At 68.2% G+C, this 57,671-nt stretch carries 49 protein-coding genes; 37 read left to right on the forward strand and 12 right to left on the reverse strand.

Annotation, left to right across the window (positions count from 1 at the left end; translation table 11 throughout):
- Positions 1-64: 64 nt before the first annotated feature.
- Positions 65-889 carry a ParA family protein gene (locus LF262_RS00005; RefSeq protein WP_235778253.1) on the reverse strand — a complete coding sequence of 275 codons (825 nt, stop codon included), beginning with the start codon at positions 887-889 and terminating at the stop codon, positions 65-67.
- A 241-nt stretch (positions 890-1,130) separates the two neighbouring features.
- Here LF262_RS00005 and LF262_RS00010 point away from each other — a divergent pair, with 241 nt between their 5' ends.
- Positions 1,131-4,532, forward strand: coding sequence for a pyruvate carboxylase (locus LF262_RS00010; RefSeq protein WP_235778254.1), 3,402 nt, complete (start codon positions 1,131-1,133; stop codon positions 4,530-4,532).
- 151 nt (positions 4,533-4,683) lie between these two features.
- Positions 4,684-6,117 carry a MinD/ParA family ATP-binding protein gene (locus LF262_RS00015; RefSeq protein WP_235778255.1) on the forward strand — a complete coding sequence of 478 codons (1,434 nt, stop codon included), beginning with the start codon at positions 4,684-4,686 and terminating at the stop codon, positions 6,115-6,117.
- Positions 6,118-6,158: 41 nt separating this feature from the next.
- Here LF262_RS00015 and LF262_RS00020 read toward each other — a convergent pair whose 3' ends face one another.
- Entirely contained in the window at positions 6,159-7,979 is a 1,821-nt protein-coding gene (locus tag LF262_RS00020) for an AMP-dependent synthetase/ligase (RefSeq protein ID WP_235778256.1), read from the reverse strand.
- A 165-nt stretch (positions 7,980-8,144) separates the two neighbouring features.
- Between LF262_RS00020 and LF262_RS00025 the strand changes: the two genes are divergently transcribed.
- Positions 8,145-9,218, forward strand: coding sequence for an ROK family glucokinase (locus LF262_RS00025; RefSeq protein WP_372462725.1), 1,074 nt, complete (start codon positions 8,145-8,147; stop codon positions 9,216-9,218).
- Here LF262_RS00025 and LF262_RS00030 read toward each other — a convergent pair.
- From LF262_RS00030 to LF262_RS00040, 3 genes are read right to left on the reverse strand one after another with little or no spacing between them, the layout of a single operon-like run.
- A complete protein-coding gene (locus LF262_RS00030) occupies positions 9,215-9,799 on the reverse strand; it encodes a hypothetical protein (protein WP_235778258.1) in 585 nt (194 codons plus the stop codon). The genes LF262_RS00025 and LF262_RS00030 overlap by 4 nt on opposite strands.
- On the reverse strand, positions 9,796-10,560 hold the full coding sequence (locus LF262_RS00035; protein WP_235778259.1) for an alpha/beta hydrolase: 765 nt from the start codon (positions 10,558-10,560) through the stop codon (positions 9,796-9,798). Before LF262_RS00035 ends, LF262_RS00030 begins: the two co-directional genes overlap by 4 nt.
- A gap of 35 nt (positions 10,561-10,595) precedes the next feature.
- Positions 10,596-11,405: an alpha/beta hydrolase gene (locus LF262_RS00040; protein ID WP_235778260.1), complete on the reverse strand. Its 810-nt coding sequence runs from the start codon at positions 11,403-11,405 to the stop codon at positions 10,596-10,598.
- A 100-nt stretch (positions 11,406-11,505) separates the two neighbouring features.
- On the opposite strand from LF262_RS00040, the gene LF262_RS00045 reads away from it, so the two are divergent.
- Complete coding sequence (locus LF262_RS00045) at positions 11,506-12,228, forward strand: lysophospholipid acyltransferase family protein (RefSeq protein ID WP_235778261.1); 723 nt, start codon at positions 11,506-11,508, stop codon at positions 12,226-12,228.
- Between the two features lie 34 nt (positions 12,229-12,262).
- Positions 12,263-13,657 (forward strand): class II 3-deoxy-7-phosphoheptulonate synthase, encoded by a 1,395-nt coding sequence (locus LF262_RS00050; protein ID WP_235778262.1) that lies wholly within the window; start codon positions 12,263-12,265, stop codon positions 13,655-13,657.
- 41 nt (positions 13,658-13,698) lie between these two features.
- On the opposite strand, the gene pknB is transcribed toward LF262_RS00050, so the two are convergent.
- Together pknB and LF262_RS00060 are read right to left on the reverse strand one after the other, a co-directional pair.
- On the reverse strand, positions 13,699-15,690 hold the full coding sequence (gene pknB / locus LF262_RS00055) for a Stk1 family PASTA domain-containing Ser/Thr kinase (protein WP_235778263.1): 1,992 nt from the start codon (positions 15,688-15,690) through the stop codon (positions 13,699-13,701).
- A 70-nt stretch (positions 15,691-15,760) separates the two neighbouring features.
- A complete protein-coding gene (locus LF262_RS00060; protein WP_235778264.1) occupies positions 15,761-16,951 on the reverse strand; it encodes a lytic transglycosylase domain-containing protein in 1,191 nt (396 codons plus the stop codon).
- Positions 16,952-17,162: 211 nt separating this feature from the next.
- Here LF262_RS00060 and LF262_RS00065 point away from each other — a divergent pair, with 211 nt between their 5' ends.
- Entirely contained in the window at positions 17,163-17,516 is a 354-nt protein-coding gene (locus tag LF262_RS00065; protein WP_235778265.1) for an Rv2175c family DNA-binding protein, read from the forward strand.
- A gap of 23 nt (positions 17,517-17,539) precedes the next feature.
- On the opposite strand, the gene LF262_RS00070 is transcribed toward LF262_RS00065, so the two are convergent.
- Both LF262_RS00070 and LF262_RS00075 read right to left on the reverse strand, forming a co-directional pair.
- The gene (locus tag LF262_RS00070) at positions 17,540-18,646 is read right to left on the reverse strand and encodes a polyprenyl synthetase family protein (RefSeq protein WP_235778266.1); all 1,107 of its coding nucleotides are present in this window, start codon (positions 18,644-18,646) and stop codon (positions 17,540-17,542) included.
- A gap of 24 nt (positions 18,647-18,670) precedes the next feature.
- A complete protein-coding gene (locus tag LF262_RS00075) occupies positions 18,671-19,039 on the reverse strand; it encodes a hypothetical protein (protein ID WP_235778267.1) in 369 nt (122 codons plus the stop codon).
- 288 nt (positions 19,040-19,327) lie between these two features.
- Between LF262_RS00075 and dinB the strand changes: the two genes are divergently transcribed.
- The 27 genes from dinB (at position 19,328) to nrdR (ending at position 49,806) form a co-directional block, all read left to right on the forward strand.
- Positions 19,328-20,584: a DNA polymerase IV gene (gene dinB, locus LF262_RS00080; protein WP_308190470.1), complete on the forward strand. Its 1,257-nt coding sequence runs from the start codon at positions 19,328-19,330 to the stop codon at positions 20,582-20,584.
- Positions 20,585-20,792: 208 nt separating this feature from the next.
- Positions 20,793-21,152: a DUF3040 domain-containing protein gene (locus LF262_RS00085; protein WP_235778268.1), complete on the forward strand. Its 360-nt coding sequence runs from the start codon at positions 20,793-20,795 to the stop codon at positions 21,150-21,152.
- A gap of 486 nt (positions 21,153-21,638) precedes the next feature.
- Positions 21,639-22,070 carry a division/cell wall cluster transcriptional repressor MraZ gene (mraZ, locus tag LF262_RS00090; protein WP_235778269.1) on the forward strand — a complete coding sequence of 144 codons (432 nt, stop codon included), beginning with the start codon at positions 21,639-21,641 and terminating at the stop codon, positions 22,068-22,070.
- Between the two features lie 133 nt (positions 22,071-22,203).
- A complete protein-coding gene (rsmH, locus tag LF262_RS00095; protein WP_235778270.1) occupies positions 22,204-23,202 on the forward strand; it encodes a 16S rRNA (cytosine(1402)-N(4))-methyltransferase RsmH in 999 nt (332 codons plus the stop codon).
- The gene (gene ftsL, locus LF262_RS00100; protein WP_235778271.1) at positions 23,199-23,867 is read left to right on the forward strand and encodes a cell division protein FtsL; all 669 of its coding nucleotides are present in this window, start codon (positions 23,199-23,201) and stop codon (positions 23,865-23,867) included. The genes rsmH and ftsL overlap by 4 nt, the downstream gene beginning before the upstream one ends.
- A 131-nt stretch (positions 23,868-23,998) precedes the next feature.
- Positions 23,999-25,795: a peptidoglycan D,D-transpeptidase FtsI family protein gene (locus LF262_RS00105; RefSeq protein WP_235779231.1), complete on the forward strand. Its 1,797-nt coding sequence runs from the start codon at positions 23,999-24,001 to the stop codon at positions 25,793-25,795.
- Positions 25,796-25,898: 103 nt separating this feature from the next.
- Complete coding sequence (locus LF262_RS00110) at positions 25,899-27,587, forward strand: UDP-N-acetylmuramoyl-L-alanyl-D-glutamate--2,6-diaminopimelate ligase (RefSeq protein ID WP_235779232.1); 1,689 nt, start codon at positions 25,899-25,901, stop codon at positions 27,585-27,587.
- Complete coding sequence (locus tag LF262_RS00115; RefSeq protein ID WP_235778272.1) at positions 27,584-29,101, forward strand: UDP-N-acetylmuramoyl-tripeptide--D-alanyl-D-alanine ligase; 1,518 nt, start codon at positions 27,584-27,586, stop codon at positions 29,099-29,101. The genes LF262_RS00110 and LF262_RS00115 overlap by 4 nt, the downstream gene beginning before the upstream one ends.
- Before the next feature lies 1 nt (position 29,102).
- On the forward strand, positions 29,103-30,212 hold the full coding sequence (mraY, locus tag LF262_RS00120) for a phospho-N-acetylmuramoyl-pentapeptide-transferase (protein ID WP_235778273.1): 1,110 nt from the start codon (positions 29,103-29,105) through the stop codon (positions 30,210-30,212).
- Positions 30,212-31,750: a UDP-N-acetylmuramoyl-L-alanine--D-glutamate ligase gene (gene murD, locus LF262_RS00125; RefSeq protein WP_372462726.1), complete on the forward strand. Its 1,539-nt coding sequence runs from the start codon at positions 30,212-30,214 to the stop codon at positions 31,748-31,750. The genes mraY and murD overlap by 1 nt, the downstream gene beginning before the upstream one ends.
- 2 nt (positions 31,751-31,752) lie before the next feature.
- Positions 31,753-33,102, forward strand: coding sequence for a putative lipid II flippase FtsW (ftsW, locus tag LF262_RS00130; protein WP_235778275.1), 1,350 nt, complete (start codon positions 31,753-31,755; stop codon positions 33,100-33,102).
- A gap of 2 nt (positions 33,103-33,104) precedes the next feature.
- Positions 33,105-34,259 carry an undecaprenyldiphospho-muramoylpentapeptide beta-N-acetylglucosaminyltransferase gene (murG, locus tag LF262_RS00135; protein WP_235778276.1) on the forward strand — a complete coding sequence of 385 codons (1,155 nt, stop codon included), beginning with the start codon at positions 33,105-33,107 and terminating at the stop codon, positions 34,257-34,259.
- Complete coding sequence (gene murC, locus LF262_RS00140; RefSeq protein WP_235778277.1) at positions 34,256-35,704, forward strand: UDP-N-acetylmuramate--L-alanine ligase; 1,449 nt, start codon at positions 34,256-34,258, stop codon at positions 35,702-35,704. Before murG ends, murC begins: the two co-directional genes overlap by 4 nt.
- 151 nt (positions 35,705-35,855) lie before the next feature.
- Positions 35,856-36,866 carry a cell division protein FtsQ/DivIB gene (locus LF262_RS00145; RefSeq protein WP_235778278.1) on the forward strand — a complete coding sequence of 337 codons (1,011 nt, stop codon included), beginning with the start codon at positions 35,856-35,858 and terminating at the stop codon, positions 36,864-36,866.
- A gap of 236 nt (positions 36,867-37,102) precedes the next feature.
- A complete protein-coding gene (gene ftsZ / locus LF262_RS00150; protein WP_235778279.1) occupies positions 37,103-38,329 on the forward strand; it encodes a cell division protein FtsZ in 1,227 nt (408 codons plus the stop codon).
- Positions 38,326-39,051: a purine nucleoside phosphorylase YfiH/LACC1 family protein gene (locus tag LF262_RS00155; protein WP_235778280.1), complete on the forward strand. Its 726-nt coding sequence runs from the start codon at positions 38,326-38,328 to the stop codon at positions 39,049-39,051. The genes ftsZ and LF262_RS00155 overlap by 4 nt, the downstream gene beginning before the upstream one ends.
- Positions 39,044-39,754 carry a YggS family pyridoxal phosphate-dependent enzyme gene (locus LF262_RS00160; RefSeq protein ID WP_235778281.1) on the forward strand — a complete coding sequence of 237 codons (711 nt, stop codon included), beginning with the start codon at positions 39,044-39,046 and terminating at the stop codon, positions 39,752-39,754. The genes LF262_RS00155 and LF262_RS00160 overlap by 8 nt, the downstream gene beginning before the upstream one ends.
- 80 nt (positions 39,755-39,834) lie before the next feature.
- Positions 39,835-40,350, forward strand: a complete 516-nt coding sequence (locus LF262_RS00165; protein WP_235778282.1) for a cell division protein SepF — start codon at positions 39,835-39,837, stop codon at positions 40,348-40,350.
- A gap of 12 nt (positions 40,351-40,362) precedes the next feature.
- Complete coding sequence (locus LF262_RS00170) at positions 40,363-40,650, forward strand: YggT family protein (RefSeq protein ID WP_235778283.1); 288 nt, start codon at positions 40,363-40,365, stop codon at positions 40,648-40,650.
- A gap of 136 nt (positions 40,651-40,786) precedes the next feature.
- The gene (locus LF262_RS00175; protein WP_235778284.1) at positions 40,787-41,440 is read left to right on the forward strand and encodes a DivIVA domain-containing protein; all 654 of its coding nucleotides are present in this window, start codon (positions 40,787-40,789) and stop codon (positions 41,438-41,440) included.
- A 71-nt stretch (positions 41,441-41,511) separates the two neighbouring features.
- Positions 41,512-42,096 carry a signal peptidase II gene (gene lspA, locus LF262_RS00180; protein ID WP_235778285.1) on the forward strand — a complete coding sequence of 195 codons (585 nt, stop codon included), beginning with the start codon at positions 41,512-41,514 and terminating at the stop codon, positions 42,094-42,096.
- Complete coding sequence (locus tag LF262_RS00185; RefSeq protein WP_235778286.1) at positions 42,089-43,015, forward strand: RluA family pseudouridine synthase; 927 nt, start codon at positions 42,089-42,091, stop codon at positions 43,013-43,015. The genes lspA and LF262_RS00185 overlap by 8 nt, the downstream gene beginning before the upstream one ends.
- A gap of 87 nt (positions 43,016-43,102) precedes the next feature.
- Positions 43,103-43,687, forward strand: a complete 585-nt coding sequence (locus LF262_RS00190; RefSeq protein WP_235778287.1) for a hypothetical protein — start codon at positions 43,103-43,105, stop codon at positions 43,685-43,687.
- 68 nt (positions 43,688-43,755) lie between these two features.
- The gene (gene dnaE, locus LF262_RS00195) at positions 43,756-47,289 is read left to right on the forward strand and encodes a DNA polymerase III subunit alpha (protein WP_308190471.1); all 3,534 of its coding nucleotides are present in this window, start codon (positions 43,756-43,758) and stop codon (positions 47,287-47,289) included.
- On the forward strand, positions 47,282-47,797 hold the full coding sequence (locus LF262_RS00200) for a hypothetical protein (RefSeq protein ID WP_235778288.1): 516 nt from the start codon (positions 47,282-47,284) through the stop codon (positions 47,795-47,797). The genes dnaE and LF262_RS00200 overlap by 8 nt, the downstream gene beginning before the upstream one ends.
- 45 nt (positions 47,798-47,842) lie before the next feature.
- Positions 47,843-49,222: a histidinol dehydrogenase gene (gene hisD, locus LF262_RS00205; RefSeq protein ID WP_235778289.1), complete on the forward strand. Its 1,380-nt coding sequence runs from the start codon at positions 47,843-47,845 to the stop codon at positions 49,220-49,222.
- A gap of 92 nt (positions 49,223-49,314) precedes the next feature.
- Positions 49,315-49,806 (forward strand): transcriptional regulator NrdR, encoded by a 492-nt coding sequence (gene nrdR / locus LF262_RS00210; RefSeq protein ID WP_235778290.1) that lies wholly within the window; start codon positions 49,315-49,317, stop codon positions 49,804-49,806.
- A gap of 31 nt (positions 49,807-49,837) precedes the next feature.
- Here the strand turns inward: nrdR and ppgK are convergent, their stop codons facing one another.
- Together ppgK and map are read right to left on the reverse strand one after the other, a co-directional pair.
- Entirely contained in the window at positions 49,838-50,641 is an 804-nt protein-coding gene (ppgK, locus tag LF262_RS00215; protein ID WP_235778291.1) for a polyphosphate--glucose phosphotransferase, read from the reverse strand.
- Between the two features lie 54 nt (positions 50,642-50,695).
- Entirely contained in the window at positions 50,696-51,574 is an 879-nt protein-coding gene (gene map, locus LF262_RS00220) for a type I methionyl aminopeptidase (protein ID WP_235778292.1), read from the reverse strand.
- 67 nt (positions 51,575-51,641) lie between these two features.
- Between map and LF262_RS00225 the strand changes: the two genes are divergently transcribed.
- Positions 51,642-51,830, forward strand: coding sequence for an SPOR domain-containing protein (locus LF262_RS00225; RefSeq protein ID WP_235778293.1), 189 nt, complete (start codon positions 51,642-51,644; stop codon positions 51,828-51,830).
- A gap of 21 nt (positions 51,831-51,851) precedes the next feature.
- Here LF262_RS00225 and panB read toward each other — a convergent pair whose 3' ends face one another.
- On the reverse strand, positions 51,852-52,721 hold the full coding sequence (gene panB / locus LF262_RS00230; RefSeq protein WP_235778294.1) for a 3-methyl-2-oxobutanoate hydroxymethyltransferase: 870 nt from the start codon (positions 52,719-52,721) through the stop codon (positions 51,852-51,854).
- A 74-nt stretch (positions 52,722-52,795) separates the two neighbouring features.
- On the opposite strand from panB, the gene glnA reads away from it, so the two are divergent.
- The 3 genes from glnA to LF262_RS00245 are packed head-to-tail and all read left to right on the forward strand — an operon-like array spanning position 52,796 to position 57,574.
- A complete protein-coding gene (gene glnA, locus LF262_RS00235) occupies positions 52,796-54,136 on the forward strand; it encodes a type I glutamate--ammonia ligase (protein ID WP_235778295.1) in 1,341 nt (446 codons plus the stop codon).
- An 8-nt stretch (positions 54,137-54,144) separates the two neighbouring features.
- Positions 54,145-57,192 (forward strand): bifunctional [glutamine synthetase] adenylyltransferase/[glutamine synthetase]-adenylyl-L-tyrosine phosphorylase, encoded by a 3,048-nt coding sequence (locus tag LF262_RS00240; RefSeq protein ID WP_235778296.1) that lies wholly within the window; start codon positions 54,145-54,147, stop codon positions 57,190-57,192.
- A gap of 55 nt (positions 57,193-57,247) precedes the next feature.
- Complete coding sequence (locus LF262_RS00245) at positions 57,248-57,574, forward strand: cupin domain-containing protein (RefSeq protein ID WP_235778297.1); 327 nt, start codon at positions 57,248-57,250, stop codon at positions 57,572-57,574.
- Positions 57,575-57,671: the final 97 nt, after the last annotated feature.

Here is a 57,671-nt window from a genome sequence, read left to right on the forward strand (position 1 = left end):
AGGCGGCCACTCGGCGTCGTGCACGGCTCGGTGACGGTACGGCCGTCTGGTGCCTGAGGGAGTGCTAGCGCGAGACCCGTGGGCGGAACTCGCGGCTCTGCTGGAGGATCGCGCCGAGCAGTTCGTCGTAGAGGGCGGACGTGCCCCGCGCGGCCTCGCCCGGCCAATGGTGCACGGCGTGCGCAGCGCCCTGGATCTGCTGCCAGTTGGCGACCTCCGGGATATACGGCTCGAACAGCAGCGGGCCGAACATCTGCTTCATCTCTTCGAGGCGGTAGCCGTGCTCGGTCGACGACGGCCGCACGCGGTTCGCGACGATGCCCGCGGGTGAGAGCTTCTGCGCATACTCCTGCTTGAAGAGCTGGATGGCCCTCAGCGTTCGCTCGGTGCCTGCAACGGAGAAGAGGCCGGGCTCGGCGACGAGGAGGACCCGGTGGCTTGCGGCCCAGGCCATCCGGGTGAGGCCATTGAGAGAGGGCGGGCAGTCGATGAGAACGAGGCCGTACCCCTCGATTCCATCGAGAACCATCGAGAGGCGCCGCAGATCGCGGCGGCCCAGGTCCGGGCGGTCGTAGACGCTGCTGAGCGAGCCGCCGTACGCGACGTCGAGGACTCGGTTCTGCTGGCCCGTGAGGGCTGCGGCGCGCCGTACCCATGGGCTCGAGACCACATTGTCCTCGAGGAAGACACGCTTGGGGGACTTGAGCATCCGCCCCACCTCAAGCTTGCCGCCCGGGTCCACGCCGAGCGCCGTCGAGGCATCAGCGTGCGGATCGAGGTCGACCACCAGAGTGGGGATCCCGGATGCGAGGGCTGCTGACGCGAGCCCTGTGGTCACCGAGGTTTTCCCGACTCCACCCTTGAGGCTGCTGATGCTGAGTACTTGCACGTGAGATTCCACTATCTATCCGCTGGCCGACCCTCACCATCCTAATGGCCCTTGCCGGCCGCCCCGGGCCACGCCACAGCTCGGAGCCTCTCGGTGCATCCGCTGCATGAGCGCCAGCTGCGATCCGCGAAACGAGACGTTACGATCGTGATTCAAGGCACAGAACGTTGTCCTGATACTTTGCTGCCATAGACACTAGGCACCACCTAGACCAATCCTGCGTTGCGATAACAGGAGTCCCATGTTCTCCAAAATTCTGGTAGGGAACCGCGGCGAAATAGCGATCCGCGCGTTTCGTGCGGGCTACGAGCTCGGTGCCAAGACGGTCGCGGTGTTCCCGCACGAAGACCGCAACTCGATCCACCGGCAGAAGGCGGACGAGGCCTACCTCATCGGCGAGGAGGGCCACCCCGTCCGCGCGTACCTCGACGTGGATGAGATTATCCGTGTGGCCAAAGGGGCCGGAGCGGATGCAATTTACCCCGGGTACGGATTCCTCTCCGAGAACCCCGAGATGGCCCGTGCAGCTGAGCGCGCGGGAATCACCTTCGTGGGGCCGCCTGCGGACGTCCTCGAGCTTGCCGGCCACAAGGTCCACGCGCTCGAGGCTGCCCGGAAGGCCGGCATCCCGGTCCTGAACTCGTCGGCGCCGAGCTCGGACGTTGAGGAGCTCCTGGCAGCGGCGGACACGATCGGCTTCCCGATCTTCGTCAAGGCCGTGGCCGGTGGCGGCGGGCGCGGCATGCGGCGCGTCGACACGCGCGATGCGCTCCCCGACTCGCTCAACGCCGCGATGCGCGAGGCAGATGCAGCCTTCGGCGATCCGACGGTGTTCCTCGAGCAGGCGGTGCTGCGACCGCGCCACATCGAGGTCCAGGTCCTCGCCGACGCCGAGGGCAACGTGGTCCACTTGTTCGAACGTGACTGCTCGCTCCAGCGCCGCCACCAGAAGGTCATCGAGATCGCGCCGGCACCCCAGCTGGACGAGAATATCCGCCAGGCTTTGTACTCGGACGCGATCAAGTTCGCCAAGGCCCTCGGCTACGTGAACGCCGGCACCGTCGAGTTCCTCGTCGACACGGTGGGCGAGCGGAAGGGCCAGCACGTGTTCATTGAGATGAACCCGCGCATCCAGGTCGAGCACACCGTGACCGAGGAGGTCACCGACGTCGACCTCGTCCAGGCCCAGCTGCGCATCGCCGCGGGAGAGACGCTCGAGGACCTCGGCCTCACGCAGGACAAGATCCACCTCAAGGGCGCCGCGCTCCAGTGCCGCATCACCACTGAGGACCCGGGCAACGGCTTCCGGCCGGACGTCGGCAAGATCACCGGGTACCGGTCGGCGGGCGGCGCGGGTGTCCGTCTCGACGGCGGCACGATCTACCAGGGCGCCGAGATCAGCCCACACTTCGACTCGATGCTCGTCAAGCTCACGTGCCGCGGCCGCGACTACGCCACGGCGGTCAAGCGTGCGCGGCGCGCCTTGGCGGAATTCCGTATCCGCGGCGTCTCCACGAACATCCCGTTCCTCCAGGCGGTGCTCGACGACGAGGACTTCGTGGCCGGCAACGTGGCCACCTCGTTCATCGACGAACGGCCCGAGCTGCTCAAGGCTCGCTCGTCCGCGGACCGCGGCACCAGGCTGCTGACCTGGCTGGCCGAGGTGACGGTCAACAAGCCGAACGGTGAGCTCACGGTCCACGCGGACCCGCGCGACAAGCTGCCCAAGGTGGATCTCTCGGACGCCCCTGCGGGATCGCGGCAGCGCCTGCTCGACCTGGGCCCCGAGGGCTTCGCGAAGGCGCTGCGGGAGCAGAACGCCGTCGCCGTCACCGACACGACATTCCGCGACGCCCACCAGTCGCTCCTGGCTACCCGAGTCCGGACGCGTGACCTCGTCGCCGCCGGGCCGGCCGTCTCGGTCCTCACCCCCGAGCTCCTCTCGGTCGAGGCGTGGGGCGGTGCGACGTACGACGTCGCGCTGCGCTTCCTCGGCGAGGACCCGTGGCAGCGCCTCGCCGCCCTCCGCAAGGCGATCCCGAACATCTGCCTCCAGATGCTCCTGCGCGGACGCAACACGGTGGGCTACACGCCGTACCCAGAGGAGGTGACGGTTGCCTTCGTCAAGGAGGCGGCCGCTACCGGAATCGACATCTTCCGGATCTTTGATGCGCTCAACGACGTGAACCAGATGGCCCCCGCCATCAAGGCCGTTCGGGAGACGGGGACCGCGGTGGCCGAGGTGGTCCTGTGCTACACGGGCGACCTGCTCGATCCGGCCGAGGACCTCTACACGCTCGAGTACTACCTGGATCTGGCCCAGAAGGTCGTCGATGCCGGGGCCCATATCATCGCCATCAAGGACATGGCAGGCCTCCTCCGTCCGGCGGCGGCGGCGAAGCTCGTCTCGGCACTGCGCGAACGCTTCGACCTCCCGGTCCACCTGCACACCCACGATACCGCCGGGGGCCAGCTCGCCACCCTGCTCGCCGCCGTGGACGCCGGGGTCGACGCCGTCGACGTCGCCTCGGCGCCGCTCGCCGGCACCACGAGCCAGCCGTCTGCCTCGGCACTCGTCGCCGCCCTCGCGCACACCCCGCGGGACACGGGCATCTCGCTGGAGAAGGTGAGTGCACTCGAGCCGTACTGGGAGGCCGTGCGCCGCGTCTACGCCCCGTTCGAGTCCGGACTCCCCGGACCCACCGGGCGGGTGTACCACCACGAGATCCCGGGCGGACAGCTGTCGAACCTGCGCCAGCAGGCGATCGCCCTCGGGCTTGCCGAGCGCTTCGAGGCGATCGAGGACGTGTACGCGGCTGCGGACAGGATTCTCGGCCGGCTCGTCAAGGTCACGCCCTCCTCCAAGGTCGTCGGCGACCTCGCCCTGCACCTCGTGGGCCTCGGTGCCGATCCCGAGGAGTTCCGTGAGAACCCGCAGAAGTTCGATATCCCCGAGTCGGTCATCGGCTTCCTCGGCGGTGAGCTCGGCGATCCGCCTGGGGGCTGGCCCGAGCCCTTCCGCACCAAGGCCCTGCAGGGGCGCACGGTCAAAGTGCGCGAGGAGACTCTCTCCTCCGAGGACTCCGCGGCGCTGCAGGGCGATTCGGCGACCCGACGGGCAACGCTGAACCGGCTCCTGTTCCCCGGCCCGACCAAGGACTACCAGGCCAACCGGGATGCCTACGGCAACCTTTCAGTGCTCGACACGCGAGACTACCTCTACGGGCTCCAGCGAGGCCACGAGCACATCATCGAACTCGAGAAGGGTGTGCGGCTCATCGCCCAGCTTGAGGCGATCTCGGAGCCCGACGAGAAGGGCATGCGGACAGTCATCGCAACGCTCAACGGCCAGTCCCGCCCGGTGTCGGTGCGTGACCGCTCCGTTCAGAGCAACGTCAAGCTGGCGGAGAAGGCGGATGCGACCAACCCTGGTCACGTCGCCGCTCCGTTCGCGGGTGCGGTCACGGTCACGGCCAAGGAGGGCGATCTCGTCCAGGCGGGCGACTCCATCGCGACCATCGAGGCCATGAAGATGGAGGCCGCGATCACCTCGCCGGTCGCCGGCAAGGTCTCGCGCGTCGTCGTGAGCGGTGTTGAGCAGGTTGAGGGTGGTGATCTGCTCCTGGTGGTCGGCGCGGAGTAGCGTCTGCACCATGACTGCGGCTCGGCCGCGGGCCCGCCTCGGGGCCCGCGGCCGAGCCGACGGCTAGACTGGCCCCGATCGACCACCCGGCCGCTGTGTCGCCGGCAGTGGCACACGTCTTTGGACGTACCGACGAGGCGAACGGGAGCCCATGACCGAGGAGACAACGCCCAAGCCCGGGCCGCGACCGCATGCTCGCAAGGCCGCGCCGGACCCGCGCGAGGAGAGCGCCTCGGCCGCGTCCGGGACGTCTGCACCGGAACAGGCTGTGCCTGCACAGTCCGGGGAGGCAGAGTCCGCACGGCCGTCGGAGGCGGATCACGCAGTGCCGGCGTCATCGCCCGTCGACGTGGTCACCGTGGCAGACGCCCAGGACCGCATAAGCGCTGATTCCCTCTCGGCATTGAACTCGCTGTCGGTTCCACTCGACCCAAGCGCCGTGCCACAAGCGCCGTCGCAGCCACCGGCTGGCTGGCTCGCGTCCCACCCGCTCCCGACCTCGGGACCCGGGGTCGCAGGGAAGGCAACGCCCACCGTGGCTGGCACGCCGCCTGTCCCCGACGCCAGTGGGCCTGCGGCTCCCGGAGCCGACGCGCCCGAGCAGGCCGGGGGCGCCGCCGCCCCCGTCGTGAGCGAGCGGCGAACCCGTGTGGAGGGTCCGGAGCCAGCCACATCGCTGACATCAGACCGGCTTGTCGCGAAGTCCCCTGCCGCTCCGGTGACGGGGTGGCGCCGGTGGCTGTACTTCGCGACCTTGGGGTACGTGGACCTGGGAGACTCCCACGCGGTGCGGCTCCAGCGGGCACTCGAGCATCGGATCGCCACACGGCTGGGGGAGCGCACACGCTACGTCCCCGTGCTCTCCCGGAAGGGCGGCGTGGGCAAGACCACGGTCACCACGCTGCTCGGCATGGCCCTCGCGGACCTGCGGGAGGACCGCGTGATTGCGATGGACGCCAACCCGGACCGCGGCACCCTGTCGGACCGCAACCCGGGCCGTGCCACGTACACGGCCCGCCAACTCGTCAAGGACAGGTTCGAGGTCACGTCCTTCGCCCAGCTGTCCAATTACACGGCTCGCGAGGGCTCGCGGCTCGACGTGCTCGCCTCGGATGCTGACCCTATGGTTGCCCAGGCGTTCAACGATGCGGACTACCGCGCAGTCACCGACGTGCTGGGCCGGTACTACTCGATCGTGCTCACGGACTCGGGCACCGGCATGGTGCACTCGGTCATGCAGGGCACGCTCGAGAAGGCCGACGCCGTTGTCCTCGTCTCTGGCGGGAGCGTCGACGAGGCGCGGCTCGCCTCCGAGACGCTTTCCTGGCTTGAGGCGCACGGGCGAGACGATCTAGTGCGCAAGGCCATCGTCGTCATCAACATGGCAGCCGGCGATGGGACGCGGGTGGATGTGGACGAGATCGAGGATCATTTCCGCACGCGTGTCCGGCACGTCGTGCGGATCCCGCACGACCGGCACCTCGCCGAGGGGTCACAGATCGACTTCGCCAAGCTCCGCCCCGCAACACGTGAGGCGGCCATCCAGCTCGCGTCCCTCGTCGTCGACGAGCTCACGGAGGACTGAGCCGGCGAAGGCCGGATGGCCCCCGCCGGCTGTGAGGCGACTCAGACGACGCTCGGCTTCGGTGCGGAGTAGATCTCGTCGACATACTCGCCGAAATCGGTCATGACCTGATCCCTCTTGACCTTCAGAGAGGGGGTCAGGTGCCCCGAGTCTTCCGTGAAGTCCGTCGGGACGATCCGGAAGGACTTGATGGCCTCCGCTCTGGACACGCTCGAGTTGGCGTGGTCGATGACGGTCTGCACGTGGGCGAGGACGGCTGGGTGCGTCGTGGCGTCCTGCACGGACAACCCCGCAGGGAGGCCACTGCGCTCGAGCCAGCCGGGCAGCGCCTCCTCGTCGAGAGTCACGAGGGCGGCGATGAACGGACGCTTCTCGCCCACGACCACGACCTGCGACACGAGCGTGTCCGCACGGATCTCGTCCTCGAGCGGCGCGGGGGCCACGTTCTTGCCCCCGGCCGTGATGATGATGTCCTTCTTGCGGCCGGTGATGCGCAAATAGCCGTCGGCGTCGAGTTCGCCGACATCCCCGGTGTGGAACCAGCCGTCGGTGAATGCCTGGGTCTGGAGCTCAGGCAGGTTGTAGTACCCGCGCATGACGCACACGCCCTTGGCGAGGATCTCCCCGTCGTCCGCGATCCGCACGCCATTGCCGGGCAGCGGGGGGCCCACGGTTCCGATCTTGACGAGCGACGGGGTGCCGACCGTAAGCGGTGCCGTGGTCTCAGTGAGCCCGTATCCCTCGAGCACGAGGAGCCCAACGCCGTGGAAGAAATGGCCGAGCCGCTCGCCGAGCGGTCCGCCTCCGGATACCGCGTACTTGACGTGACCGCCCATCGCGGCGCGCAGCTTCCTGTAGACGAGCACGTCGTACAGTGCATGCTGGAGCCGGAGCCCGAGAGACGGCTTGCCACCGTCCTCGTGCGCCTTGGACCAGGTGATTGCAATGTCCCCGGCCCGATGGAAGATCTTGCCCTTGCCGCTGTCCTCGGCCTTCGTGAGCGCAGAGTTGTAGACCCTCTCGAAGATGCGTGGGACAACGAGGAGGAAGGTCGGCTCGAAGCTCTGCAGATCCGCGAGGAGGTTCTTGACGTCCGGGGTGTGCGCAACCTGGGCGCCCGCAGCCACCGCCAGAACGGAGATGAACCGCCCGAACACGTGCGCGAGTGGGAGGAACATGATCGTCTTCGATTTGGGTTTGACCACCACGCCGAGAGCCATGGCAGCGTTCTCGGACAGCGCGACGAAGTTCCCGTGGGTGAGTTCACAGCCCTTGGGCCGGCCCATTGTGCCCGAGGTGTAGATGATCGTGGCTACCGATTCGAGCGTCGCTGCCGACCGGCGCGTCTCGAGCACCTCGTCGGAGACGCTGGCACCGGCCGCGCGGAGGGCGTCGAGGCCCGCAGTGCTCATCTGCCAGACATGCTTCATCGCTGCCAGGCCCTCGGAGTCGACCGCCTGGCGGATCGCGTTCTCATGATGCGCGTTCTCGCCGAAGGCGGCCACGGCACCCGAGTTGTCGAGGTTCCACGCAATCTGGCTGGGCGACGAGGTCTCATAGACGGGCACGGAGACAGCTCCCGCGAACCAGATTGCGAAATCCACGAGGGTCCACTCGTAGCATGTGCGCGCCATGATGCCGACGCGGTCGCCGAGGCCCACGCCCTCGGCGATGAGTCCCTTCGCGATCCGTTCGACATCGGCGCGGAACTCCTTCGCGCTCACGTCCTGCCATGTGCCGGATGCGTCCCGCTTTGCGAAGAGGGCAGGGTTCGCTGGCTTCTCCGCCTGCTCGAGGACGAAGTCCGTGGTGTTGCGGGCAACGGGGGTCGGAATGAGGGGCGGGACGATCTTTTCGCGCACGATATCTCCTTCGGTATCTCCCGGGGGCGCGGGAGATGGCTTAACCATATCCAAGCGCACCGGCGGGCGTGTGCCGTGGATCACGGCACCAAAGCTACTGGTGAGTAACAATAGCCGTCGCGGTCGGCTCGCGCCACACGGGTCCTCTGGGGGGACGCCACTAGACTGGCCCCCGTGCGCAGACCCCGCTTCGCCCCGACCTTCCGGCCCCGAGACCCACGGCTGGGCCCCAAGGGGCTTGCGATCGGTATCGACATTGGTGGCACCAAGGTCGCGGCGGGGGTGGTCGACGCCGCAGGTCGTGTGCTCCGGCGCGCCCGGCGCGCAACTCCGGGAACGCAGCCACGCGAGGTGGAGCGGGTCATCACCGAGCTCGTCGAGGAGCTGAGCACCGCACACCGCATCGCTTCGGTGGGGATCGGCGCAGCTGGATGGATGGACCTCGAGGGGGGAACCGTGCTGTTCAGCCCTCACCTTGTCTGGCGCAACGAGCCGCTCCGCGCCAACCTCGAGAAACTCCTCCGCCGTCGGGTCCACCTGGCCAACGATGCCGATGCCGCGGCGTGGGCCGAGTGGCGTTTCGGTGCTGGCCAGCGAGAGAGCCGACTCGTCTGCATCACTCTGGGCACCGGGATCGGGGGCGGGATGGTCATGTCCGGCCGTCTCGAGCGCGGACGCTATGGGGTCGCCGGCGAATTCGGGCACCAGGTCATCGTCCCGGGAGGCCACCGATGCGAATGCGGCAACCGTGGGTGCTGGGAGCAGTACGCCTCCGGCAACGCCCTGGGGCGCGAAGCGCGGGAGCTCGCCCGCGCCAACTCGCCGGTCGCTCAGGAGCTGCTGCGTGCCGTTGGGGGCAATCCGGAGCGGATCACGGGGGCAGTCGTCACCGAACTCGCGCAGGCCGGAGACGCGGCATCCATGGAGCTCCTCGAGGAGGTCGGAGAGTGGCTGGGACTCGGTCTGGCGAACCTCGCGGCGGCGCTGGACCCCGGCACGTTCGTGATCGGCGGCGGGCTCTGTGACGCGGGCGAGCTCCTTCTTGCCCCAGCGCGGCGGGCGTTCGCGCGGAATCTCACAGGACGCGGGTTCAGGCCTCAAGCGCGGATCGTGCGCGCGGCGCTCGGTACCGAGGCCGGACTCATCGGTGCTGCGGACCTTTCGCGGGTGAACTTCCGGTCAGACAGGTCGCTGCGGCGAGGCGTCGGCGGCAGGGGTGTGGCGACTCCGGCCACTTAGACGCGGGCGCCGTCGTCGCCGTCGTCGTCCTTATTGTGGGGAAGGCGCATGATCAGCGTCCCGACACCCGCGATGAACGCGGATACCAGCAGCACGATGATGTAGCCCGGCACAGTACGCCACACGAGCGCGAACACGAGCAGGGCAACAGGTCCTCCGAGGGCCCCGCACCACGCGAGCACGGTGACCGGATCGGCACCGGCTAGCACCGGCTCGGGCTCCTCGGGCACGAAGTCGCCCGGAAGGGAGTCGGATTCCTCCCCAACCGGACCTCGGGCCCGCGCTTCGGGCCGCTGCCCGGCGAGGCCCAGCGGGTCGAACTGCGAGAAGCCCGCGGCGTCGTCCTCGTGATCGCCCCCTCGTGCGGAATCGGCGGGGTCGGGCCTCGCGGGTCCGTGACGCGGCCCGCGCCCGCGGCCAGGACCGGCACCCGAGGCGCGTTCAGCGGCAGAGAGCTCGCGCGGCGCCGGGCCGGAGCCGTCGCCGTCCACAGGCCCGCCTCCCAGGCGTGCGACCAGATCGCGCCATGCGTCGTCGTCGGCTGCGGGGTCGGGGCGGTGGGTATCTGAGGGATCGTTCATGCCAGGTCCCCCAGACCCTGGGCCTTCGCATTCGAGGAATGCTGTCCCGCCCCGGTCATCTCACGAAAGAAGGCCGCGGAGCGCGTGAAGATGGTCTCCGCGTCATTGTCCAGCGTCGCGACGTGATAGCTGTCGGTCAGCCGGACGAGCCGAATGTCCGTACCACCGTACCGGGCCGTGATCGCCTCCACGCTGCGTTCGCTCGTGACCACGCGGTCCACAGTGGAGCGGAAGACCAGCAGCGGGGCACTGGCGCGGGGGAGGGCCGTGACCGTGTCACGGAACAGGAGCTTGAGCTGATGGGCAGCCGCGACGGGCACCAGCTCATACCCGCCTTCGTCCTGCCCTGACCGCTTGATGTCGTTGTGTATCCCAGGGACGGTCTTCATCACATAGCGCAGCACGGCGGAAAGGCGCGACCGCGGATCGTCCACGACCAGGGCAGGGTTGACCACCGTCACGGCTGCCACCGGATGGTGCGCCGCGAGCCGCAGGGCCAGCGCACCGCCCATCGAGAGGCCGGCGGCGACCACGGTGTCGCATTCGCGCGCTAGTTCGAGGTACGCCGACTCGTAGGCGTCGTACCAGCGCCGCCATGGGATGCGTGCCAGGTCTCCGATCGAGGTGCCGTGGCCCGGCAGGAGCGGTACGGTGACGCGGAATCCTGCGTCCCTGAGGGCGTCGGCCCACGGCTCGACGGCGGTGGGCTCGCCTGTGAACCCGTGGCACAGTGCGACGCCGACGGCCGAAGGGGCTTCCATGGCATGAATTATGCACCGAGCGGTGCGCACCTCGGTCATGCTTCCAGCGTGCTTCGCGGCGCGGCCTGCTCGGCGCACCGCAGGAAGAAGTCCGCAGTCCTGCCGACGATCAGCTCGGCCTCCGGTCCGCGGGTTGCAACGTGGGGGCTGTTGTGGAGGGGAACGACCTCCGTCACTGGGCCTCTGGCCCGGTCCATGATCCTCCTCAGGGACGACGGCGGCACGACGGGATCGACATCGGACTTGAACACGATGAGCGGCGCCGTGACGCGCGGCAGGGCGCGGTCAGTGGCCGCGAAAAGGCGTTTGAGTTCGTGGACGGCGGTGATCGGCGTCCTCGAATAATCGCCTTCGTCCCCCATGGGCGGGGGAGCGTCTGCTTCCTCGATGGGCCCGGTGGTGCGCATGAACAGGCGGTACGCGCCGATGAAGCGCACCCTCTGGTCGTAGAAGCCGAGGGCGGGATTCACGACGGCGATCCCCACCACCGGGCCCGGCGCACTGTGGCCTGGGGAGATCGTCCGGTTTTCGGCTGTCCCCAGCCGCGCCGCGGTGTGGAGGGCGATCGCACCGCCCATCGACAGTCCAGCAACGAAGAGGAGGTCGGTGCGCGCGGAGATCGCGACGCATGCCTGCTCGAATCGTTCGGTCCACTCGCGCCAGCGGCGCTTCTCGAGGTCGCGCCAGTCGGTTCCGTGTCCAGGCAAGAGTGGGGACTCGATGTGGAATCCTCGGGCGGCAAGCCCCTCGGCCCATGGCTGTATGGAGGAGGGCGAGCCCGAGAACCCGTGGCACAGGACCACACCCAGCCGCAGCGGCCGGGACGTGCTGGTGCCATATGACATGCGTCTATCGTGACATCCGGGTCGCCGGTCCGCCGAAGCGCCCCGCGTGACACTACAGTGAATCCAGAAAAGCGCGCTCGCCACGGCGGAAGGGCCAGCATTGGTCTACTGGATCCTCAAACAGATCTTCATCGGTCCCCTCGTCAAGCTGCTCTTCAGGCCGTGGACCAAGGGCATGGCGAACGTGCCCGGCAAGGGCGCCGCGATCCTCGCCTCGAACCATCTCTCGTTCTCCGACTCGATCTTCCTCCCACTCATGGTCCGGCGGCCGGTGGTGTTCCTGGCAAAGCAGGAGTACTTCACCGGCCATGGGCTCAAGGGGCGGCTTACGGCAGCATTCTTCCGGTACACGAACCAGCTGCCGATGGACCGCTCGGGTGGCGAGGCGTCTTCCGCCTCGCTCGAGACAGGCGCCCAGATCCTGCGCGGCGGCGGGCTCCTCGGCATCTACCCTGAGGGCACCCGGAGCCCCGATGGGCGCCTCTACCGTGGCAAGGTCGGGGTGGCCAGGCTAGCCCTCCTCAATCGGGTGCCCGTCCTGCCCGTGGCGATGATCGGGACGGAGAAGGTCCAACCGATCGGACAGCGGGTGCCGTCAATCCGCCGCGTGGGAGTCATCATCGGGCGCCCCATGGACTTCTCGGAGTTCTATGGCCGGGCCAATGAGCGCGGGGTCCAGCGGGAGGTGACCAACCGGATCATGCGGCAGATCCAGCAGTTGTCCGCGCAGGAGTATGTGAACGTGTACGCTGCGGACGTCAAGGCGCGGCTCGCGGAAGAAGCCGCGCACAGGCCCTCCCAGGAGCCACCGGCCGACGCATGAGCGAGGGGTAGCGGCGGTGACTTAACCTTGGTAGGTGACTGATCTCTCCGTAGCGTCCGCCGTCCGGTTCACGAGCACCGCCCAGAGCGGAGCCGCCGACTATCCGGGCCTGGACAACTGGCGTACCCTCCCCATTTCCCAGCAGCCCACCTGGTCGGACGGGAATGTCTTCCGTGACGCGGTCTCCGAGCTCTCCATCCTGCCGCCGCTCGTGTTCGCCGGTGAGGTGGACGTGCTGCGCGAACGGCTTGCCTCCGCTGCCCAAGGGAAGGCCTTCCTGCTCCAGGGCGGGGACTGCGCGGAGACCTTCGAGGCTGCCACGGCTGACCGTATCAGCGCCCGCGTCAGGACGATCCTCCAGATGGCCGTGGTGCTGACCTATGGCGCGCAGTTGCCGGTCATCAAGATGGGGCGCATGGCCGGCCAGTTCGCCAAGCCCCGCTCGTCGGACATGGAGACGCGGGACGGCGTGACCCTGCCCGCCTATCGTGGCGACATCGTCAACGGCTACGACTTCACTCCTGAGTCCCGCGCACATGACGCCAGCCGGATGCTCCGGGCCTACCACACCTCGGCGTCGACCCTGAACCTGATCCGCGCGTTTACTCAGGGTGGTTTTGCGGACCTCCGCCTCGTGCACACATGGAACAAGGGATTCACCTCGAACCCGGCCCACGCCCGCTATGAGTCGTTGGCCCGCGAGATCGACCGGGCCATCAAATTCATGGACTCCTGCGGAGCGGACTTCGAGGCGCTCAAGCGCGTCGAGTTCTTCGCGAGCCATGAGGCCCTCCTGCTCGACTACGAGCGTGCGCTCACGCGCATCGACTCACGCACTGGGCTGCCGTATGACACCTCGGCCCACTTCCTGTGGATCGGCGAGCGAACGCGTGAGCTCGACCACGCGCATGTGGACTACCTCTCGCGCGTCCGCAACCCGATCGGCGTCAAGCTCGGTCCGTCCACGACCGGGGACGATGCCCTGCGGCTCATCGACAGGCTCGATCCCGAGCGCGAGCCGGGCCGGCTCACGTTCATCACCCGCATGGGAGCCGGGAACATCAGGGAGAAGCTCCCACCGGTGGTGGAGAAGGTCACGGCCTCGGGGGCCCAGGTCCTGTGGGTCACGGATCCCATGCACGGCAACACGGTCACGAGCCGCAACGGGTACAAGACGCGCCGATTCGACGACGTCGTCGACGAGGTCCGCGGCTTCTTCGAGGTGCATGAGGCACTCGGCACCGTGCCCGGCGGTCTGCACATGGAGATGACGGGTGACGACGTGGCCGAGTGCCTCGGGGGTTCGGATCCCATCGACGAGGCGGCATTCGAGGACCGCTACGAATCGGTCTGCGATCCTCGCCTGAATCACATGCAGTCCCTCGAGATGGCGTTCCTTGTGGCAGGGGCGCTCTCGAAGCAGGGCTGACTCGAAGCAGGGCTGATAGGAGGGTGGCGGAGCGGGGGCCCTCACACGACAGTGAGGGTCACCACGCTGCCTTCGGGCACGTCCTTGTCGACGGGGTCCTGAGCACGGACCGTGCCGAAGAACCCTCCGAGGACGTTCTCGACCCGGACGTCGAATCCGAGCTGCTTGAGCGCGTCCACCGCCTGCCCCACCTGCTTGCCAACGAAGGTTGGCACATGGACGAGCTTGGGGCCCTTCGAGATGGTCAGCGTGACCTTCCCGCCCTTTGTCAGGGTGGCACCTGCCGGGGGGTCCTGGGCGACGACAGAGCCTTTGGGAATGGTTCGGTCGTTGACCTCGTTGGCCGAGACCATAGGCTCGAGGCCGGCGGCACGCAGCGCGGCCAGCGCCTCGGACTGGGTCTTTCCGGTGACTTTCGGCACCGGGATCGGCTGCGGCCCTTTGGACACGGTCAGGCCAACGGCGGAGCCGTGCCGCAGGAGCGTCCCTGCGCCCGGATCCTGCGCAACCACGACGCCGACGGCCGCCGTCTCGTCGTACGCCTCCTTGACGGCGCCGACGGTGTTCTTCGCTGCTTCGATGGCCGCCTTGGCGTCATTCACGGTCTTGCCGCGCAGGTCCCCGAGCGGGAACAGCTGCGGCCCCTGCGAGACGAGGACTTGGACTCCCTGAAACTTCCGGATCTGGCTCCCAGGAGGTGGATTGCTGCCCACGATGAGGCCCGCGGTGACCACGTCGTCGAACACGTCTCTGGTCGAGAACGCAAGCCCCGCCTGCTCGAAGAGGGGCCGTGCCTGATTGACCGTGAGGTCCTTGACGGGCGGCACAGTCGCGGCGGCCCCGGGCCCTACCCCGAAGAACCATCCGGCGAGCGCCGCGATGAGCGCGAGGAGGATGACGACGACCGCCCACACGACTCCGCGCCGTCGGCGGCTGCCGGGGGCGAGCGTGCGCGTCGGCGTCGCGGCGGCAAGCGCCGACTGCTTCTCGGCGTCGCGCTGGCGCCGGCGCAGTTCGCGGTCGGTTGGGGCCGGTTCGGCCTGGGCCCGGGGCATTACTGTGGTGTGCTGGGGTGCGGGCGAGGCGGCGATGACCTCGGTTCGTCCTGGGAACAGGGCCTCGGTGTGGGCGCCGTACGCGCCGGGCCGCGGGATGTGCTGCGTCTGAGCAGCGTGCAGATCGAGCTGGGCGTCGCTCAGGTGCGTGCGGATGTGCCGGATCTCCCCGAGGAGCGCTTCGGCGTCGACGGGCCGGTCCTCAGGATCGCGTGCGCTGGCCCACTGCACGAGTTCATCGAGCTCGGGGGAGAGGCCGGGCACGAGGGCGGAAGGTGGCGGGACGTCCCGGGTGGCATGCTGCATGGCGACCTGGACAGGGATCTCCCCGCGGTACGGCTGGTGGCCGGTGAGCAGCTCGTAGAGCATGATGCCTACCGAGTAGAGGTCGCTGCGCTCGTCGCCGCCGCTGCGCTGCACCAGCTCCGGGGCGATGTACGCCACGGTGCCGAGGGTGACTCCTGTGCTGGTCGAGGTCGTCACGGCCCTCGCGAGCCCGAAGTCGGCGACCTTGATCTGCCCGGAGTTCCCGAGGAGGACGTTCTCGGGTTTGACGTCCCGGTGCACGAGGCCGGCGGCATGGGCGGCGCTGAGGCCGTCCACCACGGCGTCGATGAGCGCGAGAGCCTGGCGTGGAGCGAGTGGGCCGTGCTCATTGAGGAGCTCGCGGAGGTTCCGCCCGGGGACGTATTCCATGACCAGGTAGAAGAGGTCGCCCTCGTGGCCCCTGTCGAGGACGGAGACGACATGCGGGTGCGAAAGGCGTGCCGCGGCCTTGGCCTCCCGCTCGAGGCGGTCGACGAAGGTGGGATCTTGGCTCAGGTGCGGGTGCAGGACCTTGACGGCCACGTCACGGTCGAGGTTCGTGTCCGTGGCGAGATAGACGGTGGCCATGCCGCCCATGGCCAAGCGTGAGACCACGCGGTACCGGTCGCCCACGAGCGAGCCCACGAGCACGTCGGTCAGCTTTCCGTTCACCCCACGATCCTATGCGCTGCGCGGCCAGCCGCGCCTCAGGCGGGGCATGGTCGCGGGCCTGGAGGAGGTGTCACTCAAACGTCTTCTTGTGGGACTTGACCGCGGCGACGTACTGCTTCGTGTCGTCATACAGGCCGTGCTTGGCCACCGAGTACTGGCCCTGGTAGTAGCCTGCGATCGCGGTATCCTCGTCCTTGCTCGTGCGCACCAGGGCACGGATGATCGCCACGCCGGCCGTGGCGTTGTCTCGCGGATCGAGGAGGTTGAGCCTCCGCCCGATGAGATCCGACGCCCATTGGCCCGAGGAAGGCACCAGCTGCATAGCACCGATGGCGTTCGCCGGGGAGACAGCTCGTTGGCTGAAGCCCGATTCCTGGTAGGCGAAGGCGAGCGCGAGCGCCGGATCCACGCCCATGCGTCTCGCCGTGTCCGCGATGATCTGCTTCATCTCGTCGCGGTTCGGTGCGGGGGAGGCGTTGAGGGCTTTCTTGTTCTCATTGGCCGAGGCGACGGTGGCCTCGGGGTACTTGAACCCCATGAACGTGTCCTCGACGAGCGGCTTGACGCGCTCCGACGAGGAGGCCGTGACGTTCGAGGCCGGCTTCGCCCGGTCCGCGGCCACGGCTGCCGGGACCTTGATGGTCCGGCCCGCGTAGATGACGCTCGACAGACTCAGCCCGTTGGCCGCCAGAAGGTCGCCCAGAGGCACGCGGAGCCTGGCGCTGATGCCGTAGGGGGTGTCCCCGGGCCGGATCGTGTAGGACGTCGTGGTCGGGTCCGGGCGTGGCGCGTCGGTTGGAGATCCCCCGGACGACGGCGCGCGGCCGGGTTCGGTCGCCCGCGTACCCGTGAGCCTGAGTTCCTGGCCCGGTCGGATGACCGTCGTGGGGGTCAGTCCGTTGAGGGCGAGGACGTGTGCGACGTCGAGCCCGTACTTGCCCGCAATCGAGGTCACGGTCTCGCCAGCACGCACCGTGTACGCCTTCGGTGCTTCTGGGGTCACTGGGGTCTGGGCCGGTGTGGCCAGGCGGCTCGGCACCGTCACAGCGATCTCGGCCGCTGGCACCACGGCCGCTTGGGCCCTTGTGGCCTCTACGGGCGCGCTTCGCGATCCCGCGACGACAGCCGTCTGCGCGGCAGATGCCGGTGCGGCGAGGACCAGCGAGGACAGCCCGACTGCAGGGAGAACGGCGGTCGTCGCGGCGACGAGCGGCAGGCATGGCCTAGTGGCAGCGGTCCAGTTCGTGCCGGGCGTGCTCATCCAGTCGACCTCCTTGAGCCGGGCATGTCACTCCTGTGAAAACTGAGAAAAAAAATTAGCTCTGAGGTTAGAGCGCTTGTATATCGCCGATGTTACGGAAGTGACTATTGTGAATCTGCCACGATTTGCTGACGAGCACAAGACGTCAGCCGGGGCATGTCCGCCGCGGCTGGACTAGGTGGAGTGCCGCGGCTCGTGGCACGCTGGAGACGTGAGTGATATTGAGAACCTGGTGTCGGAATGGCTCCCACTGCCGGACGTCGCGGAACGACTCGGCTGCCCGGTCACCAAGGTGCATGGCCTGCTGGACGAGGGCGCACTCGTGGCTGCACGGGTAGGGGAGAGGTCGGTTCGCTCGGTGCCGGCGCTCTTCCTTGACGGGGATCATGTGGTGGACAGCCTCAAGGGCACCATTGCAGTCCTCGCTGACGCGGGGTTCAGCGATGAGGAGCTGATTGTGTGGCTCTTCACTCCGGACGAGTCTCTGCGAGGTCGGCCGATCGACGCCCTGCGTGAGGGCCGCAAGACCGAGATCCGCCGTAGGGCCCAGATCCTCGCCTGGTAGCACCTGACATCGCCGGGTGGGCCTCAGGAGGTGCGCTGCACCGCCGCGAGGCCTAGCGCCTCGAGTGCGCTGCGCACCACGGGATCGACGTCGAGACGGGAGAGGGCCGCGAAGGCCCGGTCCGAAAGGTCGTCGATCAGCCGTTCCACCGCATCGAGTGCGCCGGTGCTGCTGATGAGCGCGCGCAGCCGATCGACGTCGTCGAGCGCGAGGTCGCCGCGTCCGAGGCCGCGTTCGAGCTCTGCCGCGGAGGCGGCGTCGGCCGCGTCGAGGGCGAGCGCGACGAGGACGGTGCGCTTGCCCTCACGCAGGTCGTCACCGGCCGGCTTGCCGGTGGTCTGAGGGTCTCCGAACACGCCGAGCACGTCATCGCGCAGCTGGAACGCCTCCCCGAGGGGCAGCGAGAACGCCGAGTAGGCCGCCAGCAGCGCCTCACCGGCCCCAGCGAGCGCGCCGCCGATCCCCAGTGGATGCTCGGTGGAGTACTTCGCGCTCTTGTAGCGGATCACGTTCCTGGCCCGGGACACCGCGTCCCCGCGGGGCCTCGACGGGCCGGCCACTTCCTCGAGGATGTCCAGATACTGGCCTGCCATTACCTCGGCGCGCATGGTGTTGAAGATGCGCCGCGCGGTGGTCGCCGCGCCGGCTGCGGGTCCCACGGCCGCGAAGGCCTCCTCACTGAAGGACAGGCACATGTCTCCGGTCAGGATCGCCGCGGCGTCGCCGAATCGCTCGCCGTCGAGCCGCCAGCCGGACGCTGCATGGAGCGCCGTGAACCGCTCGTGGACGCTCGGGGCGCCTCGGCGGGTGTCCGAGCGGTCGATGATGTCGTCGTGGATGAGCGCGGCGGACTGGAACAGCTCAAGGGCAACACCTGCGTGGACCGGCTCGGCCGCAAGCGCCGCACCGCCGGCGCCGCGCCATCCCCAGTATCCGAGCAGGGCGCGCAGGCGCTTCCCTCCGGAAGCGAGGCCGGAGATGGCGTCCATGAGCGGCGCGACGTCCTCCGACACGACGTCCATCACCGCGCGCTGGCGCGCAAGGAAGGCTCCAAGCTCCTCCGAGAGGGCTTCGCGGTACCGGGCCTGTTCGTCCTGGAAACCGGAGGGCTCCTGCTGCTGTTCCTTCACCACCATGCTCCTGCGTGCGCCGGACTACTTGAGGGACGCCGGCGCCACGGAAACGCCCACCGTTGCCACAGCCTGGCCGTTTGCCGTTACGACCGTGATGGCTGCCGTCTCCGAGCCGTTCGAGCGCACGAAGTCCCGGACCAGTGTGCCTGCCGCTGCGATCGCCGACGACGCGCTCGACGACGCGCTCGCGTTTGGCACCGCGGTGAAACCCTGGGCGGTCAGGGTCTTGGTGTAGTAGTCGAGCATCTCGGCTGCCGAGGCCTTGCTGTTCGAGGCGACGATCGAGGCCACGGCGGGCGACGCCGAGGCGTCGAAGCTCGTCGCAAGAGCCGCGGCCCCAGGCATGAGCGGAAGCGTCTGGGAGGGGAATCCGGCGGCGATCGCACTCACGGTCGAGCTGGCCGAGGCTGACGCCGAGGCGCTCCCTGCGACAGTGGAGGACGGAGCCGCAGATGTGGATGATGCCCCGGAGGCTGTTGCCTTCGGCGCCGACCCCGCGGCCGGACCTGCGCATGCAGCCATCGCGAACGCAGCCGCAGCCATTGCGGTGGTCCCTGCGAGCCGTAGGATCCGTCGAGTCATGAGTGCCATAAGGGGTGGGTGCGCCTTCCGTCTGCCCGTTGAGGTCCTGCCCAGTCTAGTGGGCTGCCTGTGCCCCTCCCGGCCTACCATGGACGGGTGGAGACGCAGGACGATGTGCCGCAGGGCGAGCCGCTCGAAGCCCTGAGGCGGCGTGGCATCCTCCACGTCGACATGGACGCGTTCTTCGTGGGAGTCGAGCAGCGCGAGCGTCCCGAGCTCCTCGGCCGGCGAGTGATCGTGGGTTTCCCGGCGGAGCGTTCCGTGGTCCTGTCGGCGAGCTACGAGGCCCGGGAGTTCGGCGTCCGCAGTGCGATGCCGATGCTCGTCGCGCTGAGGCAGTGTCCCGATGCGATCGTCGTGGCCCCTCGGCACCATCTTTACTACGAGGTGTCAAAGCAGCTTATGCAGATCTTCGGCGACTTCACCGACCTCGTGGAGCCGCTCAGCGTTGACGAGGCCTTTCTCGACGTCTCCGGAGCCGTCCGTCGGCTAGGGGCAACGCCTGAGGAGATCGCGGCGCAGGTCAAAGCGCGCATCCGCGCAGACTTGGGGATCACGGCCTCTGTGGGGGTCGCCGCGACCAAGTTCGTGGCGAAGATCGCTTCGGCAAGGTCAAAGCCCGATGGCCTGCTCGTGGTGCGGCCTGAGGACACCGTGGCGTTCCTGCATGCGCTCCCCGTAGGGGCGCTGTGGGGGATTGGGGGGAAGACCCAGGAAGTCCTCGCGCGCCTTGGGATCCACACGGTCGCGGATCTCGCGCACACCCCCGACTCGACCCTCAAGCGCTCTCTCGGCGCATCGGGCCTCCATGCCAAGCGGCTCAGCTGGGGCACTGACGAGCGTGCCGTGAGTCCCGTGCGTGAGGAGAAGAGCATCGGTGCGGAAGAGACGTTCGCCACCGACGTCGTGGACGACGCCGCGCTGCACGCGGAGCTCCTCGGGCTCGCCTACCGCGTCGCCGGGCGGTTGAGGGCCCAAGGGCTTGCCGCCGGGACAGTGGCGTTGAAACTTCGCTACTCCGACTTCTCGACCCTTGCGCGTTCACACACCATGACGGTGCCTACCGACAGCGCGCAGCACCTCTACTCGGCTGCCCGCCAGCTCCTTGCAGGCTTGGGTGAGCGGCCCCTACCCGTGCGGCTCATCGGACTCCGCGGCGAACGGCTACATCGTGCTGCGGGGGCGCCGCGGCAGTTGAGTCTGGACCGTTCCGAGGACAACTGGCGTACCGCGGAGGAAACGCTCGACCGGGTCTCGGAGCGGTTCGGAGCGGGCATGATCCGCCCCGCCCGCCTCCTCAGGGAGCGCAGCCGCTCACCTGACGGGCCTACCCGGCCCACCGCCGGCTCATGAGCGGTGACGCCGCAGCGTCCCTTTTGGAACCTACCCGGACGTCATATCCTTAAAGAACCTCGAATATCGGGTGCAGTGGGTCGGCTGGGAAAGTCCATCTGTGGTCGGGTCGGCAGCGTCTCGTCCGTTGGAGGGAACCCGAGGCTGGTTCAATGCGTTGGTGCAGGTGATGGGGCCGTCCATCGAATGCATGCGTGAAGGAGTCGCCATGCCTCTCTCGGAGCACGAACAGAAGATGCTGGAGCAGCTCGAGAAGCAGCTCCACGAAGAGGACCCGAAGTTCGCCGATTCCATGGGCGCTGATGCGCTGAGGACTTTCTCGACAAAGCACATCGTGCTCGGTGTCCTAGGGGTCATCGTGGGAATCCTCGTCCTTCTCGTCGGAGTCAGCATCCAGAACATCTTTGTAGGCGTCCTGGGCTTCCTGCTCATGGGGGCGAGCGTCTACTACGGAACGCTCCGTCGTCCGGGCCGCCGCCTGCGGTCGGGCCGCTCGAAGGGCTCCGGCGGTGGATTCCTCCACCGGCTCGAAGCCCAATGGGAGGAACGTCGGCGCGAGGAAGGCTGAGAACATCCCGATGCCCTCGGCGCTCGGTCGGTTGAGGCCAGCCGCCTAGGAGACATCGACAGGCCCTTGCCGCACGTGACGCTGCGAGAGCTGGCACGCGACTCCTTGACCCACTGGACGGCTTGACGGTGCCCCGGAACCAACGGTTCCGGGGCACCGTCGTGTGTTCTGTCGCAGCATCCCTCCACTTCACTCCCCACGCGGTCCTGACCCGACCCGAAACCACTCCCGACGCCAACGCCCGTGGGGGAGCCGCGCCGTCATCCGTCCTCACGAGATGGAGGTGCCGTCCATCTCCTCCACCGCCGCGGGTTGGACTGGCCTGCGCGATAATCCGCGGAATTTCGCGGGAATTTTTTGTACAGGTGGTGCGACATGCGTGTCCCTGCGCATTGACGGGGGAGGGTTGTGGAGTAAAGTGGTGGATGTTGGAGGGAAGTGGCGGGTGAGGACGGTCGGCCTCGTAACTGACAGGTGGTGGTGCCGGTGTTGCTCGGTACCTATTCGCCGCGTCTGGACGAGAAAGGGCGCCTCATCCTCCCGGCGAAGTACCGCGACGATCTGGCCGACGGGCTGGTTCTGACCCGGGGCCAGGAGCGCTGCATCTACGTCTTCAGCCAGAAGGAGTTCAAGAGAGTCCACGAACAGATGCGGGAGGCCCCTATCTCCTCGCGTCAGGCTCGTGACTACCTCAGGGTCTTCCTGTCTGGGGCCTCCGACGAGGTGCCTGACAAGCAGGGGCGCGTGACGATCCCCCAGAACCTGCGGAAGTACGCGGGCCTGGACCGGGACCTGGCCGTGATCGGCGTGGGAACCCGAGCCGAGATCTGGGACGCCCAGGCATGGGAGGACTACCTGACCGAGAAGGAATCCGCCTTCTCGGAGACCGACGACGAGGCAATACCCGGGATCCTGTGATCCTGCAGGCTGGCCGAGATCTCCAGCCGCCCCGCAAAGCCATCCTGGCTCACCTTCCCCGGAGCCAGGCGGCCGATCGGCGCGGAGGGGGATCTGGGCACAGCCCGACCGACACGATGGGGAGGAGTGGACGATGCCGAACGAGAACGAGCCGAAGCCGACGTCCGAGCGACACCTCCCCGTGCTGCTGGAGCGCTGCATCAACCTCCTGTCCGCAGGAATCGAGGCGGCGCGGGCCGCGGGCCGAGGGCCCGTTGTTGTTGACGCGACCCTCGGAATGGGAGGCCACAGCGAGGCGATCCTTGCCCGCTTTTCCGATGCCACTCTTGTGGGCATCGACCGGGACGAGCAGGCCCTGGCCCTCGCCGGTGCCAGACTGGCGTCCTTCGGGGAACGTGCCAGGCTCGTCCATGCTGTCTACGACGAGATCCCGGACGTCCTCGACAGGCTCGGACTCGACGGTGCCGACGGGATTCTGATGGATCTGGGGGTCTCGTCGATGCAGCTCGATGAGCGGGAGCGAGGCTTCGCCTACTCGTACGACGCGCCGCTCGACATGCGGATGGACACCGGCCGGGGCATGACGGCAGCCGATGTGGTCAATACCTACAGCGTCGAGGACCTGACGCGGATCATCCGCTCGTGGGGCGAGGAGAAGTTTGCGGGCAGGATCGCGAAGAACATCGTCGCCGAGCGCGAGAAGAAGCCCCTCACGACCACGGGACAGCTCGTCGAGGTGATTCGCGCCGTCGTGCCAGCTGCAGCGGCCCGCACGGGTGGCCATCCGGCCAAGCGCACGTTCCAAGCGCTGCGCATCGAGGTCAACGAAGAGCTCGACGTGCTCGAGCGCGCCGTCCCAGCTGCCGTCCATTCGCTCAGGGTGGGCGGCCGGATCGTGGTCATGAGCTATCACTCGCTCGAGGACCGGATCGTCAAGGGGGCCCTCCAGGCCAGGAGCAGATCGAGCGCTCCTCCCGGATTCCCGGTGGAGCTTCCGGAGCACCGCCCCGAACTGAAGATCATCACCAAGGGCACAGAAGTCCCGACGGAGACCGAGATCGCCGAGAATCCACGCGCCGCCTCGGCCCGGCTCCGCGCGGCAGAACGCATCAGGACGAGGAGCGGAAGATGAGCGCAGCAGCACAGCAGACGGTGGGGGTCGCGGGCACGTCCGCCCTGAAAGTGGCGAAGCCCGACCGCCGGACCCCGATCAGTGCCCCACGCCGCGCACCCCTGTCGCTCGTCCGTTCGCTGCCCATACGGCGCCGCGCGCCCTTCGCGATCTTCTGCCTCGGTGTGCTCGCGGCGGCGCTCATTGCCGTGCTTGTCCTCAACATCTCGGTGTCCACCGGCCAGTACCAGCTGGTCCAGCTCCGCAACGAGCAGATGACACTCGCGAAGCAGAATCAAGATCTGACACAGCGCGTCCAGAACTACGAGGCTCCCCAGAATCTGGCGGCACGCGCGGCACAATATGGAATGGTCGCCTCGACGTCCAATGGGCAGATTGACCTGAAGACGCTCGCGGTGACCGGCCAGGCCAAGGCGGCGGAGAAGGGCGCTCCTCAGGGTGCCACGATCGCGCCGCCCGCCGTCGCTGGGCAGATTGCCGCTGTCCCGGCGCCGACGACGAAGGACCCGCTTGAAGCACGGGCCGCGGCAGCGGCGGCGGCGGCCGGTGCAGTCGCTGGCGGCTCGGCCGTGCCGAAGCCGGAGGACAAGCCAGCCGCGAAGCCGGCGGCGGATCTCCACGGTGGGTCGATCCCGGCGCCCGGGCAGAAGACTCCCGGGCAGTAGCGTTCGCGTCGCGCGGGTCCGGGAGGACGGTCTGGCCGCACAGCCGTAGCAGCGAGAGTGGAAGCGTAGGGACCAGCGTGACAGGCACGAGCACGGAGACAAGACCCCCCAGTTCCCGCGCGGGCGCCTCCGTGCCCGACGGCGCGGCACGGCGCGCACGCCGCGCATCCAGCAGGCTCAGGCTCGGGCTCGCTGCGATGCTCGCCTTCCTCATCTTGATCGGGGGCCGGCTCGTGCTCGTCCAAGGCCTCGACGTCGGAGGGATGGCCGAGGCGGCGCTCAACAAGCGTCTCCAGAAGACCGTGCTCCCGGCAGAGCGCGGCCAGATCGTCGATTCGAGGGGCACAGTGCTCGCCTCGAGTGTGGTCCGCTACAACATCACCGTGGACCAGCGGATCGCATCGGCTTCCAACGTCACAGAGCTGGAACGCAGCGTCGACGCCGGCGACGGCACCAAGAAGATCGTCAAGATCCCGCGCGGTCAGGCCCTGAAGGAGCTTGCAGACGCCATTGGCAAGTCCGTGAACGAGGTCACCACCGCGATCACAGGTGATAAGCCCTTCAACTACGTCGCCCGCAACGTCACCCCGGATACCGAGGCGCGGGTCATGGCCATCGGCTTCCCGGGAATCCTGTCCGAGGGTGTTACCCAGCGCGTCTATCCCAACGGTGCGGTAGGCGGGAGCTTCGTGGGCTTCCTGGGCTCCGACGGTACGGCGCTCGCAGGGCTCGAACAGACCCAGAATGACGTCCTGAAGGGCCAGGACGGTTCCCGGGAGTACGAGATCGGCGCCGACGGCCTCCGCATTCCCGTGGCCACGGACAAGCTCACACCCGCTCAGGACGGCAGGACAGTCAAGCTGACGATCAACTCGGATCTGCAGTACTTCACGCAGCAGGCGGTGCAGACGCAGACGCAGAAGTACAGCGCCGAGTGGGGCATCGGCATCGTGATGGATGCCAAGACTGGCAACATCCTGGCGATGGCGGACACCAACTCCATTGACCCGAACGATCCCGGAAAGACTGCCGCGAAGGATCGCGGGGTGCGCGCCGTGACCGCGGCCTACGAGCCGGGATCGGTGGAGAAGACCATCACCTTTGCCTCCCTCATCCAGGAAGGCAAGGCCAATCCGCATTCCGAGTACACGATCCCGCCCACGTACACCGTGGACGGGCAGGAGTTCGCCGACGCCTTCTCGCACGGCACCGAGCAGCGCACCCTCGCCGGCATCCTCGGGTACTCGATGAACACGGGAACCGTGATGGCGGGCAAGGAGCTCTCACCCCAGCAGCGCTACGACTGGTTCACTAAGTTCGGCATCGGGCAGCCCGTCGAGGTCGGACTCCCGGGTGAGGCCTTGGGCATCCTCCACACGCCCGAGGAGTGGGACCAGCGCCAGCAGTACACGATCCTGTTCGGGCAGGGCGTCACACAGTCCACGCTCCAGACGGTCCGGGCCTACCAGACGATCGCCAACGACGGTGTGATGCTCCAGCCGAAACTCATCGAAGGCTACGTGGACCGGACCGGCCACGAGGACCCCTGGCAGACTGCAGCTCCCAGCCAAGTTTTGAGCAAGGAGACGGCGCAACAGGTCAAAGACATGCTGGAGAGCAATGTCACAGAGGGCGAGGTCTACCCTGCGGGGATCGACGGCTACCGAGTCGGGGCGAAGACGGGCACGTCCGAGGCCCCCCGCGAAGATGGAAAGCCCGGCTACCAGGGCGTGACCTCGTCGCTCATCGGCATGGCGCCCATGGACAATCCGCGTTTCCTCGTCGCAGTGGTCCTCCAGCGTCCCAACAATATCTATGGGATCGGCAATGCCGACGTCTTCAAGTCCGTCATGTCCCAAGCGCTCCACATGTACCGCGTGCCTCCGTCGACGGGGACGCCGGCGCGTTTGCCGCAGTACGCCAAGTGAGTTACTGCCAGTGATCAGGCGGACCACGGCCTGAGTGCCCGAGGGCGTGCGTTATAGAGTTGGAATCTCCCGATCGATGAAGGTTAATGTGAGCGAGCAGCCCATGCCCACGGGCAGGAGCGTGTCCCCAGCGGGTGCGCAGCAGGACAGTCGGCCCCCTTTTCGGCCAGCACACGTGGAGCCCGTGCCCCTCACGGAGATTGCCGAGATTCTCGGACTCCCGGCGGAGGGGCTCAAGGATGCCTCGCCCATCACCGGGACCAGTCTGGACTCCCGCGCCATCGCCCCCGGCGACCTCTACTTCGCCCTGCCCGGCGCGTCCCGGCACGGAGCCGACTTCGCACTCCAGGCCGTCGATGCGGGCGCCACAGCTGTTCTGACCGATCACGACGGCGCACAGCGGATCGCGCACTCGGAGACCCTCTCGGGGGTTCCCGTCCTCGTCCTGGACAGTCCCCGCCGGGCTGTAGGCCCGGTGTCCGCGCTCGTCTACGGGACTCGTCCCGGCGCGCCTGGCGCCCCCGTGCTGGTGGGTGTCACCGGCACGAACGGCAAGACCACCACGACGTACTTCACCAACTCTCTTCTGAGCGCTCTCGGGCACCGCACGGGCCTCATCGGCACGATCGAGATCTCGGCAGGCGGCGAGCGGCTTCCCAGCAAGCTCACGACCCCTGAGTCAACTGACGTGCACGCGCTCCTCGCGCTCATGCGCGAGCAGGGAGTCACGGCTGCCTCGATGGAGGTCTCTTCGCACGCCATCGAGTTCGGACGCGTGGACGGAGTCCGGTATGACGCGGTGGGGTTCAGCAATCTCACCCAGGACCACCTCGATCTCCACGGCACGATGGAGGAGTACTACGCCGTCAAGGCGCGGCTCTTCACTCCGGAGCGGGCCGCGCGCGGTGTCGTGACGGTGGACGATGCGTGGGGTCGCCGTCTCGCCGCCGAGGCCAAGATCCCGATCGACTCGCTGGCCAGCGTCCCTGCGGGCGGCGCAGATGGCGCCCCGGACGCCGACTGGACTGTCGGCGCGAGGACGCCCTCGGGCATCGGCACCGCTTTCGAGCTGCGACACCGGGACGGCGCCGTGCTGCGCGTGCGCTCCGGCCTGCCGGGCGCATTCAACGTTGCCAATGCGGCTCTCGCCACACTGCTCGTCGTTGCGGCCGGGGCGCCGCTGGACGCCGTCCAGGAGGCGCTCGATGCGGCGGACCCCTTCACGGTCGAGGTGCCCGGACGCATGCAGCTGGTCGGCACCGCGCCGACTGCGATCGTGGACTTCGCCCACAACGCTGATGCCCTCGAGCGTGCCCTCGAGGCTGTGCGGCCGGTGGACGGGAGCGGACGGCTGATCGTCGTGTTCGGTGCGACCGGGCAGCGGGACGCCGGGAAGCGGCCCATCATGGGGGCGGTAGCGGTCCGTGGCGCGGATGTCGTCGTCGTGACCGATGACGATCCGCACGACGAGGAAGCGGCCGGGATCAGGGCGGAGGTGATCGCGGGAGCCCGCGGGGAGGATGCCGATCTCGGCCTCCGGCGTCGGATCGACGAGGTGGCCCCACGGGCCGCAGCGATCCGGCACGCCGTGGCTCTGGCGGAGCCCGCTGACGTGATCCTCGTGGCAGGACGGGGACACGAGGTGGTCCAAGAGGTCAAGGGCGTCAACATCGCTCTCGACGACCGTCTCGAGTTGGCCGCGGCGCTTTCTGCGCAAGGCTTCCCGGTGGTTGGACCGGCGCCAGGATTCTCACCCCAGGGCGGAAACGCACTAGAGTCCGATGCGCAATGATTGACTTCACAGCGGCGCAGATCGCCGAGATCACGGGCGGGCGCCTCGTGGCAGACCCAGCCATCGTTCCCTCCACCGTCGTCACGGACTCGCGCGAGGCAGTCCCTGGTTCTCTCTACGTGGCCAAGCCCGGGGAGCATGCCGACGGCCACGCGTATGTCGGGGCAGCCTTCGCGGCCGGGGCGGTCCTCGCGCTGTGCGAGCGCGAGGTCACGGACGACGCCGGCGCGGTCGTTCCCTGCGTCGTCGTGCCGGACGCCGTGCTCGCCATGGGGGCCCTTGCGAAGGCCGCCGTGGCCCGGATCCGGGCTGCGCGTGCCGAGCGCGGCGAAGAGTTCACTGTGGTGGGAATCACGGGCTCGGCCGGCAAGACGACGACGAAGGACCTGCTCGCGGGTGTCTTCCGCTCGACCCCGGCCGGCTCCGCGACGCCCGCCGCGACGGTTGCGCCTCAGGGTTCGTACAACGGCGAGGTCGGTGTCCCCCTGACGGTTTTCCAGGCCGAGGAGTCCACTCGGTTCCTCGTGATCGAGATGGGTGCGACGGGCATCGGACACATTCAGTACCTCGCCGACATGGTGAAGCCGGACATTGGCGTCGTGCTGTTCGTGGGGACCGCGCACGCCGGTGAGTTCGGCGGCGTCGAGAACATTGCCAAGGCCAAGGGCGAGCTGGTCGAGGCGCTCGCGCCCGAGGGGACCGCCGTGATCAACATCGACGATCCGCGGGTAAGGGCCATGGAGACGCGGACGCGTGCCAACCTCGCGTTCTTCACCGCCCAGGCAGCCGGCGGGAACGAGGACCGCACTGCAGAATTCGCGCGCAGAGGGCTGGTCGTCGCGGCACAGGGGGCGACCGTCGACGCAGCCGGGTCGCCCGTGTTCGATCTGGTCGTCGGCGCCGAGGCGCCGGTCCACGTGCGGAGCCGCCTCGTCGGCATTCACCACACCTCCAACCTCTTGGCGGCGGCCGCGGCGGCGTATGCTGCAGGCGTCCCCGCCGCCCGGATTGCCGCGTCCCTCTCCTCTCAGGGGCCGAGCAGCCGGTGGCGCATGCAGCGCACCGAGCGTGCCGACGGCGTGACGGTCATCAATGATGCGTACAACGCCAATCCGGAGTCGATGCGTGCCGCCCTCCAGACACTCGCGGACCTCGGCCGCGGTAGGCGCACGTGGGCCGTCCTAGGCGCGATGCTCGAGCTCGGCGACGAGTCGATCCCGGCCCACATAGCGGTCGGTACCCTCGTGGTGCGGCTCAACATCGACCGGCTGGTGGTGGTGGGGCGGGAAGCGCGCCCCCTCTACGTCGCCGCGGTCAACGAGGGCTCGTGGGGCAACGAGACGACCTTCGTCGAGGACGCCGAGGCCGCATACGCGCTGCTGGAGAAGGAGCTCGAGCCGGGCGACCTCGTCCTCGTCAAATCATCGAACGGAGTGGGTCTGGGCCTTCTCGGCGATCGGATAGCATTGGCGCAGCAGACGGCCCGGCCCACCGACGTCCAGGAACGGAGCTGACGTGATCGCACTGCTGATCGGCGGTGGCCTCGCGCTCGTGTTCGGGCTCGTCGGCACACCGCTCTTCATCCGTCTGCTCGTCCGCAAGGGCTATGGGCAATTCATCCGCGACGATGGGCCCACCACGCACCACACCAAACGCGGCACACCCACCATGGGCGGGACCGTGTTCGTCCTGGCATCGGTGGTCGCGTACTACATCACACACCTCATCCTGTGGCTCGCGAACCCGGCCTCGACCGGGCCGTCGGCCTCCGCCGCGCTCCTGCTGTTCCTCATGGTGGGGATGGGGCTGGTCGGCTTCCTGGACGACTTCATCAAGATCTCCAAGCAGCGAAGCCTCGGCCTGAGTGCCCGCGCCAAACTCATCGGCCAGGGCCTGGTCGGGATCGTCTTCGCGGTCCTGGCGCTCCAGTTCCCCGACAGGCGGGACCTCACGCCCGCGTCGACCCACATCTCGTTCCTGCGGGACGTCCCCTGGCTCGACCTCGCCTTCGGTGGAACCGTGCTGGGAGCGATTCTGTTCGTCTTCTGGTCCAACATCATCGTGACGGCTGCCAGCAACGGCGTGAACCTTACGGACGGGCTGGACGGGCTTGCTGCCGGCGCGTCAATTATGGTGTTTGGGGCATATACACTGATCGGCATCTGGCAGAGCAACCAGTCGTGCGGTTCGGCGCGGGTGATCGGATCCGTCTGCTACGAGACCCGTGATCCGCTTGACCTCGCGCTTCTCGCGGCCATCATGAGCTCGGCCCTTGTGGGGTTCCTGTGGTGGAATACGTCTCCAGCCAAGATCTTCATGGGGGATACCGGGTCGCTTGCCATCGGCGCGGCCATCGCAGGCTTCGCGATCCTGTCCCGTACAGAAATGCTTCTCGTGATCATCGGCGGCCTGTTCATGATCATCACCCTGTCGGTGATCCTCCAGGTCGGCTACTTCAAGGCCACCAAGGGCAAGCGGCTGTTCAAGATGGCGCCGCTCCAGCACCACTTCGAGCTCAAGGGCTGGGCCGAGGTGACCGTGGTGGTCCGCTTCTGGATTCTCGCCGGGCTCTGCGTCGCAGGGGGTCTGGCCGTCTTCTACGCAGAGTGGGTGGCAGGACTGTGATCGGTAAACCGTCGTCAACGTCGGCCGAAACGGCCGCACGCCTCGCTTCGCTGACCTCGTGGGACGCGGACTGGTCGGGCCTGCGGGTTGTTGTTGCCGGTATCGGTGTCTCTGGGTTCGCGGCCGCGGATACGCTCATCGAGCTGGGCGCGAGTGTCGTCGTCGTCGACGCCTCGGTGACCGAGCGCACTGAGGCCCAGGCGGAAACGCTGCGGATCGTGGGCGCCGAAGACGTCCTTCTCGGCACCGGGGCGGTCGAGCGCCTCCCGACGGTCGACGGCGCGCAGCCGGAACTCGTCGTGACCTCGCCCGGGTGGCGTCCCGACCAGGCGCTGCTCGCCGAAGCTGCCCGCCGCGACATCGACATCTGGGGCGACGTCGAGCTGGCATGGCGCCTGCGGAACCGCCGGGGGAAGAAGACGGCCGACTGGCTGACCATCACAGGAACCAACGGCAAGACCACCACGGTGGGCATGGCCGAGTCGATGCTCCGAGCGGCAGGGCTGAAGGCCGCCGCGGTGGGCAACGTCGGCAAGCCCATCCTCGACGCGATTCGCGAACCCGTCGAGTACGACGTCTTCGCCGTGGAACTGTCGAGCTTCCAGCTCCACTGGGAAAACTCCCTCTCGCCCGTCGCCTCGGTGGTCCTGAATGTGGCTGAAGACCACGTCGACTGGCACGGCTCCTACGAGAGCTACCTCGCAGACAAGGCCAAGGTGTATGCGAAGACCCAGAAGGCATGCATCTTCAACGCCGACCAGATCGAGACAGAGCGGATGGTCGAGGACGCAGATGTCGTCGAGGGATGCCGGGCGATCGGCTTCACCACAGGGGTCCCTGCGGTGAGCATGCTGGGCGTCGTCGAGGGAATGCTGGTGGATCGGGCGTTCATCGACGAGCGCCGCAGCCACGCTGCCGAGCTCGCCTCGCTGGGCGACCTCGGTGCCATGGCCCCACGTCACATGGTGGCCAACGCCCTCGCCGCGGCGGCGCTCGTCCGCGCGTACGGGGTGGAGCCGGCAGCCGTCAAGGCGGGTCTGCAGGCATTCCTCCCTGGTGACCACCGCATCCAGGCAGTGGCAACGGTGGGGGGAGTCGCCTGGGTCAACGACTCGAAGGCGACCAACCCGCATGCGGCCTCGGCTTCCCTGGCTGCGTTCGAGCATGTCGTGTGGATTGCCGGTGGGCTCTCGAAGGGGGTCGCCTACGATCAGCTCGTCGCCGACCACGCGAGGCGGCTGCGCGCCGTCGTGCTCATCGGGCGAGACAGCTCGGAGCTCGCGGCAGCGCTCAGACGACACGCGCCGAATGTCCCCGTCTTCCCCGTTGAGCCGGGTCAGACTGGTCAGAAGCGCCCCGGCGACGAGGTCATGGCCAACGCCGTGCAGCTTGCCGCCGCGCACGCGGAGCCGGGCGACGTGGTGCTGATGGCGCCCGCCGCGGCGTCGATGGACCAGTTCGACTCCTACGCCCACCGGGGAACAGCCTTCATCGACGCGGTACGGGCACTGGCAGCGAAGGGGACGAGCGAGGAGTAGACATGGCCAGCACGGTGCAGCGGACGCCACCGGCCCCCTCGCGAGCACTGGCAGGCCTCTGGCGCCGGGTCGTCCGTACCGACTCCGCGAGCAGCGGCACGAGCTACTACCTCATCCTCGGCGCGACCCTCGCGCTGACCGCCATCGGCATCATGATGGTCCTCTCCGCGTCGAGCGTGGAGAGCATCGCCGCCGGAGACAGCCCCTACACTGGCGCACTCAAACAGGCCCTGTTCGGCATCGCGGGCCTGACAGGGATGCTGGTTCTCTCGAGGATCAACGTCCGTTGGCTCAAACGCCTCGCGTGGCCCGGGATCACCGCGACCCTCGTCCTGCTCGTCCTCGTCCAGCTCATCGGCAAGCGAGTCCTCGGCAACAGGAACTGGATCGAGGTAGCGGGATTCAGCCTCCAGCCGTCTGAGTTCGCGAAGCTACTCCTCGCCCTGTGGATGGCGACCATCCTGAACAAGAAGGCCAACCTCCTTGACAATTGGGTCCATGCGCTCATCCCGGTGGTGCCGGTAGGCCTCGGTGTGGCCGGACTCGTCATCTGGGGACACGATCTCGGCACCACGCTCGTGGTCCTGCTCATCGTGGTGGCCGCACTGTTCTACGCGGGGGTACCCACCAAGCTGTTCGTCACGGCGGGCGTTCTCCTCTCCATCGGTGCCATCGGGTTTGCCGTCGCGAGCCCCAACCGGATGTGCCGCATCTACACCTGGATGGGGCAGGATCCGGATTTCTGCAGGGCTGATGGCGGCGACTTCACGTATCAGGTGCAGAACGGGATGTTCGGGCTTGCCTCGGGCGGCTGGTTCGGTGTTGGCCTCGGGCAGAGCCGGCAGAAGTACAGTTGGCTTCCCGAGGCGCAGAACGACTTCATCTTCGCGGTGCTGGGCGAAGAGCTCGGGCTGTTCGGCACGCTCCTTGTGCTCGCGCTGTTCGCGGTCCTGGCAGTGGCCGTTTTCCGCGTCGTCTCCCGTCAGGCCGAGTTGTTCCCGCGCGTCCTCGGCGGCACCATCATGGCGTGGATCCTCGGTCAGGCCGCGATCAACATGGCGATGGTCACCGGCATCGCCCCCGTTATCGGAGTTCCGCTGCCGTTCATCTCCTCCGGCGGTTCCGCCCTCGTCAGCTGCCTCTGCGCCATCGGCGTAGTGTTGTCCCTGGCCCGTGAAGACATGCGTCCCGTGAGGACAGCGCGTGCGAGGGACGCCAAGACGAAAGCCCCATCCCGGGGGAGCGGCGCGCCAAGGCGCCGTCCCCGGGCCAAGGCCGCGAAGCCTGAGCCCACCCGGGGCAAGGGCCGCGGAGCCACAGTGAACCAAGGCAAGCGGAAGGCCAGCACCTAGTCATGCTCCACGAGGATCCCGCAGGGACCCCCGCCCCTGTGCCCCCGCTGTCCGTCGTCCTCGCGGGCGGCGGCACGGCCGGACACATCAGCCCGCTCCTCGCGATCGCCCGTGCCGTTCTCGAGACGGCCCCCGAGGCCAGGATCCTCGCGGTGGGCACGGCGAGTGGAATGGAGACCCGGCTCGTCCCCGACGCGGGCTTCAGGCTCGCCGTCATCGACCGCGTGCCCCTTCCCCGCAAGCCCACCCCCGACCTGTTCCGCCTGCCTGCGCGGTTCGTGAACGCCGTGAGGCAGTCGGAAGCGATCCTTGACTCGGCGGCCGCGGACGTCCTCGTCGGCGTCGGCGGCTACGTGTGCACGCCCATGTACCTCGCTGCCCGGCGGCGGGGAGTACCGATCGTAATCCACGAGGCCAACACTCGCGCCGGGCTCGCCAACCGCGTCGGTGCACTCTTCACCAAGCGGGTCGGCAAGGCGTTCCCGGATACCAGGCTGCGGCACTCGCGCCTTGTAGGCATGCCCATGCGCCGGGAAATCACGGCCCTCGACCGCGGCACCGCGCGCCGGGATGCCTGCGCGCGCCTGGGCCTCGACCCCGACACGACCACCTTGGTCGTCACCGGCGGCTCGCTCGGTGCTGCGAGCCTGAACCGCACGATCACCGCGTCTCTTGAGGCACTCGGAAGGGCGGGCGTCCAGACGCTCCACATCACGGGCCGGGGCAAAGCAGTCACCGGTCCCGAGGGTTTGCCGCTCTCGGCGCCCGGATACCGGCAGGTCGAGTTCGTCGACGGCATGGAGTCGGCCTACGCAGCGGCGGACCTCATCCTGTGCCGCTCGGGTGCGGGCACCGTATGCGAGGTGGCCGCCGTTGGGCTGCCCGGGATCTTCGTGCCGCTTCCCATTGGCAATGGCGAACAGGCGCTCAACGCGCGCGGCCTCGTCGAGGCTGGTGCTGCAATTATGGTCCGGGACGCCGACTTCACGGCCGAGTGGCTCGCGGCCAACGTCCTGCCGCTCCTCCGAGATCAGGAGCGACTCGCCGAGATGTCCCGCAGAGCCTCGGAACAGGGAGTCCGGGACGCAGACATCCAGATGGCCGCTATGGTCATGGGGGCCGCGCAGGGCAGGATCCAGGAGGGAACACGCGCATGAGCGCCATCGAGCCGCTTCCAGCTGGACTCGCCGAACTCGGCAGGGTCCATTTCGTGGGGGTCGGCGGTGTCGGCATGTCCGCCGTCGCGCGCGTCCTGCTCGCACGTGGCGTCCCCGTGAGCGGGACAGACGCCAAGGACCTGCCGGTGATGGCCGATTTGGCCGGGCTGGGCGCTCGGATCGCAGTGGGCTACGCAGCCGTGAACGTGGGCGACGCCGATACGGTGGTCCGCGGCTCCGCCATCAGGCCGGACAACCCGGAAGTCGTCGAGGCCACCGCCCGCGGCCTGCGGATACTGCACCGCTCAGAGGCGCTCGCCGCCGCGATGGAGGGGGACCGTGTCATTGCGGTTGCCGGAACGCATGGCAAGACCACCACCACGTCGATGTCCACGTGGATGCTCCGGGGAGCCGGGCTCGACCCCAGCTTCGCCATAGGCGCCAACGTTCCGGCGCTGGGAGTAAACGCGGCGGCGGGGGAAACCGATGTGTTCGTGGCGGAGGCAGACGAGTCGGATGCCTCGTTCCTCAACTACCGTCCGTCCACCGAGATCATCACGAACGTCGAGGCCGACCATCTGGACCACTACGGCACGGCAGCGGCCGTCCACGCCGCCTTCGATGCGTTCGCTGCGCTCCTCCCGCCGGAGGGGCTCCTGCTCGCCTGCGCTGACGATCCGGGCGCGCGCGGCGTCGCGGAGAGGCTCGGCAAGCGCGAGAATGCGCCGCGCGTGCTTCTCTACGGCACCGCTGCCGACGCCGATGTACGGGTCCGCTTCGACCCTTCCGGATCTGAACTCATGTGGGCGGGACGCAGCTACCCCCTCCATCTGCAGGTGCCCGGACTGCACAATGCGCTCAACGCCGCCGCTGCCTTCGCGGCCGCGGTCGATGCCGGCGCCGACCCCGAGCGCGCCGCCGAGTCCATGGCAGACTTCTCCGGGGCGGCCAGACGTTTTGAATTCAAGGGCGAGGTGGACGGCGTCCGCGTGTTCGACGACTACGCCCACCATCCCACCGAGGTGCGCGCCGCGCTCGCCGCCGCCCGCGCCGTCGCCGGCGGCCACCACGTCCATGTGCTCTTCCAGCCGCACCTGTTCTCCCGCACGCGGGAGTTCGCGGCAGAGTTTGCCCAGGCTCTCGCAGAGGCAGACACGGTCCGAGTCATGGACATCTACCCTGCCCGTGAGGATCCGATTCCCGGCGTCACGAGCGAGCTAGTCACCGCGAACCTTCCGTCCGGCGCCTACGCGCCGAGCCCGGCCGCCGCGGTCGCCGACCTCGCTGACGCCGCTCGTTCCGGAGACATCATCCTGACCGTGGGCGCCGGGGACGTCACGTTCGAGGGGGCCGCGATCCTCGCTGTGCTCGGCACGCGTTCTGCCGAGGCTGCCTCCTCCGAGCCATTGGCACCCTTCGCATCCGAGGCCCCGCATGACTCCTAGCGGACGCGTGCCCCGAGTGCCGAGGGTTCCTCGGCCAATGCGCCCTGAGCGGGCATCGGACCAGGACGCACGGGCTGGATCCCACCCAGCCGCCGAGCCCATGGCCGGAAGGCCCACGATTGACCGACGTGGGCCGACACACCACGGTGCCGTGGAGGCGCTGGAAGAGCGCGGCACCTCCGAACCCTCAGCTGCCCCGCGCGACCCCTTGTCCTCGCAGGCGGAAGGGCGCATCACGGTCCGCGACACGGCGAAGGTCACGCTCCTGGACCCCGCCCGTGACAGGACGGGGCAGCAGGAGGCGCCGAACCCGCCGTCGAACTCCACCGAGTCCGGCCGTTCAGAGGGCAAAGCCCACCGGCTCAGAATCCCGTCGTGGAGGCGCAGGGCGCGCAGGGAGGTCGATGCCGTACCGCGCGGGCCGGGGTCTGCCGATGTACTGGCCTTCCCGGAGCCTCTCGGGCGACGCCGCCGGCGGCGGGTCTTGATCGGTGCGGCCGTGGCAGTATTGCTCGTCGCAGCCCTCTTCGCGGTACTGCTCTTCACTCGACTCGTCGCGGTGCGGACCATCACCGTCCAGGGCACTCATCTGCTCTCGGCCCAGAAGGTCGAGTCCGTCCTCGAACCCGTGCGCGGCAAACCCCTCGTGACGGTGGGCAGCGACGAGGTCGCCAGACTTGTGGGGAGGTTCGTGGAGGTCAAGAGCGCCCGGTCCCGCGCGGTCCCGCCGGACACCCTGGTGGTCCAGATCGTCGAACGCGTTCCCGTAGCTGTGGTCAAGCAGGACGCGAAACTGCTTGTGGTCGACGGCGACGGAGTGGTGCTCGGCGAGGCGCGCGACACGTCCCAGTACGCGGTGCCTGTGATCGACGGATCCACGACGCCGATGGGCCAGACCGTGTTCCGGTCTGTCACGGCGGTACTGGGCGCCCTGCCGGCAGATGTCCTGGGCCGACTCGCCACCGCCTCCGCGCAGTCGGCCGACTCGGTCGAGCTCAAGCTCTCGGACGGGCGTACCGTCGTGTGGGGCAATGCCGACGAACGAGAGCTCAAAGCCAAGGTGCTCGCGGCGCTCATGAGGGCTGCAGATAATGCCGAGAAGGGCCAGGCCCCCGTGCGTGTCTTCGACGTGAGCACCCCCCGCCATCCCGTGACCCGGTGAGTTCGGCATGCCCGACCGGTGTGCCAGATGTGGCAGAGTGGTGGGGATGATGGAGACAGGATGTACGCACGGCGATGACGCGACACGCCTTGGAGGTCGTTGCACGCCCCGAGGGCGCCCCCTACCGTCTTCCTAAGAGCTACTTGACATAACTATAACCTTCGACTTGAGGGTTAAGGTTGTGGACTCCGAGCTTCTTGCAGAACCAGCAGGCTTTCGAACAAGGGACACTCAACGTGGCAGCACCGCAGAACTACTTGGCCGTCATCAAGGTCGTCGGCATCGGCGGCGGTGGCGTGAACGCAGTCAACCGCATGATCGAAGTCGGTCTGCGAGGCGTGGAATTCATCGCCATCAACACTGACGCCCAGGCGCTGCTCATGAGCGACGCCGACGTCAAGCTCGACGTTGGCCGCGAGCTCACCCGCGGCCTCGGCGCCGGAGCGAACCCCGACGTCGGCCGCCAAGCCGCCGAGGATCACTCCGACGAGATCGAGGAAGTCCTCCGGGGAGCGGACATGGTCTTCGTCACCGCAGGGGAGGGCGGCGGCACCGGCACCGGCGGTGCACCCGTCGTCGCCCGCATCGCCCGCTCGCTCGGTGCCCTGACCATCGGCGTCGTCACCCGCCCGTTCACCTTCGAGGGACGCCGCCGCGCCACGAGTGCCGAGAACGGCATCGAGGCGCTGCGGGACGAGGTCGACACCCTGATCGTCATCCCGAACGATCGCCTGCTGTCCATCAGCGACAGGAACGTCTCGGTGCTCGACGCGTTCCGCTCCGCCGACCAGGTCCTCCTCTCCGGCGTGCAGGGCATCACGGACCTCATCACGACCCCCGGATTGATCAACCTGGACTTCGCGGATGTCAAGTCCGTCATGCAGGGTGCAGGCTCCGCCCTCATGGGCATCGGTTCCGCACGCGGCGAAGACCGCGCGGTCAAGGCCGCGGAGCTCGCCATCGCCTCGCCGCTCCTGGAAGCATCGATCGACGGCGCGCACGGCGTCCTGCTGTCGATCCAGGGAGGCAGCGATCTGGGGCTGTTCGAGATCAATGAGGCAGCACGCCTGGTCCAGGAGGTCGCCCACCCGGAGGCGAACATCATCTTCGGTGCCGTGATCGACGACGCTCTCGGCGATGAGGCCCGAGTGACCGTCATCGCGGCCGGGTTCGACGATGTCAAGGCCACCTCGCCGTCGCTCGAGGATGTCAAGCCGGTCCAGACGCCTCCGCCCTCGCCTGCGGGCTCCGCCCCCCAGTCGTCCAGTTCGGGGAACGGTGCGACGTCGGGCCCGCAGCGTGCGGCCCAGTCTGCCCCAGTGCACGCGGGGCTGAGCCAGTGGAGCCAGGGGCACACAGGGGCGGCCGAGGGCGGCTTCGACGTCGACCTCCCCGCCGTTGTCGAGCCGGACCTCTCGGGCAACCGCAATGACGATCTCGACGTGCCCGACTTCCTGAAGTGAGCCGCGGTTCGGCCGAGTCTGCTCCATATGGTGGCCTCTTCTGGTGGCGCCGGGACGTTCGTCCCGGCGTCACCGTCGCGTTCACGCAGGCGGCCGCCGGCAACCTCGCCTTCCACGTCGGAGAGGATGGCGAGGCCGTTCGCCGACACCGCGCGCGCCTCGCCGCCGAGGCAGGAGTGCCCTCTTTCCAGTACATGAGCCAAGTCCACGGGTGCGAGGCCGCATGGGCTGGAGATGATGCCGCGCCCACCGCGGATGCCCTGCTCTCCCGCGGCAAGCCGGTTGCTGTCATGGTGGCCGACTGCGTCCCCCTCGTCCTCGTGGGGCAGTTCCCGGACGAGAGGCCGGCGCTGGCCGCGGTACACGCCGGGCGGCCTGGCCTGGCTGCGGGAATCGTCACCGAGGCCGTCGCCCGGCTTCGCGACGAGGGAGCGACGGAGCTCGAGGCCTGGCTTGGCCCCAGCATCTGCGGGCGCTGCTACGAGGTGCCGGAGCAGATGCGCGACCAGGTGGCCGAGATCGTTCCGGGTACCGGCGGCACCACGAGCTGGGGGACCCCGGCGCTCGATCTCCCCGCTGGAGTGCGGACCCAGCTCGAGGCGGGGGGCGTCGTCGTACATCGGGACGCGGAGGCGTGCACCTACGAGGACGCACGGTTCTTCTCGCATCGGCGCGCCCCCGGCGTCGGGCGGATCGCGGGCCTCGTCTGGGCACATGGCTGAGGCGGACCGCCGGGCCGAACTTGCGGACAACTTGGCGCGTGTCCGTGCGCGCATCGGGGCAGCGACCGCAGCGGCGGGGCGCGACGACGAACCCCAGCTCATCGTCGTGACGAAGTTCCACCCTGCATCGGACGTGAGGCTCCTCGCCGGGCTTGGCGTTACCGATGTGGGCGAGAACCGCGATCAGGAGGCCTCGGCGAAGACGGCCGAGCTTGAGGGCCTGCCGCTGACCTGGCACTTCATCGGACAGTTGCAGACCAATAAGGCCAAGAGCGTAGTCCGATACGCGGACGCCGTGCATTCCGTGGACCGCCGGGCTCTCGTCAGCGCTCTCGGGAAGGCTGTGGCTTCTGCCGAACGGGAGCGGGATCTCGCGTGCCTCGTCCAGGTCAATCTCGACCCGGAAGCAGCCTCCGGCCGCGGTGGTGTCCTCCCTTCGGAGGTGCTGGCCCTCGCCGGCTTGATCGCCGACACGCCGGGGCTGACGATGTCCGGGGTCATGGCGGTGGCGCCCCGTGGAGGCGATCCCGCCGAGGCCTTCGCCCGACTTGCCAGCGCCTCCGCTCGAGTCACAGAGCGTTTCCCCGGAGCGACGATGGTCTCCGCAGGGATGAGCCAGGACCTGGAGCAAGCCGTCGCGGCGGGTGCGACACACCTGCGGATCGGCACCGATGTCCTCGGCGCGCGGCGAACCGTGCGGTAGCTTCAAAGTGCCGGGACCTTTGGGCCGAGTGGCCCGGCACCGAGTTTGCACCCAGACCGGCCCGAGGACAGGAGTCGAGCATGGCTGGCGCTCTGCGCAAGACGATGATCTACCTCGGTCTGGCGGACGGCGAGGAGCAGTTCGAGACCGAGGCCCACCACGCACGGACGGAAGAGGAACATCCAGTGCACACTGAGCGCGAGGAACGCCGCACCGCCCTGGCTACCCGCGAGGCGGCCCCTGCCGAGGTGGAGGAGTACCGCGCTCCCGTAACCCCTATCAAACGGGCGGCCGCTGTCCGCGACGAAGGCGGGCTTCGCCAGATCACCACAGTCCACCCGCGCTCGTACAATGATGCCAAAGTCATCGGCGAGAGCTTCCGGGATGGTATTCCAGTGATCATGAACGTGACAGACATGGGAGAGGCGGACGCGAAGCGACTCGTCGACTTCTCGGCTGGCCTCGTCTTCGGGCTCCACGGAAGCATCGAGCGCGTAACCAACAAAGTCTTCCTGCTGTCTCCTTCACACATCGAAGTCCTCGGCGAGGACAAGAAGGTGGCAGACACCCAGGCGACATTCTTCAATCAGAGCTGATCCGCGGAATCCATGGGCATTCTGTTCGCCGTCCTGTACCTCGTCCTCGAGCTCTTGTTCATAGCGCTCGTTGCCCGCCTCGTCTTCGACTGGGTGCAGTCCTTCGCCCGTGCGTGGCGACCGCGAGGTGCGGCGCTCATCGCGGCCAGCGCGGTGTATTCGGTGACAGATCCACCCATGAAGCTTTCCCGGCGGTGGTTCAAGCCGCTCCGGCTCGGTGCGATGAGCCTAGACTTGGCATTCATCGTCCTCATCATCGCCATCGTGATTGCGATGGCGATCGTTCGGAATCTCGCGTAAGTTCGAGCCAGAGACGTCCGTTCGCGACCCGTCTGCCCCTGAGCACCGGGGTCGAGTGGAGCGGCCGGTAACAATTCAGATACGGTAGTCATGGTGGCGGACGCTGCCTGACCGATTAGACCTACGAGGTGAGCAGATGGCTCTGACGCCAGAAGACGTTGTCAACAAGCGGTTCCAGCCGACCAAGTTCCGTGAGGGATACGACCAGGACGAGGTTGACGACTTTCTCGACGAGATCGTCATCGAGCTGCGCCGCCTGAACCAGGAGAACGACGAGCTCCGCAAAAAGGTCGCCGAGCTCTCGGGGAATCAGGGCGCCGCCCAGGCTGCCGAGAAGCCGACCGCCGAGGTCCGCGAGCAGGCCAAGCCCGAGCCCGCCAAGGCGGAGGCGCCCGCCACGCAGGCAGCTCCCGTTGCGCAGGGTGCTCCGGATTCCCAGGGCGGGGCAGGTCGTTCCTCGGCGGCCGACTCCGCCGCCGGTCTGCTTGCCATGGCGCAGCAGATGCACGACAAGCACGTCCAGGACGGCTTGGACCAGCGCGACAAGATCATCGCCGAGGCCCAGATCGAGGCGAGCAGTCTCGTCAACGACGCCCAGGAGAAGTCCCGCAAGACTCTCGGTGCCCTCGAGCAGCAGCGTTCGGTGCTCGAGCGGAAGGTGGAGCAGCTCCGGGGCTTTGAGCGTGACTACCGCTCGCGCCTGAAGAACTACATCGAGGGCCAGCTCCGCGACCTTGAAGCCCGCGGCTCCGTCGCCTCGGCTGAGGTCTCTGACAACGCCGAGGTCTGATCGCCCTCAGCCCGAAGGCCGGCGGCCGCCCCAGGCGGTCGCCGGCCTTCGGGCTGCAATCGGAAAGAAGTATGGACACCACCCCTGACGCCTCGGCCGGTTCCCGGCGGCGGCTGCGCGCCATCGCGCTCCTGGCACTCGTCGCGGCCTGCGCCTACACAGCCGACCAGCTGACCAAGCTCTGGGTGACGAGCACCATGGTCGAGGGGCAACGGATCCCCGTCCTGCCGCCGCTGCTGCAGTGGTACTACATCCGCAACTCCGGTGCCGCCTTCTCAATCGGCGAGGGCGTCACGTGGCTGTTCACGATCATCATGACGGTCGTCTCCGCGGCCATCCTCGTCTACGCGCGGAAGATCCGCTCCTTCTGGTGGGGCGTCGCCCTCGGGCTCGTCCTGGGGGGAGCTCTCGGCAACCTCACCGACAGGCTGTTCCGCGAGCCGTCATTCGGGGTGGGGCACGTGGTGGACTTCATCTCGCTGCCGAACTTCGCGATCTTCAATGTCGCAGACTCGGCCGTCGTGTGCGGGGTGGCGCTCGTGAGCCTCCTCACGCTGTGGGGCCTCTCGCCGGATGGGACCCGCCAGCGCCGCGAGGAGGCGTCCGCCGACGGAGGCGAAGCGGGCCGCGGCGGCGCGGCAGGTGACCATGACTGAACACGTGCCCGTGCCGGAGGAGCTCTCCGGAGCACGGGCAGATGCGGTGCTGGCAGAGTTGCTCGGCCTCTCCCGCTCGGCGGCCGCGTCGCTGCTGGCGGGCGGCCACGTGCAGCTGCACGGCAGGGCCGTGGCAAAGTCGGCGAAGCTAGGCGCGGGGGATGAGTTGGAGATCGAGCGCCCCGACGCGCGCGATCCTCTGGAAGTGGTGGTGGAGGAAGTGGACGGACTCGAAATCCTCATCGACGACGAGGATTTCGTGGTCGTGGACAAGCCGGTGGGCGTCGCCGCCCATCCCTCGCCCGGCTGGGTCGGGCCCACAGTGGTGGGCGGCCTTGCAGGTGCCGGGTACCGCATCTCGACGTCCGGCGCCCCGGAGCGCCGCGGCATCGTCCATCGCCTCGATGTCGGCACGTCCGGGGCAATGGTGGTGGCCAAGACCGAGCACGCGTACACGCTGCTCAAGCAGGCGTTCAAGGACCGCACGGTCGAGAAGGTGTACCACGCAGTGGTCCAGGGAATCCCGGATCCGCTCCAGGGCACCATCGACGCCCCGATCGGGCGCCACCCGGGTTACGACTGGCGATTTGCGGTCGTTGAAGACGGGCGCCCCTCCGTTACGCACTACGAGGTGGTCGAGGCCTTTGGCCGCGCGAGCCTCGTCGAGGTCCACCTCGAGACCGGCCGCACCCACCAGATCCGCGTCCATTTCGCCGCACTGCACCATCCGTGCGCCGGCGACCTCACCTATGGCGCGGACCCTCGCCTCGCCGCTGATCTGGGCCTCACGCGCCAATGGCTGCATGCCTACCGGCTGGGGTTCACACATCCCCGGACCGGAGAGCGGGTCGAGGCCGTGAGCCCCTACCCGGCGGACCTGCAGTTCGCGCTCGACGCTCTCCGCGAGGGCCGCGTTTAGGGCTTCCGCCATGCCGCCCGCTCGGCGGTTGACCGGCGGTGATCACGGTCCTAACCTGACGGCGGGAGGGGCCGGAAGGAAGGTGCCATGGACGCCCGGGAGCGGGATCTCAGGCGTGCGGCGATGACTGTCCTCGCCGCGGCAGCGCTCTGGGAGGTCGGCATCACGCCGGTGCCCCGCGTGTACATCGAATCCGATCCAGGCAAGAGACTCCAGCTCCTCGAACGCCACCGAGTGTCGTGGGTCGTCGGCGAGCACCTCGCTGCTGCGGGCACCGCTGCGGTGCCGGCCGCCTTCGTGAGGGTCGCGCTGGCGCTGCCGCGCGGACGCGGCAGGACTCTCGCGGGTGCCGCCGCCGCGGCGCTCGCCGCGGGAGCCCCGCTCTTCGTCCACGACCTCGCCGTACGTGCCTCCGATCTCGAGCGATTTGCCGGGCGCAGGCTTCCGGCTTGGACGTTCCTGACGTATGCCTGGCTCCACGTCGCGGCGCTCGGCTCGTTCGCCGGCGCCCTGTGGGCCCTCCCCGGCCACCGGAAGGAGGCCGCCGTCGTCGGCCTCGTGGCCGGAGGCACTGGGGCCTCGCTTGCGATGACCAAGGACGCGATCCCCGCCGTCTTCTATATCGGTGAGCAGATTGCGGCCGCGAGCCTCCTGAGGCGCAAAGCGAGCTGACCCGCGCGAACCGCGCGTCGCCGTCGTGCTTCCGCGCGGGTGGGGAGCGCGCTGACTAGACTGGTGCGGTGACTTCCAGCGGTTCCTTCGCCCACCTCCACAACCACACCGAGTACTCGATGCTCGACGGGGCGGCGCGGCTCGGGGACCTGTTCAGCCACGCCGAGGAGCTCGGCATGAAGGCGCTCGCGACCACGGACCACGGCTTCGTCTTCGGCGCCTTCGACTTCTGGAACAAGGCCAACAACGCCGGCATCAAGCCGATTGTGGGCGTGGAGGCCTACCTGACGCCGGGCACGGCACGCCAGGACAAGACGCGCGTGCGCTGGGGCGAGGGAGGGCGCGATGACGTCTCGGGCGCAGGCGCCTACACGCACATGACGATGTGGGCTGAGACCACCGAAGGCATGCACAACCTCTTCCGCATGTCCTCGCTCGCCTCGCTCGAGGGGTATCTCTACAAGCCCCGCATGGACCGGGACCTCCTCCAGTCCTACGGGAAGGGGCTCATCGCGACAACGGGATGCCCCTCCGGCGAGGTCCAGACGAAGCTGCGCCTCGGCCTCTACAAGGAGGCCCGCGAGGCCGCGGCGGAATTCCGGGACATCTTCGGCGACGGCAACTTCTTCTGCGAGCTCATGGACCATGGCCTCGACATCGAGCGCACTGTCCAGACGGACCTCATCAAGCTCGCCAGGGACCTTGGCCTCCCGCTCGTGGCCACCAACGACCTCCATTACACCCACGCCGAGGATGCCTCGAGCCATGCCGCGCTACTGTGCGTGCAGTCTGGCTCGACCCTCGCGGACCCCAAGCGCTTCAAGTTCGATGCCGACGAGTTCTACCTCAAGTCCCCAGCAGAGATGCGGGCGATCTTCGGGGACCACCCCGACGCGTGCGACAACACCCTGCTCATCGCGGAGCGCTGCAACGTCGAGTTCAACACCAAGGCTAGCTACATGCCGCGCTTCCCCTGCCCCGAGGGGGAGAACGAGGAATCGTGGTTCGTCAAGGAGGTCGAACGCGGCCTGCACTACCGGTTCCCGCAGGGCATCCCGGACGAGGTCCGGAAGCAGGCCCAGTACGAGATCGGGATCATCACGCAGATGGGTTTCCCGGGCTACTTCCTCGTGGTCGCCGACTTCATCAACTGGGCCAAGGACAACGGCATCCGGGTGGGGCCAGGCCGCGGCTCGGGTGCGGGTTCGATGGCCGCATACGCGATGCGCATTACCGACCTCAATCCGCTTGCCCACGGGCTCATCTTCGAGCGCTTCCTCAACCCGGACCGCGTTTCGATGCCCGACTTCGACGTCGACTTCGACGACCGCCGCCGCTCCGAGGTCATCAAGTACGTGACCGAGAAGTACGGCGACGACCGCGTGGCCATGATCGTCACCTATGGCACGATCAAGGCCAAGCAGGCGCTCAAGGACTCCTCGCGGGTCCTCGGATACCCCTTCTCGGTAGGCGAGCGGCTTACCAAGGCCATGCCGCCGGATGTCATGGGCAAGGGCATGCCGCTCGCGGACATCCACAACCCGGAGGCGAAGCGCTACGGCGAGGCCGAGGAGATGCGCGAGCTCCTGCGCACCGACGCGGATTCCCAGCGCGTCTTCGAGACGGCCACCGGGCTCGAGGGCCTCAAGCGCCAGTGGGGCGTCCACGCCGCCGGCGTCATCATGTCCTCGCATCCGCTGATCGACATCATCCCGATCATGCGCCGCGAGCAGGACGGCCAAGTCATCACGCAGTTCGACTATCCGACCTGCGAGGGACTCGGACTGATCAAGATGGACTTCCTCGGCCTGAGGAACCTCACGATCATCACCGACGCCTTGGACAACATCAAGCTCAACCAGGGCATCGACTTGGACCTCGAACGTCTCGAGCTCGACGACGCGGCGTCCTACGAGCTGCTCGCCCGCGGCGACACCCTCGGCGTGTTCCAGCTCGATGGCGGCCCCATGCGCTCGCTCCTGAAGCTCATGCGCCCCGACAATTTCGAGGACATCTCCGCCGTCCTGGCGCTCTACCGCCCCGGGCCCATGGGCGCCAACGCCCACACCAACTACGCGCTGCGCAAGACCAAGCAGCAGGAGATCACCCCGATCCACCCGGAGCTCGAGGAGCCGCTGCGCGACATCCTCGACACGACGTACGGCCTGATCGTGTACCAGGAGCAGGTCATGGCCATCGCCCAGAAGGTTGCCGGCTACTCGCTCGGCCAAGCGGACATCCTCCGGCGCGCGATGGGCAAGAAGAAGAAGTCGGAGCTGGACAAGCAGTTCGAGGGCTTCTCGCGCGGCATGCGCGAGCGCGGCTATTCCGACGCCGCGGTCAAGGCCCTGTGGGACATCCTCCTGCCCTTCTCCGACTACGCGTTCAACAAGGCGCACTCGGCCGCGTACGGCGTCGTGTCCTACTGGACGGCCTACCTTAAGGCGCACTTCCCGGCCGAGTACATGGCGGCCCTGCTGACCTCGGTGGGAGACGATAAGGACAAGTCCGCGATGTACCTCAACGAGTGCCGGCACATGGGCATCACGGTCCTCCCGCCGGATGTCAACGAATCCTCGCTCAACTTCACCCCCGTAGGCCATGACATCCGGTTCGGCATGGGTGCCATCCGCAACGTGGGGGCCAACGTGGTGCACGCGATGGTCGCGGCACGGGAGGAGAAGGGCGCGTTCACCGGCTTCTCTGACTTCCTCACCAAGGTCCCCGCGGTCGTCTGCAACAAGCGCACGATTGAGTCGCTGGTCAAGGCCGGCGCGTTCGACTCGCTCGGGCACCCGCGCCGGTCCCTCGCGATGATCCACGAGGAGGCGGTCGACGCCGTCATCACGCTCAAGCGCAACGAGGCCAACAACCAGTTCGACCTGTTCAGCGCCTTCGGGGATGCGGAGGGGGACCCGGCGGCTGGCCTCGCGGTCGAGGTCCCTGACCTTCCGGAGTGGGAGAAGAAGGACAAGCTCGCCTTCGAACGTGACATGCTCGGGCTGTACGTCTCGGACCACCCCCTGCAGGGCCTCGAGGCCGTGCTCTCGCAGCACGCTGAGGCCGGGATCAGCTCGCTCATTGCGGACGAAGGACCGGCCGACGGCGCGATCGTCACCATCGCGGGCATGATCACCTCGCTCTCGCGGCGGATCGCCAAGGCCAGCGGCAACGCGTACGCCCGGGCTGAGATCGAGGACCTCGGGGCATCGATCGAGGTCATGTTCTTCGGCCAGGTCTACGGCCCGATCTCAGCGATTCTGGCGGAGGACCTCATCGTGGTGGTGAAGGGCCGGCTCCAGCGGCGGGAGGACGGCGCGGTGGCGCTGAACGCGATGGAGCTTTCCGTCCCTGACCTTTCGGATGCCACGGGAGGGCCGGTAATCATCAGCATGCCCACCCACAAGGCCACAGAGCGGGTCGTGACCCAGCTCGGGGATGTCCTGAAGACGCACCCTGGCCACAACGAGGTCCAGCTGCGGCTCCAAGGTTCGCGCAGCATCGAGGTGATGCGCCTCGGCGTGCACCTGAGGGTGAACCCCAACCCAGCCCTGTTCGGCGACCTCAAGGTCCTTCTCGGGCCCGCGTGCCTCGATGCCTGAAGCCACCCCTATGCCCGAGGCTACCTCCGTTCCCGCGCCCCAGCAGCCGGAAGACCGCGGGGAGCGGCATTCGCTGGTGCGCTGGACCGTGTTCCCGGTGCTCGCGGGTCTCGTCCTCGGAACGGTCTGGCCGGTCGCGGCGCCGGGCGGTTTCGTGTACGGGTCGGGGTCGGACTACGCGACATGGGATGAGCGGGACTTGGTGTTCGCCGGGCTGGGGCTCCTCGCGGGGCTGACCATGGCTGTAATCCTTGCCTCCACGCGCCGTCGGGCCGCCCTCCCGAACCGTGGCCTGGCGGCACTGGCCGGAAGCGCTCTGGGAACCTTGGCAGCATGGGGTACCGGCGTGGGCCTCACCCGCTTCCTCGGGTCGCGAGGGGTCAATCCATCCGTCGCGGAATCGGCGTTCGGACTGCAGGGTTTGAGCGCGCTCGCGGTGTGGCCGGCCGTCGTGGCCATCGCGGTGCTGGCCCTCACGACGCTGTGGTGGGTACCACCGCCCGACTGAGCAGGCCCGCGCCGCGGCGTCCCAGCCCCCCGCTAGACTGAATGGGTGACTTTCGGCGCTCCCTCAACCTCCTCGCCCGCCTTCCGTACCATCGACCTGCGCGGCCAGAGCCTCGGGCTCCCCGAACTGCGCGCAGCGGTTCCGCGGCTCACTGCAGGGGACGGCGCGAGCGTCGAAGAGGGCGTGCGCGGGATCATCTCCGACGTGCGAGGAAGGGGCTTCGCAGCACTGGGCGAGCTCGCGGCGAAGTTCGACGGCGTCGAGCAGCGGCACCCGCGCGTCCCCGCTGACGCCATCGAGGCGGCACTGGTTGGCCTCGATGGCTCGGTCCGTGCCGCGCTCGAGGAGTCCATTGCCCGCGCTCGGGCCTTCGCAGAGGCCCAGGTGCCGGGTGATGTGACGGTGCACCCCGCTGAGGGCGCCTCGGTCACCCAGCACTGGGTTCCGGTCGGACGGGTCGGCCTCTACGTCCCCGGTGGTCTGGCCGTGTACCCGTCGAGTGTCGTCATGAACGTCGTCCCGGCCCATGCGGCCGGCGTGCGGTCGATTGCGCTGGCCTCGCCGCCCCAAAAGGACAACGGAGGCCTCCCGCACCCGACGATCCTGGCGGCGGCCGCTCTTCTGGGCATCGATGAGGTCTACGCGATCGGTGGCGCGCAGGCGATTGCTGCCTTCGCCTACGGCATCCCTCAAGGAACGCACGACGGCGCGGACGACCTTCCAGCGATCGCGCCGGTTGACGTCGTGACTGGTCCGGGGAACATCTTCGTCGCGACGGCCAAGCGGCTCGTCAAGGGGGTGGTGGGCATCGACGCCGAGGCCGGTCCGACCGAGATCGCCATCCTCGCCGACGGGAGCGCCCGTCCCGAGCTCGTCGCGGCAGACCTCATCAGTCAGGCGGAGCACGATCCGCGCGCTGGCAGCGTGCTTGTGACTGATGCCCCTGAACTCGCTGAGCGAGTCCGCGGGCAGCTTGCGGTGCTCGTCGCCCAGACGAAGCACCGTGACCGTGTGGTCGAGGCGCTGGCGGGCGAGCAGTCCGGCGTCGTGCTCGTCGACGATCTTGAGGCCGGGATCGCGGTGTGCGACGCGTACGCGGCGGAGCACCTCGAGATCATGACGGCCGACGCTCCAGCCGTCGCCGCCCGGATCCGCAGCGCGGGCGCGATCTTCGTCGGGGACTACAGCCCTGTGAGCCTGGGTGACTACTGCGCTGGGTCCAATCACGTGCTGCCGACCTCGGGCACGGCCGCGTTCTCGTCGGGCCTGAATGTCACGACCTTCCTTCGTGCGATCCAGATCGTGGACTACTCGGAGTCGGCCCTCGCGGGGGTTGCCCCGCACATCCGCAGCCTCGCTGATGCCGAGGACCTGCCCGCCCACGGCGATGCCGTCGACGTCCGGTTCGCGCCGCTGATCCGTTGAGGCCTGGCTACCCCTACGCGTAGTGTTCAAGACACTACATCTTGTGGTTCTGCCCTTGTGGTCCACGCCCGGCAGTACGTACCATTGATGCCGTGTACTGCCCGTTCTGCCGCAACCCAGATTCCCGCGTCGTCGACAGCCGGCTCCAGGACGACGGCTCGGCGATCCGGCGACGCCGGCAGTGCCCTGAGTGCGGCAGGAGGTTCACTACCGTTGAGACGACGAGCCTGACCGTCCTCAAGCGCTCGGGCGCCGGCGAGCCCTTTAGCCGCACCAAGATCATCAACGGCGTGCGGAAGGCCTGCAAAGGCCGCCCTGTGACAGACGACGATCTCGCGCTGCTCGCGCAGGAGGTCGAGGAGACGATCCGCGGTGCTGGCTCGGCGGAGATCCGCGCCCACGAGATCGGCCTCGCAATCCTCGGACCTCTCAAGAGGCTCGATCAGGTCGCCTACCTGCGGTTCGCGAGTGTGTACCAGGACTTCGAGTCCCTCACCGACTTCGAGGACGCCATCGGGCTGCTGCGTGCTGAGCAGGCAGAGGGAACCGAGCACTCGGACCACGCAGGAAGCGCGACCGCCTGATTCGCTGGCCGTCGTCCGCGGTGGAGGGCCTCTATGTGGCTAGCTTGTGGTGAATTGCCACCTGGAGCGCGGCCCCCACGATCCCGGCCTCATTCTTGAGCTTCGCCGGGACGATCGGGGTGCGGAGCTTGAGGTGCGGGAGGTACTCGTCTGCCTTCTTGGAGATGCCGCCGCCCACGACGAACAGCTCGGGGGAGAAGAGGAATTCAACGTGCTCGAAGTACCGCTGGAGGCGGACTGAGTAGTCGGACCAGTTCAGGCCCTCGCGCTCTCGCGCCACGGCGGAAGCCTTGGTCTCGGCGTCGTGCCCATCGATCTCGAGGTGCCCGAGCTCGGCGTTGGGGACGAGCCTGCCGTCGAAGACGAACGCCGAACCGATGCCAGTGCCGAGGGTGATGACGAGGACCGTGCCCTTGATTCCCTCGCCGGCGCCGAAGCGGACCTCGGCGAGGCCGGCGGCGTCGGCGTCGTTGATGACCTCGACGGGCCGGCCGAGACGCTCGGTGAAGGCCGCGTCCACGTCGTAGCCGATCCAGGACTTGTCGACGTTGGCGGCGGAACGCGCCACACCATGCTGGATGATTGCGGGGAACGTCACGCCGATAGGAGTACCGGAGTCCGGCGCGCCCTCCCGACGGCCGAGCTCCTCGGCGATGTGGGCGACGGCGTCTGCCACAGCCTCGGGCGTCGAAGGCTGCGGAGTGTCGACGCGGTAGCGTTCGCCGACGAGCTTGCCCTTCTTGAGGTCGACGATGCCGCCCTTGATGCCGGTGCCACCGATATCGATGCCGATGATCGTGGCTCGGGCCTTGCTCTTCTTCTCGTGCTTCGCCATGCAATGCCCTCTCGCAGGGTCAGGGGTGGGTAGGGCGGGTGGAGAAAGCGCGGATCACGGAAGTGTGAGGATTTCGGCGCCGCTATCGGTGACGACGAGCGTGTGCTCGAACTGTGCAGTGCGCTTCCGGTCACGGGTGACGACCGTCCAATCGTCCTCCCACATGTCCCACTCGATGGTGCCAAGCGTGAGCATCGGCTCGATGGTGAACACCATCCCCGGCTCCATCAGGGTGCTGTAGGCGGGCGCGGCGTCGTAGTGCGGGATGATCAGGCCTGTGTGGAACGCCTCGCCCACTCCGTGTCCCGTGAAGTCACGTACCACACCGTAGCCGAAGCGCTTGGCGTAGGCCGCGATGGCACGGCCGATGACATTGATCTCGCGCCCGGGGGCTACTGCCTTGATGCCGCGGCGGAGGGACTCCTGGGTCCGTTCCACGAGCAGCCTCGACTCCTCATCCACATCGCCCACGAGGAAGGTGTAGTTGGTGTCGCCGTGGACCCCGTCCTTGAAGGCCGTGATGTCGATGTTGATGATGTCGCCCTCGTTCAGGACGGTGGTGTCCGGGATGCCATGGCAGATGACCTCATTCACCGAAGTGCACAGGGACTTGGAGAACCCGCGGTAGCCCAGTGTCGAGGGATACGCACCGTGGTCGATGAGGAACTCATGGCCCACGCGGTCCAGGTCGTCGGTCGTGACGCCCGGCCGGATGTGCTGGCCCACTTCCACGATGGCCTGTGCGGCGACCTTCCCGGCCGCGCGAACCTTCTCAATGGTGTCCGCGGAGAGCACGTTCGATCCGGTGTACTTTGCGGGTGCCTTCTTCCACGCGTACTCGGGACGGGGAATCGAATCAGGGACGGGCAGGATTGGGCTCACCGCGCCGCGCTCCAGTGTGCCCACGGGTGCCGTGGAAGGGGTTGAAGGCATAGGGTGAGTCTACTAGCCGAGGGGAGAGCGGGCCTCGTTTTCGCCGGGCCCCCGGAAAGGAATTCCGATGGTCGAGTACTGGTACAACGTCCGCACACACGAGGTCGAGGAAGACGCCCAGAGCGACTACACGCAGCTCCTCGGCCCCTACAAGACGCGTGCGGAAGCCGAGAAGGCGCTCGAGAAGGTCAGGGAACGCAACCAAGCCTGGGATCCGGGCGACGCAAACGGCGACGGATGGAGCGACAGCGACTGATCAAGGGCACTGCCGAGGGCTTCAGAAGCTGTGCTCCGGTCCCGGGAACTCGCCCGAGCGGACGTCCTGACGGTACTGCCGTGCGGCGTCGAGGAGGGTCGTGCGGAGGTCCGCGTAGCGTTTGACGAACTTCGCGACCTTCTCGCCCGGCCCGCCGCGCAGGCCCGCCATGTCCTGCCAGACGAGGACTTGGCCGGTCGTCGCTCTTCCGGCTCCGATGCCGATGGTCGGGACCGTCAGCGCGGCGTCGATGGCTGCGGCGGTATCGGCCGGGACCATCTCCATGAGCACACAGAACGCGCCGGCGGCTTCGAGCGCCTTGGCATCTTCGACCAGCCGCACAGCGTTTTCGCCTCGCCCCTGCACCCGATATCCACCGAGCGCGTGCTCGCTCTGCGGTGTGAAGCCAATATGCGCCATCACGGGGATTCCGGCCTGTACCATCGCACGGACCGTGTCCGCGTAGTACGCCCCACCCTCGAGTTTCACCGCGTGGGCCAAACCCTCCTTGAGGAACCGCACGCCGGTTGCGACGGCCTGCGCGGGGGCAGCCTCGTAGCTGCCGAACGGGAAGTCGGCGACGACGAGGGCATGCGGTGCAGACGTGGCGACCGCCCGCACGAGCGGAATGAGCTCGTCGACTGTGACGGGCAGTGACGTCTCGAATCCGAAGACGTTGTTCGCCGCGGAGTCCCCGACGAGGAGTACCTCAATGCCGGCCTCGTCGAAGATCTGGGCCGTGTACTGGTCGTAGGCGGTGAGCATCGCGAAGTGCTCGCCTCGGTTTTTGAGCTGGGCAAGGTGGTGCACGCGAGTGCGCCCGGTCCGCGGCGTGAGTGCGGGACCGCTCCCATACGGCGCGGCAGACTCGTCAGGATTCGTCGGGGCCATAGCACGAGACTAGTCGATGCGACAGTAGAGTGGGGGGAGCGTGCAGGGCCCGAGCCATAAGGATGTAAAGACCCATGAATCGTCAGCAGGAGTTCGTGCTCCGGACCATCGAAGAACGTGACGTCCGGTTTGTCCGGCTCTGGTTCACGGACGTGGTCGGGTCGCTCAAGTCGGTGGCGCTCGCACCGGCCGAGGTGGAAGGCGCCTTCGAGGAAGGGCTCGGCTTCGACGGCTCCTCGATCGAGGGGCTCGCGCGCGTGTCCGAGTCTGACATGCTCCTGCAGCCCGACCCCTCGACGTTCCAGATCCTGCCATGGCGCGGCGAGACCGAGCCGACCTCCCGCATGTTCTGCGACATCCTCACCCCGGACGGCGAGCCCTCCCCGGCGGACCCCCGCAATGTTCTCAAGCGCACCCTGGCGAAGGCCTCCGAGATGGGGTTCACGTGCTACACGCATCCTGAGATCGAGTTCTACCTCCTCGAGTCGGACCGTCTGGGTTTGGACGGCGCGCCCGTGCCCGTGGACCAGGGTGGCTACTTCGACCACGTGCCGGGCGGCGTCGCCCAGGACTTCCGGCGGACTGTGGTCAACATGCTCGAATCGGTGGGCATCTCGGTCGAGTTCTCCCACCATGAGGGCGGCCCGGGGCAGAACGAGATCGACCTGCGCTACGCGGATGCCCTCCAGACTGCGGACAACATCATGACCTTCCGTACGGTGGTCAAGGAGGTCGCGCTCCAGCAGGACTCGTATGCGACGTTCATGCCCAAACCGTTCTCGGCCCATCCCGGCTCGGGCATGCATACGCACTTCTCGCTCTTCGAGGGAGACAGCAACGCCTTCCATGAGGCAGGGGCCGAGTTCCAGTTGTCCAAGACGGCCCGACACTTCATGGCGGGGCTGCTGCGCCACGCGAACGAGTTCACCGCCGTGACCAACCAGTTCGTGAACTCCTACAAGCGCCTGTGGGGCGGCGGAGAGGCACCGAGCTACCTGAGCTGGGGCCACAACAACCGCTCCGCCCTGGTCCGCGTTCCGCTGTACAAGCCGGGCAAGGCCCAGAGCGGGCGGATCGAGTACCGCGGGATCGACTCGGCCACGAACCCGTATCTCTCCTACGCCGTCCTCCTGGGAGCTGGCCTGAAGGGCATCGAGGAGGAATACGACCTGCCGGCCGCAACCGACGACGACATTTCGGCCCTCACCAACGCCGAACGGCGCATCCTCGGCCACTCGCCGCTGCCAGCGAGCCTCCACGACGCCATCAACGCCATGGAGGAGTCCGAGCTGATGGCGGACATCCTCGGCGAGCAGGTCTTCGAGTACTTCCTGCGGAACAAGCGGCAGGAGTGGAACGAGTACCGGCTCGAGGTCACCCCCTACGAGCTGTACCGCAACCTCGGCATCCTCTGAGGTGCGGCGTGGCTCCGAGTCTGACGCGCCGCCTCATCTCCCTCGGCTCAGCTGACCCCGACAGGGCAGAGCGGTTCCTCGCGGCCCGAGAGCTTGAGGGCGTCGATACGGGGGTGCTCCTCGAGGGGCTTGCCGTCGCCCCCGACCCCGATGCCGCGCTCCTGTCCCTTGTGCGGCTCATCGAGCGCCGTCCGCAGGTGCGCGGGCTCGTCGAGGCGGGGATCGGCCGCAGCGAGCCGCTGTTCCGGCTTCTCGGCGCGTCCGAGGCCCTCGGCGAGTTCCTCATCCGCCACCCGGAACACACGGAGGTGTTCGATACCCCGCTCTCTGCCGAGCCGGCACCTGCAGACCCGCAGATGCTCAGGGAGTCGCTCCTCACGGCAGTCGGGGCCGACCCCAGGTCCATGCGTCCCGTCGCGGCGTCCACCGGCCCGAAGGCGCACGAGGCACTGCGGATCGCGTACCGGCGGCGCCTCTGCGAACTCGCTCTGCGCGACCTCGGCGCGGCGTCACCGACCGACTTCCTGACCGCCGCGGCCGCCGAGCTGGCCGACTTGGCCGGCGCAGCCCTCGAGGCTGGCCTCGCCGTTTCCCGCGCCGAGGCAGCGTCGAGCTTCGGGCGCGAGGATGTCGCCGCCGTCGCCCTCGCCGTCATCGGAATGGGCAAGTGCGGGGCCCGCGAGCTCAACTACATCTCGGACGTCGACGTCCTCTACGTCATCGAGGCCGACGGCGCGGGGCAGGGTCCGGGGGAGATCGATCCCGCGCGAGCGGTCCAGATCGGGACAATGCTCGCCGCGGGCATGGTCCGCGCCGTGTGGTCCCCGGGCCGGGAACCCGCGCTGTGGCAGGTGGACGCGAACCTGAGGCCGGAGGGCCGCGACGGGCCGCTTGTACGGACGCTCGATTCGCATCTGGCCTACTACAACCGGTGGGCGGACAGCTGGGAATTCCAGGCACTCCTGAAGGCCCGATGCATCGCAGGCGACCGGGGCCTCGGCTCACGCTACGAGGACGCCGTCGGCCCCCTCGTGTGGGCTTCTGCGGGTCGCGACGGATTCGTCGAGTCGACCCAGGCGATGCGGCGCCGCGTCACCGACAACATCCCCGCAGCCGAGGCGGACCGGCAGATCAAGCTAGGGGCAGGAGGTCTGCGGGACGTTGAATTCACGGTCCAGCTGCTCCAGCTGGTCCACGGGCGCACCGATGAGTCGCTGAGGGTGAGGGACACGACCTCGGCCATCGCGGCGCTCGCGGCAGGCGGCTACATCGGACGGACAGCCGCAGCCGAGTTTGACTCCTCCTACCGGTACCTGCGACTCCTCGAACACCGCCTGCAGCTGTCGAAGCTCCGTAGGACCCACCTCATGCCCACGTCCGAGGATGCACTCCGAGCCCTCGCACGCTCCATGCAGGGCGTCCTCGAAACGGGCCGCTCGACCCCGGAACAGCTCCTGGACACGTGGCACCGGACCAAGCGCCGCGTCCGTGAGCTGCACGAGCAGATCTTCTACCGACCGCTCCTGAACACGGTGGCCCACTTGAGTCCGGCCGAGGCCAAGCTCACCCCCGAGGCGGCCCAGGCGCGCCTCGCGGCACTCGGCTACCGGGACCCACAGGGCGCCGCGCGCCACATCGAGGCGCTCACGGCGGGTGTGAGCCGGCGTGCTGCCCTGCAGCGCCAGCTCCTGCCGGTGCTCTTGGGCTGGATCGCCGAAGGCGCGGACCCCGACGCCGGACTGCTCGCCTTCCGCCGCGTGAGCGAGGCCCTGGGCGCCACCCACTGGTACCTCGGCCTGCTGCGGGACTCTGCCGCCGCCGCCGAACGTCTCTCCCACGTGCTCGCCGATTCACGCCTCATCGCCGATCTCCTCGAAGTCTCCCCGGAGTCCGTCAAATGGCTCGGAAGCGACAGCGAGCTCGCGCCCCTCTCCCTCGAGGCCCAGTGGCAGGAGATCCAGTCGAAGCTCTCCCGCCATGCGGAGCGCTCGGCGGCCATGCGCCTCGTCAGGCTCATCCGCCGTCGGGAGATTCTGCGGATCGCCCTCGCCGACAGCTCGGGGGTCCTGGACACGGAGTCCGTGGGACGTGCTCTCTCGGACGCCGACCAGGCGGCCGTGCTCGGCGCTCTGCGCGTTGCCGAGGGCGAGGCGGAAGCGGCCGACGGCGCGCTGCTCACCCATGTGCTCGTCGTCGCCATGGGTCGTCAGGGCGGCCGGGAAATCGGCTACAGCTCGGACGCGGACGTGATCTACGTGCACCGGCCCCTGCCGGGCGTGGACTCCGACGCCGCCCAGCGCCAGGCGCTAGCGATCGTCGCGAGCCTCTCCGCACTCCTGACCCAGCCGCTCAAGCCCCCGGTCCTCGCCGAGCGGGTCCTGTCCCTGGACGCCGATCTCCGGCCCGAGGGGAAGAACGGCCCGCTGGTGCGCTCGATCGAATCGTTCGCTGAGTACTACAGGCGCTGGGCCCTTGTCTGGGAGGCCCAGGCGCTCCTGCGTGCTCGGCCGATGGCCGGCGACGATGCCCTGGCCCGAGACTTCATGGCCCTCGTGGACACTGTGCGGTACCCCGAGGAGCTGTCCGCCGGCCAGGTCAGGGAGATCCGCCGGATCAAGGCCCGGGTCGAGTCTGAGCGGCTGCCGCGCGGTGCCGATCCCTCGCGCCACGTCAAGCTCGGCCGCGGAGGGTTGAGCGACGTCGAGTGGCTCGTGCAGCTCATCCAGCTCCAGCACGCCGCGAGATATCCGCAGCTGCGGACCACGGGCACCCTGGAGGCGCTCTCGGCCGCCACGGACCTTGGATTCATTCCGTCGAAGGAGGCGGAACTCCTCGCCGAGGCGTGGCGCCTGGCGAGCCGCATCCGCAGCGCGAACGTCGCGTGGAGCGGCCGTGCCTCCGACCTGGTGCCCACATCCCGGCGCGACCTCAAGGCTGTTGCGCGGTGGTGCGGCTACCCGCCCGAGGCGGCGACCGCGTTCGAACAGCACTATCTCAACGTCACCCGCCGGGCACGGCACGTCTTCGAACGGCGCTTCTACGCAGCGGGCCAGTGATGCGCCGCTTGCCAGTCACAGGCAGCACTGTGAACCACAGGAGGAAAGGGAAACGATGCACGAACTGATCAACGTGGTGCAGGCAGCCGAGGACGAGCTCGAGCGTGCACGGAAGAGTCCCCATGGGCGCAGCGCCCGGGCCCTGCTGCGGGACGGCCTCCTGCGCCACACGCTCCTGGCCATCGTGGACGGCCAAGTGCTCGGCGACCACGCCAAGCCCGCCGCGGCGACCCTCCACGTCCTCACCGGAACTTTCGTGGTCCGCTCGCAGACGGCGGAGGTCAGGCTCGTCGCAGGCCAGATCGGCATCCTCCCTGGGCCGACGCATGACGTCACTGCCGAGGGCGACTCCACCGGGGTGCTCACCACCGTTGCGGGCTAGGACGTGGCGGTTGGCTTCGTCCACCAAGTACGACGGCGCCCCCGCCCGTTCCGCAGGTGCAGCGGTAGGACGGGGGCGCGGTCGTGCGCGGAACGGA

The sequence above is a fragment of the Sinomonas notoginsengisoli genome, assembly GCF_021554725.1.
In the GTDB taxonomy this organism is placed as follows: domain Bacteria; phylum Actinomycetota; class Actinomycetes; order Actinomycetales; family Micrococcaceae; genus Sinomonas; species Sinomonas notoginsengisoli.

What these genes read in the sequence shown, in the direction of transcription:
- LF262_RS00225 (WP_235778293.1), top strand. Translation starts at nt 51,642, where the DNA reads ATGGTCGAGTACTGGTACAACGTCCGCACACACGAGGTCGAGGAAGAC.
- LF262_RS00175 (WP_235778284.1), top strand. Translation starts at nt 40,787, where the DNA reads ATGGCTCTGACGCCAGAAGACGTTGTCAACAAGCGGTTCCAGCCGACC.
- LF262_RS00015 (WP_235778255.1), top strand. Translation starts at nt 4,684, where the DNA reads ATGACCGAGGAGACAACGCCCAAGCCCGGGCCGCGACCGCATGCTCGC.
- LF262_RS00030 (WP_235778258.1), bottom strand. Translation starts at nt 9,799, where the DNA reads ATGAACGATCCCTCAGATACCCACCGCCCCGACCCCGCAGCCGACGAC.
- LF262_RS00110 (WP_235779232.1), top strand. Translation starts at nt 25,899, where the DNA reads ATGCCCACGGGCAGGAGCGTGTCCCCAGCGGGTGCGCAGCAGGACAGT.
- ftsL (WP_235778271.1), top strand. Translation starts at nt 23,199, where the DNA reads ATGAGCGCAGCAGCACAGCAGACGGTGGGGGTCGCGGGCACGTCCGCC.
- LF262_RS00010 (WP_235778254.1), top strand. Translation starts at nt 1,131, where the DNA reads ATGTTCTCCAAAATTCTGGTAGGGAACCGCGGCGAAATAGCGATCCGC.
- murG (WP_235778276.1), top strand. Translation starts at nt 33,105, where the DNA reads ATGCTCCACGAGGATCCCGCAGGGACCCCCGCCCCTGTGCCCCCGCTG.
- ftsW (WP_235778275.1), top strand. Translation starts at nt 31,753, where the DNA reads ATGGCCAGCACGGTGCAGCGGACGCCACCGGCCCCCTCGCGAGCACTG.
- LF262_RS00085 (WP_235778268.1), top strand. Translation starts at nt 20,793, where the DNA reads ATGCCTCTCTCGGAGCACGAACAGAAGATGCTGGAGCAGCTCGAGAAG.
- LF262_RS00165 (WP_235778282.1), top strand. Translation starts at nt 39,835, where the DNA reads ATGGCTGGCGCTCTGCGCAAGACGATGATCTACCTCGGTCTGGCGGAC.
- LF262_RS00200 (WP_235778288.1), top strand. Translation starts at nt 47,282, where the DNA reads ATGCCTGAAGCCACCCCTATGCCCGAGGCTACCTCCGTTCCCGCGCCC.
- LF262_RS00040 (WP_235778260.1), bottom strand. Translation starts at nt 11,405, where the DNA reads ATGTCATATGGCACCAGCACGTCCCGGCCGCTGCGGCTGGGTGTGGTC.
- LF262_RS00170 (WP_235778283.1), top strand. Translation starts at nt 40,363, where the DNA reads ATGGGCATTCTGTTCGCCGTCCTGTACCTCGTCCTCGAGCTCTTGTTC.
- glnA (WP_235778295.1), top strand. Translation starts at nt 52,796, where the DNA reads ATGAATCGTCAGCAGGAGTTCGTGCTCCGGACCATCGAAGAACGTGAC.
- LF262_RS00185 (WP_235778286.1), top strand. Translation starts at nt 42,089, where the DNA reads ATGACTGAACACGTGCCCGTGCCGGAGGAGCTCTCCGGAGCACGGGCA.
- LF262_RS00115 (WP_235778272.1), top strand. Translation starts at nt 27,584, where the DNA reads ATGATTGACTTCACAGCGGCGCAGATCGCCGAGATCACGGGCGGGCGC.
- LF262_RS00035 (WP_235778259.1), bottom strand. Translation starts at nt 10,560, where the DNA reads ATGGAAGCCCCTTCGGCCGTCGGCGTCGCACTGTGCCACGGGTTCACA.
- LF262_RS00160 (WP_235778281.1), top strand. Translation starts at nt 39,044, where the DNA reads ATGGCTGAGGCGGACCGCCGGGCCGAACTTGCGGACAACTTGGCGCGT.
- LF262_RS00060 (WP_235778264.1), bottom strand. Translation starts at nt 16,951, where the DNA reads ATGAGCACGCCCGGCACGAACTGGACCGCTGCCACTAGGCCATGCCTG.
- map (WP_235778292.1), bottom strand. Translation starts at nt 51,574, where the DNA reads ATGCCTTCAACCCCTTCCACGGCACCCGTGGGCACACTGGAGCGCGGC.
- murC (WP_235778277.1), top strand. Translation starts at nt 34,256, where the DNA reads ATGAGCGCCATCGAGCCGCTTCCAGCTGGACTCGCCGAACTCGGCAGG.
- panB (WP_235778294.1), bottom strand. Translation starts at nt 52,721, where the DNA reads ATGGCCCCGACGAATCCTGACGAGTCTGCCGCGCCGTATGGGAGCGGT.
- ppgK (WP_235778291.1), bottom strand. Translation starts at nt 50,641, where the DNA reads ATGGCGAAGCACGAGAAGAAGAGCAAGGCCCGAGCCACGATCATCGGC.
- rsmH (WP_235778270.1), top strand. Translation starts at nt 22,204, where the DNA reads ATGCCGAACGAGAACGAGCCGAAGCCGACGTCCGAGCGACACCTCCCC.
- LF262_RS00245 (WP_235778297.1), top strand. Translation starts at nt 57,248, where the DNA reads ATGCACGAACTGATCAACGTGGTGCAGGCAGCCGAGGACGAGCTCGAG.
- LF262_RS00190 (WP_235778287.1), top strand. Translation starts at nt 43,103, where the DNA reads ATGGACGCCCGGGAGCGGGATCTCAGGCGTGCGGCGATGACTGTCCTC.
- lspA (WP_235778285.1), top strand. Translation starts at nt 41,512, where the DNA reads ATGGACACCACCCCTGACGCCTCGGCCGGTTCCCGGCGGCGGCTGCGC.